The following is a 56739-nucleotide window of genomic DNA, read 5'->3' as shown; positions in this document are numbered from 1 at the left end:
CCTTCGGCGAGCCGCAGATCCTCCCCGACCCGGTCAACTCAGCGGCCAACGACTTCTGTCCCACGCCCCTGCGTGGCAAGTCGCTGCTCTTCGTGTCCAACCGCGGCGGGACCGACGCGTACGGGACGGTGGCCTGCGGAGGCGGCGACCTCTACCTCACCCGGCTCGACCCGAGCACCGGCACGTGGACCCCGGCGCGCAACCTCGGCTGCACGGGGAACGGTGGCCCCAACGGACCGGGCACCGAGTTCGGGCCGTCCGTCGTCGAGACCGCAGAGGGCACCTTCCTCTACTTCTCCAGCGGGGGAGCGCTCGGCACGGGCACCCAGGACGTCTACGTGAGCCGTGAGGTCGCGCCCGGCAGCTTCGGGGCCCCCTCGGTGGTGGCGAGCCTCAGCTCGGCGGCCGATGACGTCATGCCGAACGTCCGCAAGGACGGCCTCGAGGTCGTCTTCGCCTCGAACCGACCCGGTGGCGAGGGGATGTTCGACATCTGGACGGCGACCCGCCCGGACACCGGCTCGGCCTGGTCGACGCCGACGGTGCTCGCCACCGTGAGCACGCCCGCGTCGGACACGCGCCCGTCGCTCTCGTGGGACGGCACCCGGCTCTACTTCGGCAGCGCCGGCGACATCCACGTCAGCCACCGCTGACCGCGGGGTGCGAACGCGCCGACGGTCCGGACGGGGCAGTTCCGTCCGGACCGTCGGCGGCCCGCTGAGGGCCCGGCGGGGTGTCGTCAGCGGGCGGCGGAGCCCTCGACGTAGTCGGTGTCGCGGCCGGAGTCGACCCAGGCCATGAGCTTGCGCAGCTCGCGGCCGGTGGCCTCGATCGGGTGCGCGGCGCCCTTCGCCCGCAGCTCCTTGAACTCCGGTGCACCGGCGTCCTGGTCGTCGATGAAGCGCTTGGCGAACGAGCCGTTCTGGATGTCGGCGAGCACCGCCTTCATGTTCTCCTTCACGGACGGGTCGATGACGCGCGGTCCGGAGACGTAGTCGCCGTACTCCGCGGTGTCCGAGACCGACCAGCGCTGCTTGGCGATGCCGCCCTCGATCATGAGGTCGACGATGAGCTTGAGCTCGTGGAGGCACTCGAAGTACGCGACCTCGGGCTGGTAGCCGGCCTCGACGAGGGTCTCGAAGCCGTACATGACGAGCTGCGAGGCGCCACCGCACAGGACGGCCTGCTCACCGAACAGGTCGGTCTCGGTCTCCTCGGTGAAGGTCGTGCCGATGCCGCCCGCGCGCAGGCCGCCGATGGCCTTGCCGTAGGACTTCGCGAGGTCCCAGGCCGTGCCGGAGGCGTCCTGCTCGACGGCGAGGAGGACGGGCACGCCGCGGCCGTCGACGTACTCGCGACGCACGATGTGGCCGGGGCCCTTGGGGGCGACCATGAGGACGTCCGAGCCCGCCGGCGGCTGGATGTAGCCGAAGCGGATGTTGAACCCGTGCCCGAAGAGCAGCGCCGCGCCCTCCTTGAGGTTCGGCGCGATGTGCTCGGCGTAGACGCCACGCTGCACCTGGTCCGGGGTGAGGATGACGACGACGTCGGCCTCCTTCACGGCGTCGGCGACGGTGAGGACGGTGAGCCCCTCGGCCTCGGCCTTCGGGCGGCTCTTCGACCCCTCGGCGAGGCCGACGCGGACGTCGACGCCCGAGTCGCGCAGGTTGAGCGCGTGCGCGTGCCCCTGGCTGCCGTAGCCGATGACGGCCACCTTGCGGCCCTGGATCACCGACAGGTCGGCGTCGTCGTCGTAGAACATCTCGGCCATCGTCAGGCCTCTCCTTCGTGTCTGGTGTGGTGCTGCTGGTGACTGTAGGCGGGGCGGCCGTGCCGGTGCCGGGCCGTCCGCGGGGCGGGGGTGCGGGTGCGGGTGCGGTGCGGGTGCGGGGTTCAGGCGCTGCGCAGGGCCCGGTCGGTGATGGAGCGCGGCCCGCGGCCGATGGCGACGACCCCGGACTGCACGAGCTCCTTGACCCCGTAGGGCTCGAGCACCTCGAGCAGGGCCTTGAGCTTGTCGGCCGTGCCGGTCGCCTCGATCGTCAGGGAGTCGGTGGCGACGTCGACGATCTTGGCCCGGAACATCTGGGTCATCTCGAGGACCTGGCTGCGCGTCGCGGCATCGGCCCGGACCTTGATGAGCATGACCTGGCGGTGGACCGCCGCGCCCGGCTCGAGCTCGACGACCTTGAGGACCTCGACGAGCTTGTTCAGCTGCTTGGTCACCTGCTCGAGCGGGAGGTCCTCGACGTCGACGACGACCGTCATCCGCGAGATCTGCGGGTACTCGGTCTCACCGACGGCGAGGGAGTCGATGTTGAAGCCGCGGCGGGAGAACAGCGCCGCGATGCGCGCGAGGACGCCGGGCTTGTTCTCGACGAGGACGGACAGCGTGTGCTTGCTCATGGGTGGTTCCTCACTCCCCGTCGTGGTCGGCGTCGGTGGGCTGCTCGATCGCCTCGGACTCCTCGCGGTCCCACTGCGGCGCGGTGTCGCGGGCGACCTGGATGAGGTCGTTGCTCACCCCGGCGGGGACCATCGGCCACACCATGGCGTCACGGTGGACGACGAAGTCGACGACGACGGGCCGGTCGGTGACCGCCATCGCCTGCCGGATCGTCTCGTCGACGTCCTCCGGTCTCTCACACCGCAGCCCGACGCAGCCGTAGGCGTCGGCGAGCTTGACGAAGTCGGGGACGCGTGACCCGACGGAGGTGTGGAGGTCGGTGTTCGAGTACCGCTCGTTGTAGAAGAGCGTCTGCCACTGGCGGACCATGCCGAGGCTGCTGTTGTTGATGACGGCGACCTTGATCGGGATGTTGTTGATGACGCAGGTCGCGAGCTCCTGGTTCGTCATCTGGAAGCAGCCGTCGCCATCGATCGCCCAGACGGTGCGATCGGGCTCGCCGACCTGCGCACCCATGGCGGCCGGCACGGCGTAGCCCATGGTCCCGAGGCCGCCGGAGTTCAGCCACGCGTTGGGGCGCTCGTACTCGACGAACTGGGCGGCCCACATCTGGTGCTGGCCCACTCCCGCGACGTACACGGCCTCCGGACCGGCGATGGCGGAGAGGCGCTCGAGGACGTACTGCGGTGCGAGGGTTCCGCCCTCGGGCTCGGAGTAGCCGAGAGGGAACGCCTCCTTCCACCCCGCGACGCGCTCACGCCACTCGGTGTAGTCGCCTCCCTTGCCGGCGTCGATGTCGGCGTCGAGCGCCTCGATGAGGTCGGTGATGACGGCCTTGCAGTCGCCGACGATCGGCACGTCGGCGCGGCGGTTCTTGCTGATCTCGGCGGGGTCGATGTCGGCGTGGATGACCTTCGCCTCGGGGGCGAAGGTCGCCAGCTGGCCGGTGACGCGGTCGTCGAAGCGGGCGCCGAGGGCGATGATGAGGTCGGACTTCTGCAGGCCGGTGACGGCCGAGACCGACCCGTGCATCCCCGGCATACCGAGGTGCAGCGGGTGGCTGTCCGGCAGCGTGCCCCGCGCCATGAGCGTCGTGACCACCGGGATCTGCGAGAGCTCGACGAGGCGGCGCAGCTCCTCGCTAGCGCCGGCCCGCACGACGCCGCCACCGACGTAGAGGACGGGGCGCTGCGCCTCGGCGATGTACCGCGCGGCCTCGCGGATCTGCTTGCTGTGCGGGCGGGTGACGGGCCGGTAGCCGGGCAGCTCGATGCGCGGCGGCCACGAGAACGTCGTGCGAGCCTGGAGCGCGTCCTTGCTGATGTCGACGAGCACCGGCCCGGGGCGCCCGGTCGAGGCGATGTGGAACGCCTCGGCGATGACGCGCGGGATGTCGGCGGCGTTCGTCACGAGGTAGTTGTGCTTGGTGATCGGCATCGTGATGCCGCGGATGTCGGCCTCCTGGAAGGCGTCCGTGCCGATGGCGCTGGAGGCGACCTGGCCGGTGATCGCGACGATCGGGACCGAGTCCATGTGGGCGTCGGCGAGCGGGGTGACGAGGTTCGTCGCCCCCGGGCCGGAGGTCGCCATGCAGACGCCGACCCTGCCGGTCGCCGCCGCGTACCCCTCGGCCGCGTGGCCCGCGCCCTGCTCGTGGCGCACGAGGATGTGGCGCACCTTGACCGAGTCGAGGAGGGGGTCGTACGCGGGGAGGATGGCGCCGCCCGGGATGCCGAAGACGGTGTCGACGTCCATCGCCTCCAGGGACAGCACGAGGCTCTGGGCGCCGGTCACCTCGATCGGCGTGCGGGCGCGGGCCTGCTGCGCGACCTGCGCGGGGCTCGGGGCGCTCGGGGGCGCCGGGGTCGGGGCGGCCGGGATCGCCGGCTTCGTGTCGCTCATCGGGGTCACCGCTCTGTCGTCGTTCACCGCTGTCGCGGCCGGGTCCGTGCACAAAAAAACCCTCCAGTCCCGTGGCGGGGACAACGGAGGGAGGCGCGTCGCGAGGTGCGGACGCGCCTAGGGAAGTACGAGGACTCGGGCCACGGGACCACTCTCCCGCCGCCCTCCGGGGGTGTCAACCACCGAGACGACCGGTCCCACGATCCGGGACCGTGAGACCGCTCACGGAAGCGCCGGTGCGCGGACCGGCTCGTGTCGAGGGTCGTGACCGCGGTCGCGCACCTCCACCAGCGTCGGCAGAGCGTCCCAGACCGCCTCTCCCGAAGGAAGCCCACCCGACGTCGCCGACCCACCGGACCCCCAGGGAGCAGCCGTGAGCACCGAGGGCACCGTCGTCTTCGTCGCCGTCGTCGCCGTCGTCGCGGGACGGTTCGTCCTCCCCCTCCTGATCCCCCGGTTCCCGCTGCCGGCGATCATCGCCTGCCTCGTCCTCGACGGCGTCGACCAGACGATCTTCCAGTCCTTCGGCTTCGATCCCCCGGGCCACCAGGGCTACGACAAGGCGATGGACGTGTACTACCTCGCCATCGCGTTCCTCACGACGATGCGCAACTGGACCCGGTCCTCCGCCGGGCAGGTCGCGCGGTTCCTGTTCTTCTACCGGATGGCGGGGGTCATGCTCTTCGAGCTCATCTGGGTCGTCGTCAAGCTGCCGCAAGAGTACTGGATCCACGTGGCCCGGCTGGACGTCACCGACACGCTCGCGGCGTACGCATGGGCCGGGCCCGTGCTGGTCGTCGCCCTCCTGGCGCTCGCCGCCGCCTTCTCGTGCGTCGCCGTCCCCCGGCTCCCCCGCACCGACCACGGGTGGCGCGTCGCCGCCGACCCGCTGCCCGAGGAGATGGACACCGCCGCCGAGCGCGACGCGTGGACCGCGACCCACGTCCGCGTCTGGTCCTGGTGGACGCTGGAGAAGGTGGCCCTCATCGGGCTGCTGTCGGTGACCTACGCGCGGATCCTCCCCGGCCTGCGGGTCGGGGACCTGCAGATGTTCACCGGCATCGCGGCGTACGTCGTCGTCAACGTCGCGATCACCCTCACGGTGGCCCGCCGGGTCGGCAGCCGCGAGGGGACGGCGGCGGCGTTCGGGGCGCGCGTGCTCGTCGACCTCGGCCTCGTCGTCCTCGCGCGGACCCTCCTCGGCACCGGCGCCCTCGACGTCGCCGACACGCTGTTCTTCGTCCTCCTCCTGCTCGTGACGTTCCACGACCGGTACGCGCCCGTCGGCGTGGCCCGCGCCGTGCGGGACGCCCGCGAGCCGGTCCCCGTGACCTGAGCGAGCGGGCCCGCCCGAGGCTTCACGCGGGCCCGCGGATCCGGCAGGCTGGACCCCACGCACGACCCGACGGAAGGGGTGTCGAGGTGGAGATCGAACGGCAGGAGATCGTCGACCAGCTCCGCGGCCGGAACGAGGACGACGTCGCCGACCGCGCGGAGCGTGAGCTGCCCGAGCTCGTCGACACCGATGAGCACGCGGACCTGCTCCACGAGCTCGGGATCAACCCGACCGACCTGCTGGGCGGGGTCGGCGGCACCTTCGGCTGACGACCTCGGGACGGCTCAGACCTGGGACCGGTGGAGCCGGCCGAGGAGCTCGGGTCCGCGGCGGTCGAGGCGGCGACCGCCGACGACGACCCCCACGGCGAGCAGCGCCGCGCCGTAGAGGACCGCCACGGCGAGGGTCGCCCACTGCCCCACCGGCGAGTCCGAGGTGACGACGGCCGCCACCGCGACGGGCAGCACGAGGACCACCGGCCCGACGAAGGACAGCAGCGCCGTGAGGCAGCCCTGGGCCGCACCGCCGGACGTCGCCGCGAACGGGTTGCCGCCCGTGCGTGGCGCGGTGCCCGGCAGGTAGGCCCCGACGAGGACGGCCAGCCCCAGGCTCGCGAGGAACGACGCCACCGACACGCTGAGCCACGGCACCGGACGGCTCACGACCCCGAGGGCGACCCCGGCGAGCCACGTCACCGCGAGGGCCGGGCCGAAGACGACGACCGAGGCCAGCGCCCTCCCGAGACGGTCCTCCCACCCCCGGACCCCGACGGCGAGGTGCATCCACCAGGCCGGCCCGTCGAACGCGAGGTCGTTCATCAGGGTGAGCCCCGCGAGGACGGCGAGCATCACGACGCCGGTCCCCGCCAGCCCGCTGGTCCCGGTGAGCACCGCCTGGAGGACGAAGAACACCGGCAGCACGGCGGTCCGCAGCGCGATGGAGACGAGCCGGCTGTCGCGGTACCAGGCCCGCACCCGCCGGGCCGCCACGGTCGCGACGGGCGAGGTCCCCAGCAGCCGCGGCAGGACGCGACCGCTGCCGATCCGCTGGCCACCCGAGCTGGTCAGGGGCGAGGTGAGGGCGCGGTCGAGCTGGCGCACCCAGGCGAGGTGCAGGCCGACGACGAGCGCGACCGCGAGGGCGAGGTGCACGGCGGCGCTCCCCCACCGACCCGTCGCGACGTCGAAGGGCAGCCCCCAGGCCCACCCGACCGGGGTCCACGACGCCAGCTCCGCCGAGCGGGTCGCGTCGAACGTCGCGAGGTCGGTACCGAGCGACCCGGTCATCAGCAGCAGGTTGAGGCCGAGGGGCAGGAGGGTGACGAGCGAGACGACGACGGCGCCGACCAGCCGGCCCGCCCGGGTCGTCATCACGCGGGCGAGGGTGCTCGTGACGGCTCGCGAGAGGAGCACGGCCGTCGCCACGCCGAGGACCGCGGCCACGAGGGCGGCCCCGGCGGTGGCGGCGCCGCCCGACCACGCGCCCACCTGCCCGAGCGCGAGCCCGACGAGGAGGAGCGCGGGGATACCCGTGAGCGCCGCGGCGAACAGCGCGGGCGCGAGGTGCCGCGCGCGCAACGGGAGGACCGAGAAGCGGGCGGGGTCGAGGGTCGCATCGACGCCGGTGGCGACGAGCGAGAGCACGGCCCACATGAGGGTCACCACCGCGAAGAGCGGCACCGTGAGGGCGACGACTCGCACCGGGCGGCCGGCCAGGAGGACGAGGCCGGGCCCGAGCACGGCGAGCAGGCCGAGCGCGGCCAGCCCACCGACGACGGACGACACGAGGTGCAGGGCGCTGCGCGTCATCGCTGTCCGCCACATGGCGAGGCGCAGGCGCACGACGAGGAGCACCAGACCGCCCGGACGGGGTGCCGCGGCCGACCCCGGCTGCGCCGGACCCGGTTGGGGCGCACCCACCTCCGCGGTCGCCACGGGTGTCAGCCCAGCCAGGCGAGGCCGTCGCCGCCGGCGTCCTGGGCGCCGACGAGCTGGAGGAAGCGGTCGTGCAGCGAACCGCCGTCGGTGAGCCCGGCGACGGTGTCCTCGGCGAGCACGCGGCCCCCGGCGATGACGGCGACGCGGTCGCACAGCCCCTCGACGAGCTCCATGACGTGGCTGGACATGACGACCGTGCCGCCGCCGGCGACGTAGCGGCGCAGGATCGTGCGGATCGTCTGGCCGGACACGGGGTCGACGGCCTCGAACGGCTCGTCGAGGACGAGCAGGCGCGGCGCGTGGATGAGGGCCGCCGCGAGCGACACCTTCTTCACCATGCCGGCCGAGTAGTCGGCGACGACCGTGCTGGCGTCGGCGGCGAGGTCGAGGACGCCGAGCAGCTCGGTGGCCCGCTCGGCGACGACCTCGCGCGGCATCCGGCGCAGCGCCCCGACGTAGTGGAGCAGCTCGCGCCCGGAGAGCTGCTCGAACAGCCGCATCCCGTCCGGCGCCACGCCCATCACCGCCTTCGCCGCGGCGGGGTCGGCCCACACGTCGACCCCGAGCACGCGCGCCGAGCCGCCGTCCGGGCGGAGCAGACCGGTGGCCATCGACAGGGTCGTCGTCTTGCCGGCGCCGTTGGGCCCGACGAGCCCGAACAGCGACCCGCGAGGCACGACGAGCGAGAGGCCGTGGACGACCCGCCTGCCGCGGAACTCCTTGACCAGGCCGGTGAGCTCGAGTGCCGGTCCCCCCGGTGCCGGCTCAGTCACACACGGCCCCCGTGCTCGCGCTGCGGACGAGCTTGCGGTACTTCGCGAGGACGCCACGCGTGTACTTCGGCTCCGGGTGGGTGACGCCGGCCGCACGCCTGGAGGCCAGCTCGGCCTCGTCGACGAGCAGGTCGAGGGTGCCGCTGGCGACATCGAGGCGGATGGGGTCGCCGTCGCGCACGAACGCGATCGGACCCTCGTCGACGGCCTCGGGGGCGACGTGGCCGACGCACAGGCCGGTCGTGCCACCGGAGAACCGGCCGTCGGTGAGGAGCAGGACGTCCTTGCCGAGGCCCGCGCCCTTGATCGCCCCGGTGACGGCGAGCATCTCGCGCATCCCCGGCCCGCCCTTGGGCCCCTCGTACCGGATGACGACGACGTCGCCGGCCTTGAGCGAGCCGTCCTCGACGGCGTCCATCGCCCCCCGCTCGCCGTCGAAGACGCGCGCCGTGCCCTCGAAGACGTCGGAGTCGAACCCGGCCGACTTGACCACCGCGCCCTCGGGGGCCAGTGACCCCTTGAGGATGGTGATGCCGCCCGTCCGGTGGATCGGTTCGGCCATCGCGCGGACGACCTTGCCGTCGACGTCCGGCGGGCGGATGTCGGCGAGGTTCTCGGCCATGGTGCGGCCGGTGACGGTGAGCGTGTCCCCGTGCAGGAGACCGGCATCGAGCAGCGCGCGCATGACGACGGGCACGCCGCCGACGCGGTCGACGTCGGTCATGACGTACTGGCCGAAGGGCTTGACGTCGGCGAGGTGCGGCACCGCCGAGCCGACCCGGACGAAGTCGTCGAGGGTGAGGTCGACGTCGGCCTCGTGCGCGATCGCCAGGAGGTGCAGCACCGCGTTCGTCGAGCCGCCGAAGGCCATGACGACGGCGATGGCGTTCTCGAACGCCTCCTTGGTCATGATGTCCCGCGCCGTGATGCCGCGCCGGAGGAGCTCGACGACGGCCTCGCCGGACTTGCGGGCGAAGCCGTCGCGGCGGCGGTCGGTGGCGGGTGGCGCGGCCGAACCGGGCAGCGACATCCCGATCGCCTCGGCGACCGACGCCATCGTGTTGGCCGTGTACATCCCCCCGCACGCGCCCTCCCCCGGACAGATCGCGCGCTCGATGGCGTCGACGTCCTCGCGGCTCATGAGGCCTCGCGCGCACGCGCCCACGGCCTCGAAGGCGTCGATGATCGTCACCGTCCTCTCGGTGCCGTCGGAGAGCTTGGCGATGCCGGGCAGGATCGAGCCGGCGTAGAGGAAGACCGACGACAGGTCCAGGCGCGCGGCCGCCATCAGCATGCCCGGCAGCGACTTGTCGCACCCGGCGAGGAGGACCGAGCCGTCGAGGCGCTCGGCGTTCATCACCGTCTCGACCGAGTCGGCGATGATCTCGCGGCTGACGAGCGAGAAGTGCATCCCCTCGTGCCCCATCGAGATGCCGTCGCTCACCGAGATGGTGCCGAACTCCAGCGGGTAGCCGCCGCCCGCGTGGACCCCGTCCTTGACGGCCTTGGCGAGCCGGTCGAGGGAGAGGTTGCACGGGGTGATCTCGTTCCACGAGCTCGCCACCCCGATCTGGGGCTTGGCGAAGTCGTCGTCCCCGAGTCCCACCGCTCGCAACATCCCTCGCGCGGCGGCCTTCTCGAGGCCGTCCGTCACGTCGCGGCTGCGCGGCTTGATGTCGGGGGTCGTCGTCATGGCGCCATCCTAGGTTCGGGGCTCGCGGCCCGTCCCGACGTTCCGGGGGCTGACCCTGCGGTCCCGTCCGCGTGGCAGGCCCTACGATCGGTGCCCGTGGGGACCCTGGGGGCGATGGCGTCGTCGGCGCTCGTCGTGCTGCGCGACGCGGCACGGCTGCTCGCGCGGCAGTGGCCGACCCTCGCCGCGATCGCCCTGCTCGGGATCGTCGGCCACCAGGGCTTCCTGTGGTTCTGCGTCTGGCTGAGCGACCACCACGGCCTGGCGACCGCCATCCTCCTGCCCCTCGTGCCGATCAGCTCGCTCGTCGCGCTCGTCCTCATGCTGCGGCACGCCGGGCGCCACGAGCCGACCCTCGCGCCGCTCGTCACCGACGTCCCGGGCGAACGGCTTCGCGGGCGACTCGCCCTCCTCGCGAGCACCCTCATCCCGTTCCTCACGCTCTACGTCGCCCAGGACCGGCTCGCCGAGGACCTGCGCACCTTCGTCAACGCGGCGGTCACCACGGAGTTCATCACCGCCGACTTCTGGAACCCCGACCGCAACCTCGATCGCGGTGCGCTGGTCACCGGGGGCGCCCTCTTCGCGCTCGTCGCGGTGGCCTTCGTCCTGCGGACCGCCCTCGACCGGTTCGGGCTCCCGGCCCGGCACCTGTCGTGGGGGATGCTCGCGGCCTACGTCGAGGTGCTGTGGCTGTTCCTCCTCGCCCGGCAGGTCGCCGGCTACAAGGGCGAGGTCCGCGACTGGGTGGCCGACCGGCGGCTCAGCGTGTGGGCGCTCGAGCAGTGGGCCGGGCTCACCGACCGCCTCGGTCCGCTGACCGAGCCGGTCCGCTCCGCCGGGGCCTTCCTCGGCGAGGTCGTCGCGAACGCCGACCAGACGATCGTCCTGCCCATCGCGTGGCTGACCGTCGGTGCCGTCGTCTTCGGCAAGGACCTTGCCGCCCCGGCCGGTCCCGAGCGGCGCCACCCGGTCCGGGAGCGACTGCCCGGCTGGGTCCGGCGCGGCGTCGGCGAGGCCACCGCGAGCGTCGCCGACCGCTTCGGCGCGCTCGTGCGCGGGGTGCGCCTCCTCGCCGTCGCCGGTCTGGTGCCGATGCTCTTCTTCTGCGTCGCCTTCCTCCTCGCCGACGAGGCCGGCACGCTCGTCGACGAGGGCGTGCGCGCCCTCCTCGGGCCGCGGGACGGCGAGACCGTCGTCGCCTTCTCGCCGATCCTGTCGATCCTCGGTGGGTGACCCGCACCGTCGTCGTCGTGTGCCTCCTCGCGGCGGCGCTCGGCCGGGTCGTCGCCGGCCTCACGGCCTCCGAGCAGCTCGTCCCCGAGGACGCGTCGTCGGTCGGCGTGGGACCGGGGTCCCCGGGGGCCGGTCCGACGGAGCGGCGGGGTCAGTCGGCCGCCGGCAGCGGCCAGGCGCCGTAGAGGTGGAGGTCCGGGCTGACCCGGACCTCCACCGGCACGGCGCCCTCGGGCAGGAGGAAGACCGCGTCGCGGTCGTAGGCCGGAGGACGGTTCGACGTCCGGTCGGCGTCCATGTCGAGCCCGCTCGGGTTCTCCGCGTCGGGGGGCTGGCACGACGCGAGGTCGAGCGCGCCGCCCTCGAGGGGCCTGGTGCCGGCGGCGTACTCACGACCCTCGGTGTCGCGGAGGAGGACCTGGCACGCGCCGAGGATCGCGGCGGGGTCGGCCTCGACGTGGACCCGCACCCGCCACGCGTCGAACCCCGCCGGCACCGGGACCTCCTCGTCGCCGGAGAGCCGCACCGTCTGCACGGGCTCGGTGGAGACATGGCGCACCGAGAGGCGCAACGGGACCCGCCCGTTGCTCTGGGTCTCGACGGTCGTCTCGAAGTGCGCGGTGCCACCGGCGTCGAGGGCGACCTCGGCGTGCATCGTGTACGGCCACCAGAGGTCGACGACCCGCTGGCCGCTCGCGGCGACGGCGAGGGCCAGGAGGAGCGGCAGCGCGAGCAGGGCGCGGCTCTGGGACCGGATGAACGTCATCACGAGCCCTCCTCCCGCACACCGGTCTCCGGGTCGATACCCGGTGGTGCGGCGCCGTCGACCCGGTCGGTGCGGGTGGCCCAGCGGCGGACGTCGTCGGCGCCGATGCCGAGGTCGACGTCGGCCATGTCGTCGCCGCGGACCTCGCGGGGCGAGCGGGCCAGCCGCAGGTGCGACCCCGCGGCGGCGTCGGTGGCGACCTCGAAGGCCACGACGCACGGGGTCGCGACGCCGGGAACCGCTGCGGCACAGCTGAGCTCGTTGCGACTGCCGAGGGTCAGCTCGCGGCCACGACCATCCACGAACGTCGCGTGGCGCAGGGTCTCGGCGTCCAGCGTGGGCGTCACGGTGAGCCGGGTGACGACCCACAGCCCGGGCGACTGCATCGGCGCGGAGGCCCCGCGGTCGAGCAGCGGCGCGCCGTCGACGGACTCCGGGGTCAGGGTCGCGTACCTGAGCTCGACGGTCTCCCCCACCGCGACCGGACGCAGGAAGGTCCGCCCGAAGACGCCGTCGTCGTCGGCCGTCAGCGCCTCCACGGAGCGCCCGGCGGCGAGCGCCGCGACGACGAGCGCGACCGTGAGCAACCCCCGGCGCGACGGCCGGGGAACGTGAACCGGGCTCACGGGGTCGGCTCCGGCGCGGGGGCGAACTCGGTGACCGGCACGGTGACCCGCACCGCGACCTCCGGGTCGAACCAGCCGAGCCGCTGGTCGTTGTTGCTCTTGCGCCACGTGTGCCGCGAGAGGACGACGGTGACCTCCTCGGGGAGCGCGGCGGACCCGACCTGCTGGAAGAGGAAGACCGCCGGGTACTGCAGGCCCGGGGCGATGTCACCCAGCCCCTCGGCGTCGTCCGAGGACACCATGTGGGTGGGGACGACCTCCTCGGGACGTGCCGGCACCGGGTCGCCCTCGGTGTGGAACGGGCCGACGAGACCCTGCGCGCCCTCGAGGCGGACGAGGTCGCGCAGGGTCTGCCACGGCACCGAGGTGCTCACGTCCCCGACCCCGACCCTGAGGCTGACGAGGAGGTACCGGCCCTCCGGCGCGGGGATGGAGTCGACGCCGAGGTCGGTGCCCGCCCGGACCCGCTCGACGGTGACCCGGAACGGCTCGACGGCGACTTCCCGACCCGTCGGCACGGAGGGCGGCGCGGCGACCCGCTGCTCCTCCAGCCCGCCGAAGGCCCCGCTCACGAGGAGGACGGCCAGCCCGAGCCCGACGCCGTACTCGCGGTACGACCGACCCGTCGCCCAGCCGCGCGCGGCGCGCAGCACGTCGTGGCCCCGTCCCCCCATGGCCGCCAGTATGCCCGGTGGCCGCGGCGGTCAGCCGGAGGGCGTGGCCGCCACGACCGGCCGCGGCGCCGCGACCTCCTCGCCGGCCGCCGCGAAGCGCCGCGGCCACCAGAACCGGTCGCCGAGGATGAGCGCGATCGCGGGCACGAGGAGGGTTCGCACGACGAGGGTGTCGAGCAGGACGCCGACGCAGATGACGACGCCGAGCTGGGCGAGGACGACGAGCGGCAGCACCCCGAGCACGGCGAACACGGCCGCGAGGAGGACTCCCGCGCTCGTGATGACCCCGCCGGTCGCCGACAGCGCACGGAGCATGCCCGCCCGGGTTCCGTGGCGCCGGGCCTCCTCCGACGCCCGGGTCACGAGGAAGATGTTGTAGTCGACCCCGAGCGCCACGAGGAAGACGAAGGCGAGCAGCGGGACGCCGTCGTCGAGCCGGTCGAAGCCGAGGACCTGGGTGAACAGCACCCACGAGATACCCAGGCTCGCGGCATACGTGGCGACCACGGTCGCGACGAGCACGATCGGCGCGACGACCGATCGCAGCAGGCCGGCGAGCGCCACGAGCACGAGCCCGAGGATGACGGGGAGGACGAGCAGCCGGTCCCGGGCGGCGGCGGCGGACGCGTCGAGCGCCTCGGCCTCCGTGCCGCCGACGTGCGTCGCCGGGGTCGTCGCGAGGGCCTCGCGGAGGGCCGCGACGGCGTCCTCCGCCCCCGTGGACCCCGGGTCGGCATCGAGGACGACGGCGAGCTCGGACACCCCGTTGCCGCTGACCGTCGGCCGCACCGAGGAGACGCCGTCGACGGCGCCGATGGTGGCCGCGACCTCGGCAGCGTCGCCCCGGGTCACGACGACGGTCGGGTCCGCGCTGCCCGCGGGGAAGGACCGGGCCAGGCGCTCCCCCGCCGCGATGGCCTCGGGCTTCTCGAGGAACTGGTCCGGCCCCTCGAGCCCGGTGCGGATCAGCGAGGTCCCGGCCGCCGCGAGGCCGAGGGCGAGCACGGTGACGACGACGAACGCCCCCGGGCGGCGGGAGACGAGGTCGCCGACGCGCCGCCAGAGGGAGCGCGAGTCGGCGAGCGCGGCCTGGCCGACGCGCGGGACCTTCGGCCAGAAGACCCAGCGGCCGAAGACGACGAGCGCGGCGGGGAGGACGACGAGGGCGAAGACGGCGGCGACGACGACGCCGACGGCGCACGCGAGCCCCAGCCCGCGGGTCGCCGGGAAGGCCGAGAGCAGCAGGGTGAGCAGGCCGAGGACGACGGTCGAGGCGCTCGACAGGACGGCCTCGGTGGTGCGGCGGAGCGCGTGGGCCATCGCGGCCCGGCGGTCCTCGGTCGTGCGCAGCTCGTCGCGGTACCGCGAGATGAGGAGGAGGGCGTAGTCGGTGCCGGCGCCGAAGACGAGCACCGAGAGGATGCCGATCGTCGACTCGTCCCACACGACGTCGACCGCCGCGAGCGTGTGCGTCGCGAGGACGGCCGCCAGCTGGTCGGCGACCCCGACGACGCCCAGGGGCACGAGCCACAGGAGCGGGCTGCGGTAGGTGATGACGAGCAGGATCGCGACGACGGAGGCCGTGGCTGCGAGCAGGCGGGTGTTGGCGCCGTCGAAGACCGCGGCGAGGTCGGCCTGGACGGCGGCGGGGCCGGTGACCTGGGCGCTGAGCCCGTCGGGGAGGTCGGCGCGCACCGCCTCGCGGATCGCGGTGACGGCGACCGCGGTGGCGGTGGCGTCCGGCGCCTGCACGGGGACGACGACCGTGGCGGCCGTACCGTCCTCCGCGACCTGCGGCGGGGCGCCCGTCGCCCCGGGGACCGCGCGGGCCCGCTCGGTGACGACCCCGAGGTCGGCGTCGGTGAGCGGGCCGTCCTGGCGGCTGAACAGCACGACGGCGGCGGAGCCCTCGGCCTCGGGGAGCTCGGAGCGCAGCTCGGCCGCAGCCCGGCTGTCGGACCCGACCGGCAGCTGCGCCGTCGAGGTGTCCGGCCGCTCGGCCTGGCCGACGAGACCGATGGCGGCCCCCGCCCCGAGGAGCGCGGCGAGGGCGAGGATCCCCGCCACCCACCGCCGCGTGACCAGTTCCGCGACCCTGCCCATCGATCGTCCTCCGTTGCTAGAATCATCACCAAGTGATTCATCGAGTTACTAAGTTGGTGAGTGATATTACGGAACGTCGACCGCGTGAGGCAAGTCCGGGTCTGCGCGAGGTGGTCCCGCAGTGGGCGCCCTCGCCGACGCTCGATGCGCTCCAGGACCTCGTCGACGTCGCCGCGCTCGTCCCGGCCGAGGTCGCCCGCCAGGCCGGGCTGTCGACCTCCGAGCTGCACTCGCTGCGCCATCTCATGGGGGCGCCGATGGGGCCGGTCGAGCTCGCCCGTGCGCTCGGCGTCACGTCGGCCGCGTCCTCTGGGGTGGTCGACCGCCTCGTCTCCCGCGGGCACGCCGAGCGGCGCCCGCACCCCGACGACGGCCGCCGCACCCAGGTCGTCATCACCGAGTCGGGGCAGGCCGAGGTGTTTCGGCGGCTGGCGCCGATGTTCTCGGCCCTGGCTGCCCTCGACGCCTCGCTCGAGGAGTCCGAGCGGGCGGTCGTCGAGCGCTACCTGCGGGGCGCCGTGGCGGCGATGCGCTCCCTCATGTGAGGTCGGCGGCGTCAGCCGTCGGCGCGGCAGACGTGGAAGCGCTCGAGCCGGGCGTCGCCGAAGTCGAGACCACGCCACGGCCCCGAGTAGTGGAGGACGGCGAGGGCGCACGTGGGGAACCCGCCGGCCATCGCCTGGTGGCCCTCGGTGCTGCCCTCCCCGTCGCAGAGCAGCTCGGCCAGGCTGGGGAGGCCGGGGGCGTGGCCGACGACCATGACGACGTCGGCGTCCTCGTCGGCCTCGCGCACGACGTCGAGGAGGGTCTCGGGGCCGGCGTTGTAGATGCGCCGGTCGAGGTGGAGCTCGGTCTCGGGGCAGCCGGCGTCCCAGACGCCCTGGGCCGTCTGCTGGGTGCGCTCCGCCGTGGAGCACAGGACCTCGTCGACCCCGATGCCGTGCTCACGCAGCCAGCGACCCGCCTCGGCGGCGTCGCGGTGCCCCCGCGCGGTGAGCTCGCGCTCGTGGTCGGCGTCCCAGCCCGTCTGCTCGGCCTTGGCGTGGCGGAGGAGGACGAGGGTTCGGTCCTGCGCTGCCCGGGTCATGGGTCGATCATGCACCCGACGCCGCGCCCCTGTCGCGGGCGGCGGCGGGCGGCTACGGTCGGCAGCGGGGGCGGAACCGGTCCGCCGTGACAGATGGGACCAGCGCCGTGACCGCAGTCGACGAGATCCTCGCCGCCCTCCCCGTCGAGCAGGTGGCCCAGCAGACCGGCGCCTCGCCCGACGAGGTCCGCACGACGGCGGCAGCGGTGCTCCCCGCGCTCCTCGGCGGGCTCGAGGCGAACGCCGCCGACTCCTCGGGGGCGGGCTCACTCCTCGAGGCCCTCGGCCAGCACGACGACGACCTCCTCGCCGGCGGGGCGGACCTGTCGCAGGTCGACGAGGGCGACGGACAGGTCATCGCGAGCCACATCTTCGGCGACCAGCAGGACGAGGTCGTCAACCGCCTGGGCGGTCTCCCCGGCGTGGGCGGGTCCGGGTTCGGCGGGGCGCTCGTGCGCAAGCTGATCCCCATCCTCGCGCCGATGGTGCTGTCGTGGCTCGCGAACAAGGTGCTCCGCGGCGGCGGAGCCCCCGGGAGTGGCGGTCCCGCCGGCAGCGGCCCCTCGGGCGGCTCGAGCGGCGGGCCCGGCGGGTCGGCGTCCCTGCCCGGCGGCAGCGCGACCGGTCGGCCGGGGTCGCTCGACGACCTGCTGCGCGACGTCCTCGGAGGGGCCACCGGCGGCGGGCCGTCCTCCGGCACCACCGGGTCCGGCAGCACACCCTCCCCGACGAGCACGTCCGGGGGCGGGCTCGACGCGGGCAGCATCATCCGGGACGTGCTCGGCGGCGTCCTCGGAGGCGGCCGCCGCTGACCCCACCCCCTTCCCCCGTACGGAAGTCGCCCAGAACGTCGATCTCGGGACGCTGGGCGGGTCGAGGACCGTCAGGACTGGCCGAGCCGGTCGAGGATGAGGGCGCGGGCGGCGCCCGCGTCGGCCTGGCCCTTCATCTCACGCATGACCTGCCCGATGAGGGCACCGACCGCCTGGACCTTGCCGTCACGGATCTTGTCGGCGACGTCCGGGTTCGCGGCGATGACGGCGTCGACGGCCGCCTCGAGGGCACCCGTGTCCTGCGACAGCGCGAGCCCGCGGGCGTCGGCGACGGCCGTCGGCGACCCCTCCCCGGCCAGCACGCCATCCCAGGCCTGCCGCGCCATCGAGTCGTTGAGCCGACCGGACGTCACGAGCCCCTCGAGCTCGACGACGTGCGCCGGGGTGACCCCGAGCGACGCGGCGAAGGTCGGCACGTCGACACCCTCGGCGTTCGCGCGGCGGGCGATCTCACCCGACCACCACTTGCGCGCTGCCGCCGGCGAGGCACCCGCGGCCACCGTCTCCTCGACGAGGTCGACGAGCCCGGCGTTGACGACGTCGCGCATCTCGAGATCGGCGAAACCCCAGGAGGCCTGCAGTCGCCTGCGGCGCGCGGCCGGCGGCTCGGGAAGCGTGCCGCGTAGCGCCTCGACCGTCTCGGCGGAGGGCGCGACGGGGACGAGGTCGGGCTCGGGGAAGTAGCGGTAGTCCTCGGCGTCGGACTTCACGCGCCCCGGCGTCGTGATGCCGGTGTCCTCGTGCCAGTGCCGCGTCTCCTGCACCACGGACGCCCCCGACGACAGCACCGCCGCGTGGCGGCCGACCTCGTAGCGCACCGCCCGCTCGACCGAGCGCAGCGAGTTGACGTTCTTGGTCTCCGAGCGGGTGCCGAAGGTGGACGAGCCCTTGGGCATGAGCGAGAGGTTGACGTCGCAGCGCATCGAGCCCTGCTCCATCCGCACGTCGGAGACGCCGAGGGCCTTGAGGAGGTCGCGCAGCGTGGCGACGTAGGCCTTGGCGATCTCGGGCGCGCGCTCCCCCGCCCCCGTCATCGGCTTGGTGACGATCTCGATGAGGGGGATGCCGGCGCGGTTGTAGTCGACGAGCGAGTGCGTCGCACCGTGGATGCGACCCGTGGAGCCGCCGACGTGCAGCGACTTGCCGGTGTCCTCCTCCATGTGGGCGCGCTCGATCTCGACGCGGTAGGTCGTGCCGTCCTCGAGCTCGACGTCGAGGTGACCGTCGAACGCGATGGGCTCGTCGTACTGCGAGGTCTGGAAGTTCTTCGGCATGTCCGGGTAGAAGTAGTTCTTCCGGGCGAACCGGCACCACGGCGCGATGGAGCAGCTGAGCGCCAACCCGATCCGGATCGCCGACTCCACCGCCTTCTCGTTGACGACCGGAAGCGCCCCCGGCAGGCCGAGGCAGACCGGGCACACCTGCGTGTTGGGCTCGGCGCCGAACTCGGTCGGGCAGCCGCAGAACATCTTCGTCGCGGTGTTGAGCTCGACGTGGACCTCGAGCCCCATGACGGGGTCGAACGCGGCCATCGCCTCGTCGAAGGGGACGGTCGCCTCGGTCACCTGGGTCGTCATCCTCAGGCCTCCTTCGTGGTCGCGGCGAGCGAGGGGGACCGGTCGAGGATGGCGCCACCCCACGCGGCGGTGAGCCGTGCCTCCAGGGCCGCTCCCACCGCGTAGAGCCGGTCGTCGGCCATGGCCGGCGCGAGGATCTGGAACCCCGTGGGCAGACTGTCCTCCTCGGCCAGGCCGCTCGGCACGGACATGCCCGGGATACCGGCGAGGTTGGCCGGGATCGTCGCGATGTCGTTGAGGTACATGGCCATCGGGTCGTCGAGCTTGTCACCGAGCCGGAACGCGGTGGTCGGCGCAGTGGGGCTGACGAGCACGTCGGCCCGCTCGAAGGCGGCCGCGAAGTCGTTCGCGATGAGGCGGCGGACCTTCTGCGCCGAGCCGTAGTAGGCGTCGTAGTAGCCGCTCGACAGCGCGTACGTCCCGAGGATGATGCGGCGCTTGACCTCGTCGCCGAAGCCGGCGTCGCGGGTGGCGGCCATGACCTGCTCGGCGCTCGGGTCGGCGACCCCGTCCGGGGCGACGCGCAGCCCGTAGCGCATGGCGTCGAACTTCGCGAGGTTGCTCGACGCCTCGCTGGGGAGGATGAGGTAGTAGGCCGCGAGGGCGTACGTGAAGCTCGGGCACGAGACCTCGACGACCTCGGCGCCGGCGTCGACGAGGTGCTGCACGGCCTCGTCGAAGCGCGTCTGCACCCCGGCCTGGAACCCCTCGCCGGTCAGCTCGCGGACGATCCCGATCCGCAGGCCCTTGACGTCGGCGCGGCGCGCGGCCTCGACGACCGGCGGCACCGGGGCGTCGATGGAGGTCGAGTCCATCGGGTCGTGCCCGCCGATGACCTCGTGGAGGAGGGCGGCGTCGAGGACGGTGCGGGTGCACGGACCGGCCTGGTCGAGGGAGGACGCGAGCGCGACGAGGCCGTACCTCGAGACCCCGCCGTACGTCGGCTTGGTCCCGACCGTGCCCGTGACCGCCGCCGGCTGGCGGATCGACCCGCCTGTGTCGGTCCCGATCGCGAGCGGCGCCTGGAAGGACGCGACGACGGAGGACGAGCCGCCCCCGGAGCCACCCGGGATGCGCTCGAGGTCCCACGGGTTGCGGCTCGGGCCGTAGGCGCTGTGCTCGGTGGAGGAGCCCATGGCGAACTCGTCCATGTTCGTCTTGCCGAGGATCGGCATCCCGGCCTCGCGCAGGCGGGTGACGAGGGTGGCGTCGTACGGGGGGACCCAGCCCTGCAGGATGCGCGAGCCGCACGTCGTGGGCAGGCCACGGGTCGCCATGACGTCCTTGACCGCGATGGGCACCCCGGCCAGCCGGTGCAGCGACTCCCCGGTGGACCGTCGGCGGTCGACCTCGTCGGCCTGGGCGAGGGCGCCCTCGGCGTCGACGTGGAGGTAGGAGTGCACGGCGCCGTCGACGGCGGCGGTGCGGTCGAGGTGGGCCTGCGCGACCTCACGGGCCGACACGCTCCCCTGCGCGAGGAGGTCGGCGAGCTCGGCGGCGGTGGACCGGGTCAGGTCGGTGGTCACGTCGGGGTTTCCTTCGGGTGGGCCGGGGTCTGCGGGGGGCGCGGCGGCGTGCGGCGCGGCGGCGTCCGGGAGGGTCGGTCCGCTCAGGCCTCGTCGTCCAGGATGCGGGGGACGCTGAAGCGCTGCTGCTCGGCCTCGGGGGCGCCGGCGAGCGCCTCCTCCGGCGTCAGCGACGGGCGGACGACGTCGGGCCGGGTGACGTTGACGATCGGCATCGGGTGGCTCATCGGCTCGACGTCGGCGATCGGCGCCTGCTGGACGGTCGCCACGGCCTCGAGGATGACGGCCAGCTCACCGACCATCTTGTCGAGCTCGGCGTCGGAGAGGTCGATGCGGGCGAGACCGGCGAGGTGCGCCACGTCGTCACGGGTGAGGTCGGCCATGGGGGCCAGTCTATGGGCGGCCGGACGCACCCCCGGACGCCGGGAGCCGCCTGCGAGAATCCTGCGGTGCTGACCGACACCGCGACCCTGCAGACGGTGCTCGACGTCGTCGGCGTCCTCGTCTTCGCCCTGTCGGGGGCGCTCGTCGCGGTCCGGCGCGGGCTCGACCTGTTCGGCATCCTCGTCCTGTCGTGGGTCGCCGGCGTGGGCGGCGGCATCATCCGCGACCTGTTCCTCGGCCGCACTCCCCCGGTCGCGGTCAGCGACTGGCGCCTCCTCGCTGCGGCCGTCGCGGCCGGCCTGCTCGTGTTCGCCCTCCACGGGACGTGGCGCGAGATGGCGGCCCGCAACCCGGACGCCCGCTGGCAGCGGGTGCCGTTCGTCGTCCGGCTGCTCGACGCGGCCGGGCTCGCCGTGTTCGCGGTGAGCGGGGCGCTCGTCGCCCTCGACGCCGAGGCCGGCCCGTTGGCGGCCACGCTCATCGGGGGCATCACCGCCATCGGCGGCGGCCTGCTGCGCGACGTCCTCGCCCGCGAGGTGCCCGAGGTGCTGCGCCGCGAGCTCTACGCCGTCCCGGCCCTCGCGGGTGCCGCACTCGTCGTCCTCCTCCACCACCTCGACGCCCTCACCCCGCTCAGCGCGTGGCTCGCCGTCGTCTTCGTCTTCGCGACCCGGGTCGTCGCGGTGGCGCTCGACCTCAACGCCCCGCGCGCCCTGCGCAGCGGCACCCCCGGCGACGGCGAACGGTAGCCGGCGGCCCGGCTCAGTCCGGGCTGCCGGTCTCGAGGAGACGGGTGAACTGGGCCTCGTCGAGGATCGTCAGCCCGAGCTCGCGGGCCTTGTCCTCCTTCGAGCCGGCGTTGGCGCCGACGACGACGTAGTCGGTCTTCTTCGACACCGAGCCGCTCGCCTTGCCGCCACGACTGAGGATGGCCTCCTTCGCCTCGTCGCGCGAGTAGCCCTCGAGCCCGCCGGTGACGACGACGGTGAGCCCGGCGAGGGTCTGCTCGACGGACTCGTCGCGCTCGTCCTCCATCCGGACGCCGTCGGCGGCCCACTGGTCGACGATGGCGACGTGCCACTCGTTGCCCTCGCGGTCGAACCAGTCGCGGACCGACTCGGCGATGACGCCACCGACTCCCTCGACTCCCGCGAGCTCCTCGACGCTGGCCTCGCGGATGCGCTGCATCGAGCCGAGGTGCTGGGCCAGAGCACGGGCGGCGGTGGGCCCGACGTGGCGGATCGACAGGGCGACGAGGACGCGCCACAGCGGCTGCCGCTTGGCGGCCGCGAGGTTGGCCACGAGCTTGGCCCCGTTGGCCGAGAGGACGCGTCCGTCGACGACGGCGTCCTCGGGGTCGGTCCTCCTCGCCGCGCGGGTGTAGAGGGGGACGCGCGCGATGTCCGCGGAGGTGAGGCCGAACAGGGTGGACTCGTCCTCGAGGACCCCCGACTCGAGCAGCGCGACGGCGCCCTCGTAGCCCAGGGCCTCGATGTCGAACGCCCCGCGCCCGGCGAGGCTGGACAGGCGCTCGCGCAGCTGCGCCGGGCAGGACCGGCTGTTGGGGCAGCGGATGTCCTTGTCGCCCTCCTTCTCGGGGGCGAGCGCCGTGCCGCACGCGGGGCAGTGGGTCGGCATGACGAACTCGCGCTCGGTGCCCTCGCGCAGGGCGACGACCGGGCCGAGGATCTCGGGGATGACGTCGCCGGCCTTGCGCAGCACCACGGTGTCGCCGATGAGGACACCCTTGCGCTTGACCTCGGTCGCGTTGTGCAGCGTGGCCCGCTCGACCGTCGACCCGGCGACGACGACCGGCTCCATGACCCCGAACGGCGTGACCCGGCCGGTGCGCCCGACGTTGACCTGGATGTCGAGGAGCCTGGTGTTGACCTCCTCGGGCGGGTACTTGTAGGCGATGGCCCACCGGGGCGCACGTGACGTGGAGCCGAGGCGGCGCTGCACCGAGATCTCGTCGACCTTGACGACGACGCCGTCGATCTCGTGCTCGACGTCGTGGCGGTGCTCCCCGGTGTGCGCGATGAAGGCGTTGACCTCCTCGATCGTGTCGACGACCCGGAAGTGGCTCGAGACGGGCAGCCCCCACGCCTCGAGGGCGGCGTAGGCCTCGCTCTGCCGGGCCAGGTCGAACCCCTCGCGCCTGCCGAGGCCGTGGACGAGCATGCGCAGGGCACGCGTGGCGGTGACGCGGGGGTCCTTCTGCCGCAGCGACCCTGCCGCCGTGTTGCGCGGGTTCGCGTAGGGCGCCTTGCCCGACTCGACGAGCTGCGCGTTGAGCTCACCGAAGGCCTCGATGGGGAAGTAGACCTCGCCGCGCACCTCGACGAGGTCGGGCACCGGGTACGCGGTGCCCGCCTCGAGCTCGGTGGGGACGCCGCGCACCGTGCGCACGTTGAGCGTGACGTCCTCGCCGGTGCGGCCGTCACCGCGGGTCAGCGCGCGGGTCAGGCGCCCCTCCTCGTAGAGGAGGTTGACCGCCAGCCCGTCGATCTTCAGCTCGCACAGGTAGTGGAGCTCGGCACCGCCCGCGTCACGGGTGACGCGCGCGTTCCACTCGAGCATCTCCTCGGTCGAGAACGCGTTGTCGAGGCTGAGCATCCGCTCGAGGTGGTCGACGGCCTGGAACTCGGTGGAGAAGACCGCACCACCGACCTGCTGGGTCGGGCTGTCGGGGGTGCGCAACGACGGGTGCTCGTCCTCGATGGCGTTGAGCCGGCCCATCAGGAGGTCGTACTCGCCGTCGCTGATCGTCGGTGAGTCCTTGACGTGGTAGGCGAACTGGTGGCCGCGCGCCTCCTCGGCCAGGGCCTCCCACTCGTGGCGGACGTCGTCGGGCACGACGTCGGCGGGCTGGGCGTCGGCGGGCTGGGCGTCGGCGGGGTCGGTCGGCGTCTCGCTCACGGCGTCATCCTGCCGCAGACCACCGACGCCCCACCGGCTCAGGCGGGCTCGCCCGCGCGGCGGCGGGCGAGGAGGACGTCGCGCGTCACCTCGAGCTGCCCGAGATGCTGGGCGAGCTCCTCGTAGACGTGGAGGAGCACGGCCCCCTGGGTCCGCACCTCCGGGTCGTCGCGCTCCGCGGCGTCCGCCGGCGGGTCGGCCGGCGCCTCACGTGGCGCGGCAGCCGCGACGTCCTCGTGGAGGGCGGCGCGCCCGGCCCCGAGGAGGGCGAGCGCCTCCTCGACGGTGCCCGTCGCCCGGAATTCGGCGTCACGGTCGCGCGGCACGACGATGCCGCGGTTGACTGTGCGGCCCCAGCGCGCCATGACACCACCGATGTGGGTGACGAGCGCGAAGGCGCTGTTGCTGCCCGGGACGTCGTCGAGGCGCGCGTTGACGAGGTCGTCGCCCAGGTCGCGGCAGACGGCCGCGTACTGGTCGAGCGCGCTGTCGCAGAAGTGGAGGAGCTCGTCGCGGCTGATCACGTCGCCCGACGCTACGCGCCACTGCCCGGCGGCCGGTGGGGAGGTTGCCCACGGCCCGGGGTCGCGCGCACAGTGAGGAGGCCATGGGGTACCGACTGGTCGCCGACGCCGCGATGGTGGCGCACTTCGCGTTCCTCGCCTACCTGACGGTGGGCGGCTTCCTCGCGTGGCGGTGGCCCCGCAGCATCTGGGTCCACGTCGCGGTGGCGGCGTACGGGCTCGCCAACGTCCTCGTGGGGTGGCCCTGCCCCCTGACCCATGTCGAGGACTGGGGCCGCTCGCGGGCCGGCGAGGCGACCCTGCCGGCCACCGGCTTCATCGACCACTACCTCGCCGGCGTCGTCTACCCGAAGGAGCACGAGGTCGTGGTCCAGGTGCTCGTGGCCGTCGTCGTGCTCGTGTCGTGGGCCGGCGTCCTCCTGCGCCGCCGTCGGGGATGACGCGGGGTGTCGCTGCCGCCCCGGACGGCGGCGACCCCCGCCCGACCGACGCGCGGGTCACCGCCGGACGTGCTCGACGCAGGTGCGTGCCGTCGGCCGGGCCTCCAGGCGCCCGGCGGGGATCGCCCGGCCGCACACCTCGCACACGCCGTAGGTGCCGTCGGCCACGCGCCGCAGGGCGGCATCGACCTCGAGGAGGTGCTCGCGGGCCTGGCCGGTGACGGCCGCCAGCTGCGAGCGCTCGTAGGCAATCGTCTGGCCCTCCGGGTCGTGCTCGTCGTCGACGTTGGAGCCGTGCGTGGCCGCGACGAGCCCGGCCATGTCGTGGTCCAGCTCGGCGAGGCGCTCGACGAGGCCGGCGCGCTCGTCCTCGAGCCGCGCCACAGCGGCGCCGCGCCACGCCTCGTCACCGGGGCGGGGGTCGAACGATGTCGGCGGCTCGGCCATCCGGACATCCTCGCAGCCGGGGGTGACAGGCGCCCGGCCCCGGTCTGGCGCCATGCGCACCCACGGGACAGGATGGGCGCAGCCCGCCACCGCCGCCGAGCCCGCCCAGGAGCCCCCCGATGACGAACCTCGCGACCAACCTCACGACGACGGCCGCACGCAGCCCCGAGAAGGACGCCCTGCGCGTCAACGGTCAGGGCATCACCTACGGCCAGCTCCACGCGATGGCCGCGAAGGTCGCAGGAAGCCTGCGCGCCAACGGGATCGGGCCCGGCGACCGCGTGGCCGTCATCATCCCGAACGTCCCCGCGTTCCCGGTCGTCTACTGGGGCATCCTCCTCGCGGGAGGGGTCGTCGTCCCGATGAACCCGCTGCTCAAGGCCGGCGAGATCGACTACTTCTTCACCGACTCCGGCGCCAAGGTCGCCTTCGTGTGGCCCGACTTCGTCGCCGAGGCCACCAAGGGCGCCGAGAACAGCGGGACCCGCATCGTCGAGTGCACCGCGACGGGCCCGGTCGAGGGCGCCCTCGAGGGCGGCGACCCGGTCACCGAGCCGGCCGACCGCGACGACGACGACACCGCGATCATCCTCTACACCTCCGGCACGACGGGGCGGCCCAAGGGCGCCGAGCTGACCCACCGCAACATCCACCTCAACGCGACCCGCAGCGCCGAGGTGATCCAGCAGATGACGAGCGAGGACGTCGTCATGGGGTGCCTGCCCCTGTTCCACGTCTTCGGCCTCGTCGTCGGGCTCAACGCGGCCACCGTGGCCGGTGCCTCCCTCGCCCTCATCCCCCGGTTCGACCCGGCCGCGGCCATCGAGGTCATCGAGAAGGAGCGGGTGACGATCATGCAGGGCGTGCCGACGATGTACGCCGCGATCCTCAACCACCCGGACAGCGACGGCATGGACGCGTCGAGCCTGCGCACGTGCGCCAGCGGCGGGTCGGCGATGCCGCTCGAGGTCATGCGCTCCTTCGAGGACAAGTTCGGCTGCGTCATCCTCGAGGGCTACGGGCTCTCCGAGACCTCCCCGGTCGCGAGCTTCAACATGCCCGACCGCGAGCGCAAGCCCGGCACGATCGGCGTCCCCATCCCCGGCTGCGAGATGAGGTGCGTGGACCTCGACGGCAACGAGGTCCCCGTCGGCGAGGTCGGTGAGATCGCGATCCGCGGCGACAACGTCATGAAGGGCTACTGGAACAAGCCCGAGGCCACCGCCGAGGCGATCCCCGACGGCTGGTTCCGGACCGGCGACCTCGCGACGATGGACGCCGACGGCTACTTCACCATCGTCGACCGCAAGAAGGACATGATCCTGCGCGGCGGGATGAACGTGTACCCGCGCGAGGTCGAGGAGGTCATCTACACCCACCCCGACGTCCTCGAGGTCGCCGTCGTCGGCATCCCCGACGACCTCTACGGCGAGCAGGTCGGTGCGGCGGTCGCCCTGCGCGAGGGTGCCACCGCGACGCCGGAGGACATCATCGAGTACACCAAGGAGCGGATCGCGGCGTACAAGTACCCGCGGACCGTGTGGGTCGTGCCGGAGCTGCCCAAGGGCCCCTCGGGCAAGATCCTGCGCCGCGAGGTGCGCCCGAGCGCCGGCTGAGCGGGCCCGCGCCGCGACCTCAGGAGGAGGCCGTGGCCTGCTCGCGCTCGCGCACGGCGGCGGCCTCGGGGGCCTTCGGCCTGCGGTTGATGACCCACGCGGCGGCGAGGACGACGACGAAGCCGACGAGCTGCCAGGGGCCGAGGTGCTCACCGAGCACGAGGACGCCGAGCAGGACCGACACGACGGGGATGAGGTACGTGATCGTCGTGCCGATGACCGGGCCGGCGCCCCGGACGACGTCGAACTGCAGCATGTACGCGAACCCCGTTCCGACGAGGCCGAGGACGAGCGTGCACAGCAACGGCAGCCAGGCCCAGGTGCCCGGCTCGACCGGCCCGTACGAGAGCACGGCACCGAGCCCCTCGGGCCGCGTCAGCGCCCAGCCGACGACGACCGGCACCATGAGGACGAGCCCGCTCAGCAGCGTGGCGGCCGGCTGCGACAGCCCACCGAGGTCGACGCCGCTGAGGAAGCGGCGGTTGTAGGTCCAGCCGATGCCGTAGCTCGCCCCACCGACGAGCGCCATCGCGAACCCGACGAGGTCGGGCCGGTCGGCGGCGGCCCACGGCTGCATGATCGTCACGACGCCGAGGAACCCGACGCCGACCGCGACGAGGCGGCGCCCGGTGGCCCGCTCGCCCGGGAGCATGAGGAGCACGGCGAGGACCGCGGCGATGGGGGTCGTCGCGTTGCCGATGCCGGCGAGCGCCGAGCTGATCCGCGTCTCGGACAGCGCGAACAGGGTGAAGGGGAAGGTCGCCAGGAAGAAGCCGCAGACCATGAGGTGCCCCCACACACGCGCTCCCGTGGGCAGCCGGCCTCCGGCGAGGAAGAGCAGCGCGAGGATGACGACCGCGCCGGACACGATGCGCAGCGCGGCGATCTGCACCGCCGACAGCGCCTCCAGCCCCACCTTCATGAGGAGGAAGCTCGACCCCCAGATGAGGACGAGCGCGACGAACTTGACCTGCCAGGGGACACGGGGCTCGCGGCTCACCGGTCGACCTCCTCTGCGAGACGGCGCGCGGTGTCGAGCGCCGTACGCACAACGGTGCGGGCCCCCTCCGGTGTGAGCCCGGACAGACCGCACGTGGGGGTGACGACGAGCCCGCGCAGGGCGTCGGCCGACAGGCCGGCCCGCTCGAGCCCGTCGAGGACGAGGCGGCGGGCGTCCTCCGAGGACGTCGCCGAGCCGTCGGTGGGCAGCACCCCGACCCACACCGCGGTGCCGGTGTCGAGGGTGGCCGCGACCGACTCCCAGCGCGCCGGCGTGGCGGCGGTGAGGTCGAGGGCGACGGCGCCGACCCCGGTGGAGCGCAGCAGCGGCAGCGGTGCCGCGGGGTGGCACGAGTGGATGACCGTGGGCCCGTCGTGGGCGGCGAGGACCGTCCGCAGGCCCGACGCGGCGACCTGGGGGTCGACGGCACGGATCCGGCCGTACCCGGAGTCGGTCGGCAGCGACCCCTCGAGGGCGGCCGGCAGCGACGGCTCGTCGAGCTGGAGGACGACCTCCGCTCCGGGTACGAGGCGCCGCACCCCGGCGACGTACCGGGAGACACCGTCGGCGAGGGAGGCGACGAGGTCGGCGGCGGCGCCGGGGTCGACGAGCACCCGCTCGCCGCGGTTCAGCCGCAGGGACGCCGCGAGCGTCCACGGCCCGGCGACCTGCACCTTGAGCGGGCCGACATGACCGTCGTAGGCCTCGGCCAGCTCGTCGAGGTCCTCACGGTGGAACGAGGCGGTGCGCGCGGCGTCGCGACCAGGGCGGTCGACGAGGCGCCAGCCGCTCGGCTGGAGGTCGACGGGCAGGTCGGTGAGGAGTCCGGCGGCCCGTCCGATGATGTCCGCGCCCGGACCGCGCCCGGGGGTCTCGGGGAGGAACGCCAGCCCGACGCCCTCGTCGTCGAGGAGGAGGTCGCGGACCGTGCGCACGGCCTCGCGCGCGGACGTCCCCGGCCACGAGCCGATCCCGGTCGCGCGCACGGGCGCGGTGGTCACGACGGGCCCGGAGGTGTCGGCGGTGGCGCTCACGGCGGGCTCAACCCCGGTCACGGCGCCACCATTCCGGCGTCCGCGACGAGCCCGGTGCCCACCGACGCGATGAAGCCGGCGACCGACGCCGGGACCGGCACCCCGGCCTCGGCGGTCCACGGTGCGGGCTCCGGCGCGCCCGCGACGACGCGCAGCGGCACGACGCCGCACCACGCGCCGGCGGGGTCCTCGTCGGGCTGCGAGGGGCCGCCCGAGCGCGCCTTGAGCACCCACCGTCCCTCGCTGATGGGCAGCGCCATCGCCAGGGTCGCGGCCTGCTCCTTGGCGGTGCTCGGCCGGACCTCGGCCGTGCGCCCGGGGACGAGCCGCTCGGAGATCGTGTCGAGCGCGGTGCTGCGGTCCTCGCCGGACAGGGTGGCGAGCTCGCCGTGGACGACGGCGGACCGGTAGTTGGCCGAGGAGTCGAAGGTCGTGTGGGCGACGACGAGGCCGTCGACGACGGTGACGCTGAGAGCCGCCGGAGCTCCGGCGGCCACGTGCCGCAGGGCCCCCGCCCCGGTCGACCCGTGGAGCAGGATGCGGTCGCCGTCGCGCGCGAAGAGCATCGGCACCACCCAGGGCCGCCCGTCGACGACCGTGGACAGCGTGCCCGCGAGCACCTCGTCGAGGAGGGCGTCGAGGGCTGCACGGTCGGAGGTCCCGCGGTCCGGCTTGCGGGTGAGCCGCTCGACGGGTCGTGGACGCCCGGCGTACCCGGCTCCGGGACAGGGCAGCTCGCCGACGACGCGGACCGTGGAGGCGGGGCGGCGGGCCAGGGCGTCACCGACCCGGGTGGGTCGCGGCATCAGGGCGCCACCGCAGTTCGGGCAGGCACGGTCCAGGTGCTCCGCGCACCCGGAGCAGAACGTGCACTCGAAGGAGCACACCACCGCGCCGACCTCGTCGGCGGGGAGGTCGACGTCGCAGCACTCGCACCCCGGTCGCATCTCGAGCCCGCTCACGAGGTCACATCCTCTCCGACGCCACCGACAGCGCCGCCAGCCGGTCAGGGTCGGACCGGACGGTCCGACGGGTCCCATCGAAGCGCGGCAAAGCGGTCCAGACCGAGATCCACTTCCGCCCTGAACCTCAGGACCAGTATCGTCGCGCTCGTGCCCCGCCCGCCCCGCCCGCTCGAGGTCCCCGTCACCGTCCCCGACGGGCCCGCGCCGCTGCGCCACCGGGTCGCCGACGCCGTCGTCGCCGAGCTGCGGTCTGGGCGGCTGCGCCCCGGCGACGCCCTGCCCTCGACCCGCGTCCTGGCCGCCGCCCTTGGCGTCTCCCGCGGGCCGGTCGTCGCCGCCTACGACGAGCTCGCCGCGGCGGGGTTCGTCGTCAGCCGGGCCGGCTCGGGAGCCGTCGTGGCCCCGGATGCCGACCGCGCTGCCGCGGCAGGAGCCGTCACCCACGTCCAGGCCTGCACGGTCGGCGGAAGCGTCGAGAACCGTTCCGCGAGAGCCGAACCCCGCTGGGACCTTCGTCCCGGCCGCCCCGACACCTCCCTCGTCGACGCCGTTGCGTGGCGGCGTGCCTGGCGCCGGGCGGGCTCGTCGGTCCCCGGCAACGACGCCGGCGCGGGTCCCCCCCACGACCGGCTCCGGGAGGTCCTGGCCGACCACCTCCGCCGCACCCGCGGGGTCGCCGTGGACCCGGCCGACCTCCTTGTCGTGCCGGGGGTGGGCGCCTCGCTCCGCGCGCTGCCGGGGCCGCTGGGGCTGGTCGGACGCACCGTCGCCCTCGAGGACCCCGGGTACGCCGAGGCCTGGACGGCCTTCACGGCCGAGGGGGCCCGGGTCGCCGCCGTCCCGGTCGACGAGGACGGCCTCGACCCCGGCAGCCTCCCCCGCGGGGCCGCCGCCGCGTACGTCACGCCGTCGCACCAGTACCCGCTCGGCGCGCGGATGCCGGTGGCGCGGCGCGTCCAGCTGCTCGACTGGGCGGCCCGCACGGGCGGCACGGTCGTGGAGGACGACTACGACGGCGAGTTCCGCTACGACGTCTCGCCACTGCCGGCCCTGCGGTCGCTCCCGGGCGCCGAGGACCACGTCCTCTACGTCGGCACGGCGAGCAAGATCCTCGCGCCGTCCCTGCGCGTCGCGTGGCTCGCCCCGCCGGCCCGGCTGCGGGAGCCGCTCCGGCTCGAGCTCGAGAGCCGCGGCCTCGTCGTCAACGAGGCGACCGGCCTCGCCCTCGCCGAGTTCGTCGCGAGCGGGGCCCTCGCCGCCCATCACGCGAGGGTCGCGCGCACCTACGCGGCGCGGCGGGCGGCCCTCGTCGAGGGCGTCGCGCGGCACCTGCCGGGCGCCGTCCTCGACGGGGTCGATGCCGGGCTGCACGTCGTCCTGCGGCTGGCCGACGAGGTCGACGACCACGTCGTCGTCGAGGAGCTCCTCGGTCGCGGTCTGGCCGCCAGCCCGTTGTCGGCCTACGCGGTCGAGGCGCAGGTCAGGGGCCTCGTCCTGTGCTACGCCGGGCTGCCGGAGACCGCTGCCGACGGCGCGGCCCGCGTCCTCGCCGACGCCGTGGCCCGGCGCGGCTGACCGACCTCGAGACGTTGCAGCGCGACCTACCGCCTGGTCAGTGTCGTGATCACAGCACTGACCAGGCGGTAGGTCGCGGTCGAGCGGGCCCCTCGCGGGGAGTGCTCCCCATCGACCCCAACCGCCCCGCGCGCCTAGCGTCGCGGCCGGGGGACGCGGGGGACGTGTCCTCGACACCACGAGAGGGGAATCGCATGGCCACGCACGACGACCGGGCGACGACGAGCCGCCGCACCATCCTCGGCGGGGCGCTGGGCGCGGGGGCGCTCGGCCTCGCCGGCACGGGGGGCGCGCTGCTCGCCGGCGCCGGACCCGCCGCGGCCCACGGCACCATCACGACGTACTCGGGCATCAACGGCGCCCGGACCGTCTACGAGGTCAACGGCGCGCTGGCCTCGTGGGGCTACCGCCCTTCGTTCCACGACCGGCTCGACTCCTGGCTGGCCTTCTGGAACGCCAACACCCCCTCCTCCTGGCCTGACGCCTCGCGCGTGTGGGGGTACGGCGCACACACCGACCACCGGGTCACCGAGGCGCACAACAACGGCCGGGGCTTCGACCTCTCCCGCATCTACACCGGGAGCACCCGCCGCTTCACGGCGCGGTACGACCAGTGGCGCACCCTCACGGGCAGCGACCTCGCCCTCACCCGGCGCCGCTACTGGGCCACCTCGGCGTCGGCGCACCACCACTTCCGCAACGTGCTGACCTACCTGTACAACTCGGCCCACCACAACCACATCCACATCGACAACCTCGTGTCGGGGACGGGCAACAGCAGCTTCGACAGCGGCTCCTCGGCGCAGGTGCAGCACGTCCAGGCCTGCTGCCGATACGTGTGGGGCCTGCCGACGACGATCGACGGCATCTGGGGGTCCCAGACCTCGAGCCACTCCACGCGGGTGCTGCGCGCGGCGGGCGTGACCACGGGCACCATCACGACGCAGTCGCGCTGGCTCGCCTTCAACCGGGCCAGCATGCGCAAGGGCTACGGCACCCAGTCCTACCCGGCTCCCTGACCCGGCGAGGCCCCGCCCCGCACCGCGGCCTCCACGCGGACGTGGGTGGAGATCCTCGCCCGGGCGACGATCTCCACCCACGTCAGGCGGTCGGGGCGGCGGCGCCTCGTCAGAGGACGTCGTGCCCGGGGTGCGGCTCGGTCGGGATGGTCCCGAGCCGGCCGGCCTGGAAGTCCTCGAACGCCTGCACGAGCTCGGCGCGGGTGTTCATGACGAACGGCCCGTACGCGGCGACCGGCTCGCGGATCGGCCGCCCGCCGAGGATGTAGAGGTCCAGGCTCGGGCTGCGGCTCTCCTGGCTCTCGTCGGCGCCGACCTCGATGAGGTCGCCGGCACCGAGGACGGCGAGCTGCCCCATGCGGATCGGGCGGCGGTCCGGACCGACCGTGCCCTTGCCGTTGAGCACGTAGACCAGGGCGTTGTAGTCCTGGTTCCACGGCAGGCGCACTCGCGCCCCGGGCGCCACGGTCGCGTGCAGCGCGGTGATCGGCGTGTGCGTGATGCCCGGCCCCTGGTGGCCGTCGAGCTCGCCGGCGATGACCCGCACGAGGGCGCCGCCGTCGGGGGTGGACACGAGGGCGACGTCACCGCCGCGGATGTCCTGGTAGCGCGGGGGCGACATCTTCTGCGAGCGCGGCAGGTTGACCCACAGCTGGAGGCCGTGGAAGAGGCCGCCGCTGACGACGAGCTCCTCCGGCGGGACCTCGATGTGGAGCAGGCCCGAACCGGCCGTCATCCACTGCGTGTCGCCGTTGGTGATCGTGCCGCCGCCGCCGTTGGAGTCCCGGTGCACGAACGTGCCGTCGATGATGTAGGTGACGGTCTCGAAGCCGCGGTGCGGGTGCCACGCGGTGCCCTTGGGCTCACCCGGCGCGTACTCGACCTCCCCCATCTGGTCCATGTGGATGAACGGGTCGAGGGCCGCGAGGTCGACACCGGCGAACGCGCGGCGCACGGGGAAGCCCTCCCCCTCGAAGCCCTGGGGGGCCGTCGTCACCGACCGCACCGGGCGGCTCACGGCACCCGTCACGGGCTCGGCGACCCGGGGCAGGGTCAGGATGTTGTCGACGGTCACGGCCGGCATGCTCACCATCTCCTCTGGCGTCCGGCCCCGGTTCCGGGGCCTCGACCACTCCAACAGTAGTTGACACATCAACTATTCCGCCAGCCCGGCGCCCCGACCAGCGGGTCCGTCCCAGAAAGGCTGCACCGATCCCCCGCCCCCGCGCCGGGCCGACCTAGGTTGGCCCGGGCGCCGTCGCCACCCGTCGGCGCCGACCCTGCTCACATCCCTAGGGAGACCTCGTGACCCGCGTACCCCGATCCAGACTCGTCGGCACGGCGGCCTGCGCCGTCCTCGCCGGCGGCGCCGTCCTCGCCGGCAGCGCCACCGCCACCGCGGCCGCCCCGGCCACCACCGGCGCCGACCAGACCTACCTCGTCCTCGCCCCGCAGGGGCAGGGCACCGCGACGGCGAAGAGCCGCGTCGCCGCGGCCGGCGGCAGCGTCGTCGCCAGCTACGACGCGATCGGCGTCCTCGTGGCGCGATCGACCAGCACCGCGTTCACCACGAAGGTCGCGGGCGCCGGTGTCGAGTCGGTCGCGTCGACCGCCGGCCTCGGCAGCCGCCTCGACGAGGGCGAGACCTCCGCGCTGTCCGCCGAGGAGGTCGCCGCGGCCGCGGGGAACCCCACCGCCGAGCCGCTGTGGACCAACCAGTGGGACATGCGCCAGATCGACGTCGACGACGCTCACGCCGTCACCACGGGTGACTCCTCGGTCACCGTCGGCGTCCTCGACAGCGGGATCTCGAGCACCCACCCCGACCTCGCGTCCCAGATCGCCAAGGACCAGAGCGCCTCCTGCCTCGGCGGCGTCGTCGACACCTCCGAAGCGGCGTGGAACCCCACGACCTCCGACCACGGCACCCACGTCGCGGGCACCATCGCGGCCGCCATCAACGGCGTCGGCGTGGCGGGTGTGGCCCCGGGCGTGAAGGTCGCGTCGGTCAAGGTCGTCAACGACGACGGCTTCATCTACCCCGAGGCCGCGGTCTGCGGCTTCATGTGGGCGGCCGAGCACGGCATGGAGGTGACGAACAACAGCTACTACATCGACCCGTGGGAGTTCAACTGCAAGAACGACCCCCGCCAGCGGCCGGTGTGGCAGGCGATCCAGCGCGCCATCCGCCACTCCGCGGGCGAGGGCGTCCTCAACATCGCCTCGGCCGGGAACAGCAACGTCGACCTCCAGCACAAGTTCGTCGACGACGGCAGCCCGAACGACGGCAGCTCCCCCGTGGAGACCCGCGAGATCAACGGCGCCTGCGTCGACCTGCCCGCAGAGGCCCCTGGCGTCGTGACCGTGTCCGCGACCGGCCCGACCCAGCAGAAGTCGTACTACTCCTCGTACGGCCAGGGCGTCGTCGAGGTCGCCGCGCCCGGTGGTGACACCCGTTTCCGCACCCGGGGCGCCAGCTCGACCCTGACCGACGGCATCCTGTCGACGACCTGGAACGCCGCGACCAAGGTCAACGGCTGGGGCTACAAGCAGGGCACCTCGATGGCGTCGCCGCACGTCGCCGGTGTCGCGGCCCTCGCGGTCTCGGCCCACCCGGGGATGGCGCCCGCGCAGCTCGCGTCCTTCCTCCAGCGCACGGCCACCCCGCTCGAGTGCCCGGAGGGGGTGTACAACCCGGTCCCGAACATCCCGAGCGGTGCCGACTACTCGGCCACCTGCTACGGCGGTGCCAAGAACGGGTTCTACGGCGCCGGTGAGGTCAACGCCCTCCGCGTCGTCCGGTGACGCACTGACGCACCACCCGGCGGACCACGGACGTGGGTGAAGATCGTCGCCCAGCCGACGATCTTCACCCACGTCCCGCGTCCGGCCGGAGGTCGGTGGCGACGCAGGCAGGACGCCCGGCGGCGCTCAGGCGGCGCGGGAGGTGGCGCTGATCGTCGCGGAGCCCACGACGCGGGTGCCCGCGTAGAGCACGACCGACTGGCCCGGCGCGACCCCGCGCACGCGCCGGTCGAGGCCGACCCGCAGCCGCTCGCCCTCCTCCACGACGGCCGTGGCCGGCACCTCCTCGCCGTGCGCACGCACCTGGGCACCGACCCGGACCTCGCCGGAGGGAGCCGGACCACACCAGCGCAGGTGGTCGCCCTCGACGACGTCGACCCCGAGCAGGTCCGCCGTCCCGATGACGACGCGGTTGGCGGGCGCGTCGACCTCGACGACGTAGCGCGGCTCGCCGTCGAGCGCGGAGCGGTCGAGGCCGAGGCCGCGGCGCTGCCCGACGGTGAAGCCGTGGGCGCCGCCGTGCCGGCCCACGACGGCCCCGGTGGCGGCATCGACGAGCTCGCCCTCGCGCTCCCCCAGCCGCCGGTCGAGCCAGCCGCGGGTGTCGCCGTCGGGGATGAAGCAGATGTCGTGGCTGTCCGGCTTCCGCGCGACCGCGAACCCGCGCGCCGCGGCCTCCTCGCGCACCTCGGGCTTCGTCGAGCCGCCGAGGGGGAAGAACGAGCGGGAGAGCTGCTCGGCGTCGAGGACCCCGAGGACGTAGGACTGGTCCTTGGCGGGGTCGACCGCCCGGTGCAGCTCGCGCCCTCCCGGCCCGTCGACGACCTGCGCGTAGTGCCCCGTCGCGACGGCGTCGAAACCGAGGGCCACCGCCTTGTCGAGCAGCCCGGCGAACTTGATCCGCTCGTTGCACCGCAGGCAGGGGTTCGGTGTGCGCCCCGCGGCGTACTCGGCGACGAAGTCCTCGACGACGTCCCGCTCGAAGCGGCTCGCGAGGTCCCAGACGTAGAAGGGGATGCCGAGCCGGTCGGCGACCCGTCGCGCGTCGCCGGCGTCCTCGATGGTGCAGCACCCCCGGGCCGACTCGCGCAGGGTGGCCGCCGACCGCGAGAGGGCGAGGTGGACGCCGACGACCTCGTGGCCGGCGTCGACCATCCGGGCCGCGGCGACGGCGGAGTCGACACCGCCGGACATGGCCGCGACGACCCGCATCAGCGGAAGCCCCCGGCCCGCCTGGCCCGCTCGACGACCCCGGGGAGCGCGGCGAGGGCGGCGTCGACGTCGGCCTCGGTGGAGGTGTGCCCCAGCGACAGCCGCAGGGCGCCGCGCGCCTCGGCCTCGGCGTACCCCATGGCGAGGAGGACGTGGCTCGGCTGCGGCACGCCGGCCTGGCAGGCCGAGCCGGTGCTGCACTCGACACCCGCGGCGTCGAGGAGGTAGAGCAGCGAGTCCCCCTCGCACCCGGGGACGAGGAGGTGGACGTTGCCGGCGAGCCGGCGCGCGGCGTCCCCTGCCGACCAGCACCCGGAGACGGTGATGTCGAGGCCGAGCCCGAGCGCGCCCTCGACGAGGCGGTCGCGCAGCCCCATGACCCGCTTGGCCTCGACGTCGCGCACCGCGACGGTCTCCTCCAGAGCGACGGCGAGCGAGCGGATGGCGGGCACGTCGAGGGTGCCGCTGCGCACCTGGCGCTCCTGCCCCCCGCCGTGGACGAGCGGCACCAGCCGCGCCTCCCGCCGAGCGAGGAGCGCCCCGACGCCGAGCGGGCCGCCGACCTTGTGGCCGCTCACCGTCATCAGGTCGGCGCCGGACTCCTCGAAGCGCACGGGCAGGTGCGCGACCGCCTGGACGGCGTCGGTGTGGAACGGCACCCCGTGCTCGCGCGCGACCGCCGCCAGCTCGGCAACCGGCTGCACCGTGCCGACCTCGTTGTTGGCCCACATGACGCTGACGAGGGCGACGTCGTCGGCCCCGTCGAGCGCGGCGCGGAGCGCGTCGACGGACAGGTGGCCGCACCGGTCCGGCTCGAGCCACGTCACGGTGGCGCCGTGGCGGCGGACGAGGTGCTCGACGGGGTCGAGGACCGCGTGGTGCTCGATCGCGCTCACGACGAGGCGCCTGCGGGCGGCGTCCTGGCGGCCCTGCGCGGCCCACGTCCCCTTGACCGCGAGGTTGTCGGCCTCGGTGCCCCCGGACGTGAAGACGACCTCGCTCGGCCGTGCGCCGAGGACGGCGGCGATCCGCTCGCGCGACTCCTCGACGACGGCCCGCGCCGCCCGACCCGACGTGTGCAGCGAGGAGGCGTTGCCGACCCGTGCCGCCTGCTCGGCGAGGGCCTCGACCGCGGCCGGGAGCATCGGCGTGGTCGCCGCGTGGTCGAGGTAGTGGGTCACGACCGTCCAGTCTAGGTCGGCGCGGCGCTCACGACGGCCCCGGGACCCCGGGCTGGACAGGGGTGGGGACGCCCGCCCGGACCGCTCGAGCGGCGAGGACCAGACCCGCCGCGGCGAGGACGAGGCCGAGGCCGAGGAGCGGCCACGGCGAGAGCTGGTCCGAGCACGCCTGCGAGGTCGCCGTCGTCTCGCACACCGTGCCGGGGCCGGAGCGGTTCAGCCAGGCGAGCCAGAGGGGCGCGGTCGAGAGCCCGAGGGGCAGCCCCGGCGCCATCCCGCGACGCAGCCGGGCCGACACGAGCCCACCCGCCCCGAGCACGACGACGAGCGGCGCGACGAACACCCCGACGGAGAGCAGGGCGAGGACGACGAACCCCGCGAGGGCCCCGACGAGGGTCCACCACGCGACGCCGGCCCACGGTGCGGTGGCCACGTGCGCGTCGTCCATCGCCCGCCTCCTCCGGCCGCCTCAGGGTTCAGGATGCACCCGTGGCGGGCCGCTGTCAGGCGACGAAGATGCAGAACGGGTGGCCCGACGGGTCGGCGAGGACGTAGAGCGGCTCCTCCTCGTCGTCGGTGCGGTCGAGCAGGAGCGTGGCCCCGTACCCCTCGGCGTCGCGCCGGGCCTGCTCGAGCGCTCCCACGTCGGGGACGGTGAGGTCGAGGTGCAGCTGCATCGGGACCTCGGGCGACGGCCAGGTCGTGGGGGTCAGCGACTCGACCTGCTGGAAGGCGAGGGCGCGGCTGCCGTCGGGCAGGGTGAGGACGAGCCAGTCGGCGTCGTCCGGCCCCTCCTCGGGAGGCTCGTCGCCGGGCCGGTACACGAACCCGAGCAGGCGCCGGTAGAACTCGGCGAGCCCGCGGACGTCGGTCGTGTCGAGGACCGTGTGCAGGATCTGGGGGTGCGTCATCGGACTCCCTCCGGTGGGTCTGGTCCGACGCTACCGAGACGCTCCGACACCGGGGACGCCGAAGGGGCGACCCGTTCGGTCGCCCCTCCTCGGCCGCGGCGGACCGCGGCGAACCGCCTCGTGAGCGGTGGTCGTCTGCGCCGGTCGCCCGGCGCCCGGGTCAGCTGCCCTTGCGCTTCCTCACGTCCTCGGTGGCCTGGGGCAGCACCGAGAACAGGTCGCCGACGACGCCGAAGTCGACGAGCTCGAAGATCGGCGCCTCCTCGTCCTTGTTGACGGCGACGATCGTCTTCGAGGTCTGCATGCCGGCGCGGTGCTGGATGGCACCGGAGATGCCGGCCGCGACGTAGAGCTGCGGGCTGACCTGCTTGCCGGTCTGGCCGACCTGGTTGCTGTGCGGGTACCAGCCGGCGTCGACCGCAGCGCGCGAGGCCCCGACGGCGGCACCGAGGGCGTCGGCGAACGCCTCGACCGGGCCGAAGTCGCCGCCGGTGCCGCGGCCGCCGGAGACGACGATCGCGGCCTCGGTGAGCTCGGGGCGGCCGGTGGCCGCCTTGGGCTGGGTGTCGGTGACCTTGGCGGCCTTCGCGGCGTCGCTGACGGTCGCGGCGAACTGCTCGACCTCACCGGCGGCCGGGGACGCCTCGATGGCGACCGAGTTCGGCTTCACGGCGATGATCGGCGTGCCCTTGGTGACGGTCGCCGTGACCGTGTAGGAGCCGGCGAACACCGACTGCGTGGTCTCGACGCCACCGCCGTCACCGGCGCGGACGTCGACGGCGTCGGTGATCAGGCCCGACTCGGTCTTGATCGACAGGCGGGCGGCGATCTCCTTGCCCGAGGCGTTGCTCGGGATGAGCACCGCGGCGGGCTGCACCTTGTCGACGAGCTGGGCGAGGATCTCGGCCTGCGGGGCGACGAGGAAGCCCTTGGAGTCGGCGTCGTCGACGACGTAGACCTTGTGGGCCCCGTACTTCGCCAGGGTCACCTGGGCCTTCTCGGCGCCGGGGCCGACGTGGACGGCGCTGGGCTCGCCGAGGCGACGGGCGAGGGTGAGCAGCTCGGCGGTCGCCTTGCGCAGGCGCCCGTCGGCGTGGTCGACGAGGACGAGTACCTCAGCCATTCGGTGGTCTCCTAGGGTTGCGTCGGTCGTCGGTCAGACGAACTTCTGGGCGGCGAGGAACTCGGCGAGCTTCGTCCCGCCGTCGCCCTCGTCGGTGACGATCTGGCCCTGCTCGCGCGGGGGGCGCTTGACGAACGACACGACCGAGGTCCACGCCGCGTCCAGGCCCACCTGCGAGGCGTCGATGCCGAGGTCGGCCAGGCCCCACTGCTCGACCGGCTTCTTCTTCGCGGCCATGATCCCCTTGAACGAGGGGTAGCGCGGCTCGTTGATCTGGTCGGTGACCGAGACCAGGGCCGGCAGCGCGGCCTCGATCGTCTCCGAGGCGGTGTCGCCGTCGCGGCGGATCGTCACGGTGCCCTCGCCCACGGTCAGCTCCGAGGCGTACGTGACCTGCGGCAGCCCGAGGCGCTCGGCGAGCATCGCGGGCACGACTCCCATGACCCCGTCGGTGGAGGACATCCCGGTGAGGACGAGCTGCGGCGAGCCGTCGGTGGCCTTCTTCACGGCCTCGGCGAGGACGAGCGAGGTCGCCGCGGCGTCGGAGCCGTGGATCGCCTCGTCCTGCACGTGCACACCCTTGTCGGCCCCCATCTGCAGCGCCTTCTTGATGGCGTCCGCGGCCCCCTCCGGACCCACGGTCACGACGGTGACCTCACCCTCGCCGGCGGCCTCGACGATCTTCAGCGCCTCCTCGACGGCGTACTCGTCGAGCTCGGAGAGCAGCCCGTCGGACGCGGCCCGGTCGACGGTCTTGTCGGACTCCTGGAACGTGCGCTCGGACTGGGCGTCCGGAACGTGCTTGACGCAGACCACGATGTTCATGCGTGCCTCGTCCTCTTCCTTCACTCGGGGTTCGCGCGCCCGACCGGTCGGGGTCCGGGCACTCCCGTCATCCTCTCAGCCGGTGAGCGCTCGTTCACCACCGGCGGGGCGTGATGGTCGCCACCCCGTGAGCGCGAACACCCTCAGAAGCGGGTCCGGTAGTACGTCTCGCTCGCCGTCACGACGAGGGCCAGCCCGGCATCGGCCTCGCGCAGGGCCCGGACGTCCTCGACCGTGTACCAGTCCTCCGACAGCCGGTCGTCGTACCAGGGGTAGGGGTCGGCCAGGCGGCCGACGTCGGTGGACCGGGAGCCGGACGACAGGGCCTCCACCTCGACCCGACGCCCGTCCGGGCAGTCGTAGTGCGCGGACGGGAGCCCAGCCACGCCGTCGCGGGCGACGTTGGGGTTGGTCTCTCGCCAGTACTCGTCACGCACCCGGTCGAGCCCCCCACCCCCGCTCGGCACGCACTCCGAGCGCCGGAGCGTGGCGTCGACGCGGGTGAGCCCGTCGGCGACGGCCTGGACCGAGGCGACGCCCGGCACGACGACCACGAGGCGGCTCGCGGCGACGTCGCACTCGTGCGAGTACGTGTCCTTGCGCTTCCAGTCGTTCTGCCCGCTGACGCACCCGTCCCTCGTGCGCGAGGCGAGGACCCGCCCGTCGACCGATGCGCCGTCGGCGAGGGCGGCCACCTCGCGCACCGCCTCCTCGCGCGCCCGCGTGGCCTCCCGCCCGTGGGGCTCGAAGTCCTCGGAGAAGACGGTGCAGCCGAAGAACGAGCACCACGCGATGGCCCCCAGCGCCACGACGCCCAGCCCCGCGACGAGCAAGGACACGAGCACGATGCGCAGGACGCGCCCGGGTCGGACGGCGGTGTCGGACATGCCCCGACCCTGCCGCAGACGGCGGCGCCGCGCCTGAGCAGGAGGGCTCAGGCTCGGCAGGGTCGCGTGGGACAGCGGGCGTCAGGCGCCCTCGAAGGGTGCCGGGCCCTTGCCCTTCTCGACGAAGTGCCTCATGCCGGTGGCGCGGTCCCTCGTGGCGAACAGGGCGGCGAAGAGCTGTCGCTCGATCTCCAGGCCGCTCTCCAGGTCGACCTCGAGCCCGCGGTCGATCGCCTCCTTGGCGGCCCGGACCGCGTACGCCGGCCCGCCGACGTAGCGGGCGACCCGGGCCCGGGCGGCGGTGTAGACGTCGGCCGCGGGGACGACCTCGTCGACGAGGCCGATGGCGAGGGCCTCGTCGGCGGTGACGAACCGGCCCGAGAACACGAGGTCCTTGGCCTTCGCCGGCCCCACGAGCCGTGCGAGGCGCTGGGTGCCGCCGGCGCCGGGGATGATCCCGAGGTTGATCTCGGGCTGCCCGAGCCTCGCGTCCTCGGCGGCGACCCGGAAGTCGCACGCGAGGGCGACCTCGCACCCGCCACCGAGGGCGTACCCGGTGATGGCCGCGACGGTGGGCTTGGGCAGGCGCGCGAGGGCCCGCGTGAAGTCCTGGAGCAGGGCGGAGTGGTCGACCATGTCGGTGTAGGACATCGTCTCCATCTCCTTGATGTCGGCGCCGGCCGCGAAGACCTTCTCGCCCCCGTAGACGACGACCGCAGCGACGTCGCGCCGCTCGGCGGCCTCGCGGCACGCGGCGACGAGGCCGTGCTGGATCTCGGCGTTGAGCGCGTTCATCGGTGGGCGGTCGAGGCGTACCGTCCCGATGCCGTCCTCGACCTCGAGGCGCACGAGGGCGGTCACGACGTGCCCCCCTCGGGCTCACCGGTCGTCGGGTCGATGCCCTGGACCCGCTGGTGCCAGATGTGCACGCCGGACAGGATCACCTGGATCGAGACCTGCACGAGCGTGGCGAGCTGGGCGCCCGGGGTGACGACGTGCTCGCCGGTGACGACGAGGGTCGTCCCGGCGATCCCGCTCTTGACGCAGTTGAGGTTGAGGTTGAGCTCGTTGCAGGTGTCGAAGAGCTTGGCGCGGTCGGCGAGGAGGTCCTCCTGGATCTGCCACTGCCCGAAGACGCGCATGATCTCCACGTCGCCCTCGGAGCACCGCACGAACAGCTGCTGGTCGTTGACCGTGAACGCCACGTCGCCGTCGCCGTCGATGTTCGGCGCCACCCCGAGGTCGACGAGCGCGTCGAGGACCCGGCCGCGCAGCGGGTGCTCGTCCGGGGGCGGGGGGAAGTTCGGCAGGGAGGTCGGATCGGTCATGGGGCCCACCGTAACGACTCACTAGGCTCCCCTCCATGTCGCGCTCCCCCAGCCCCGCCTCGCCCCCGGGACCGATGACGCGCGACCTCCCGCCCGCCCCGGGCGTCACCCTCGTGGAGGGCGGCGCCGACGTCGCGGTGTACGCCGGGCACGCCGACGGCGTCGACCTCTGCCTGTTCGAGGCCGGTGACGTCGAGGGCGGGAGCGAGCGCCGGGTGCCGCTGCGCGAGCGGGCCCACGGCTGGTGGTTCGGCTTCGTCCCGGACATGGGACCCGGCCAGCACTACGGCCTGCGCGTCGACGGTGCGTGGGAGCCCGACCAGGGCCTCATGCACAACGCCGCGAAGCTCCTCCTCGACCCGTACGCCCGGGCCGTCGAGGGCGAGGTGCGGTGGGGTCCCGAGCTCTACGGCCACGTCGTCGACGGGCACTGGGTGGGCGACACCAGCCGACGGTCCGACCTCGACAGCCGGGCCAACGTCCCGCGGGCGGTCGTCGTCGACGACGAGTTCGACTGGGAGGACGACCGCCCGCCGGGCCGCTCGCGCAGCGAGACGGTGATCTACGAGACCCACGTCAAGGGGCAGACGAAGCGGCACCCCGGAGTGCCGCCCGAGCTGCGTGGGACGTACGCCGGGCTGGCGCACCCGGCCTCGGTCGAGCACCTCACCTCGCTCGGCGTCACGGCGGTCGAGCTGCTGCCGGTGCACGCGTTCACCCACGAGCCGCACCTCGTGCGCCGCGGGATGACGAACCACTGGGGCTACAACACCCTCGGCTTCCACGCCCCGCACGCCGCCTACGCCGCCGCCGACGACCCGCAGGGCGTCGTCGACGAGGTCAAGGGCATGGTCAAGCTGCTGCACCGCGAGGGGCTCGAGGTCATCCTCGACGTCGTCTACAACCACACCGCCGAGCAGGCGCGCACCGGGGCCACCTTCTCGTGGCGCGGGCTGGACCAGCGGGCGTACTACCGCCTCGACGAGCGCGGCCGCGACATCGACGTCACGGGCTGCGGCAACACCCTCGACCTGCGCCACCCGGTCGTGTGCCGGATGGTCCTGGACTCGCTGCGCACGTGGGTGCAGGAGTACCACGTCGACGGGTTCCGCTTCGACCTCGCCGTCGCCCTCGGCCGCGGCCGGAGCGACGACTACGACCCGGACCACCCCTTCCTCGTGGCGCTGCGGACCGACCCGGTGCTCTCGTCGGTCAAGCTCATCGCCGAGCCCTGGGACGTCGGGCTGCACGGCTGGCGCACGGGGCAGTTCCCCCCGCCCTTCATGGAGTGGAACGACCGCTACCGCGACGCGGCCCGCCACTTCTGGGTGAGCGACCTGCGCGCCCAGTCGCACGGGGCGCAGGGGCACGGCGTCCAGGAGCTGGCCACCCGCCTCGCCGGCTCGCGCGACCTCTTCGGCGACCACGACCGCGGCCCGACGGCCTCGGTCAACTTCGTCACCGCCCACGACGGCTTCACGCTCGCCGACGTCGTGTCCTACGACCACAAGCACAACGAGGCCAACGGCGAGGACAACCGCGACGGCAGCAACGGCAGCACGACGTGGAACCACGGCACGGAGGGTCCGACCAGCGACGAGGACGTCCTCGCGGCGCGGACCCGCACGATGCGCAACCTCCTCGGGACCCTCCTGCTCTCCACCGGCGTGCCGATGGTCACGGCCGGCGACGAGCTCGGACGCACCCAGGGCGGCAACAACAACGCCTACTGCCAGGACAACGAGACGTCGTGGGTCGACTGGGACCTCGAGCCGTGGCAGACCGACCTCCTCGAGACCACCAGGCGCCTCATCCGGGTCCGGCGCGAGCTGCCGGCCCTGCGCCAGCGCGCGTGGGCGCTGGGGCGACAGGTCCACGACGACGGCACCCGCGACATGGAGTGGTACGCCGCGGACGGCGCCCCGATGGAGCACCGGTGGCACGAGCCGGGTGTCCGGGTCGTGCAGATGCTCGTCGCGGGCGGCTGGCTCGGCGCCGAGTCGGCGCTCGTCGTCGTCAACGGCGGGGCGTCGGAGGCCGAGGTCGTCCTCCCGGCACCCCCGGGAGACGGGGGCGCCTACCGGCTCCTGTGGGACAGCGCGTGGCAGCGGCCGGAGGACGTCGGCGAGCCCGTGGGGCCCGGATCCGTGCGGGTCCCCGCGACGAGCCTGCGCGTCTACGCGGCAGCGTGACTGCCGGCTCGGGGGTGCGGAGTCGGGTGGTGGGCGTCACGCTCCCCTGACGGCATCGCCCAAGGCCAGGCGCCTGCGGGGAGGGACCACGCCGGGTCCACAGGCGCCACACAGCCCCGCACCTCCCACGGCCGCGGAGGGCCGGCGTCCTAGACTGGCGGCAAGGACGCGGCCACCGCAGGGACCGGCGGACCGCAGCGGGAGGGTGCCCCCGCGACCCCGGGCACCAGTAGGGAGCACGTCCGCATGACCACGACCGCGCCAGCCCCCACGGGGTTCGAGCCGCTCGACCCGGCGATCCGCGAGCAGTACGACCGCGACGGGTACGTCGTCATCCCCAACGCACTCCCCGAGGAGGACCGCGCCTACTTCGAGGACGCCGTCGACCGGATCTACGCCGAGGAGGAGGCCGCGGGCGAGCTGCGCCCCGACCGCTCCATCCACGTCATGGGGTGGCTGCACAAGGACCCGCGCTTCCCCGAGCTGCTGTCCTGGCCCACGACCTTCCCGTACATCTGGGGGACGATGGGCTGGAACATCTACACGCACCACAACCACATCGACGTCAACCCGCCCAAGGACGAGCCGCCCTTCTGGAACTGGCACCAGGACGGCTACCGGCAGAACTCCGACATCGACATGGACATCCGTCCGATGTTCATGACGAAGATCTGCTACGCCCTCACCGACCTCTCCGAGCCGGGCTACGGCAACACCAAGGTCATCCCGGGCAGCCACAAGAACAACACCCTCGCCGGACGCCCCGAGAAGGAGGGCGACCCGATCATCGAGCCCGAGGGCGCCACCGAGGTGCTCCTCAACCCGGGTGACGCGTTCATCTTCGACCGCCGCCTCTGGCACAGCCGCTCGATGAACAAGAGCGAGCGGATCCGCAAGCTGATGTTCATCGGGTACACCTACCGCTGGATCCGCCCGCTCGACGAGGCCGTGGCCGACCAGTCGTCGGAGTGGTTCAAGAACCTGTCGCCGCTGCACCAGCAGCTCCTCGGGTACGGCCCCGACCACGCCTCGTTCTGGGGGATCAAGCAGTCCGGGTGGATCGACGACGAGATCCCGCTGCGCGCCGAGCTCAAGGAGCGCGGCCTGCTCGACCGGTCGGTGCCCTTCCTGCGCTGACGCCCCGGCCTGATTCGCGTGCTACCGCCCAGTAAGCGTCGTGATCACGACACTTACTGGGCGGTAGCACGCGGTGGAGGGGGTGCGACGTCGGTGAACCATCCCGCGCGGTTGACCCGGTGGAGCAGGACGACGGTGAGGATGCCGACGACGACGCTCGCGACGAAGCCCAGCGGGTAGAGCACGCCCAGCGCGCTCGACGACGCCGCGACGCCGATCACGGCGACGAGCGCCACGACCGGGGCGGCGACCCGCAGCGCCGGGGCCCACCGCAGGGAGTCCTCCTCCCCGGCCGGGGCCACCGCGAGCAGCCCCGTGAGCAGCTGGTGCACCACGCCCGCCCACACGAGGAACCCGAGGACGAGCGCCCCGAACAACAGCGGCTCCCACCGGGCGCCGAAGAACAGCGGGGTCCCCGTGACCACCGAGAGCGGGACCCCGACCGCAGCGGCCGCCCGGGCGCGGACGAACGCCGGGTGCAGCGCGGCGCTGCCGCCCAGCCCGATGACGAGCCAGGCGTAGCCGACGACGTCGGGAACGACGTCCCAGCCGAGCAGCGGCAGGTCGAGGACGACGACGAGCAGGCCCCAGGCGGCCCAGGCGAACCGGGTCATGGCGCCCACCCTAGGGCGGTTCGGGCGCCGTGCACCGCGCCTACCGTCCGAGCGGGCGATCCGGTAGACAGGCGGTTTCGGCGGAGCGCCCGCCGTCATCGAGGAGGAGGCCGGATGCCCGAGCTCGGACGTGCCGTCCAGTCCGCGATCTACCGGGCCGGCAGCTTCGGCCGCCGCCCTCGGGTCCCCACCGACGGCAGCGCCCTCGAGGGTGCCGCCCGGGCCGTGATGTCGAAGCGGTCCTTCGCCTACGTGGCCGGCGCGGCCGGTGGCGAGGCGACCGCCCGGGCCAACCGGGCCGCCTTCGACCGCTGGCGCGTGCACCCCCGCGTGCTCGTCGACGCCCTGGAGCGCGACCTCGGCGTCGACCTCCTCGGCCGCCGCCACGAGGTGCCCTTCCTCCTCTCCCCCATCGGCGTGCTGTCCGCGGCACACGACGACGCCGACCTCGCGATGGCGCGCGCCGCTCGCCAGCAGGGGGTGACGCCCGTGCTGTCGACCCAGGCGTCGGTCCCGATGGAGGAGGTCGCGGCCGAGCTGGGCGGGACCGGGCACTGGTACCAGCTGTACTGGAGCCGCGACGACGAGCTGACCACGTCCCTCGTGCGTCGCGCCGAGGCGTGCGGCAGCGAGGCCCTCGTCGTCACCCTCGACACCGCCTACCTCGGCTGGCGGCCGCGCGACCTCGACCTCGGGAGCCTGCCGTTCGCCCGCGGCGAGGGCATCGCCCAGTACACCTCCGACCCGGTCTTCCAGCGCCTCGTCGCCGCCCGGCTCGACGCCGCGAGGTCCGCGGCCGAGGCCGGCGAGGAGGCCGAGCCGCAGCCGCGCCCCACGCCCGCCGCCGTCCGGACCCTGCTCAGCCTCAGCCGCAACCACCCCGGCGACCTGCGCGGCAACCTGTCCTCCCCCGAGCCGCGGGCCGCGGTCGAGACCTTCCTCGAGGTCTTCTCCCGGCCCTCGCTGACCTGGGAGGACCTGCCCCGGCTGCGAGCGATGACCGACCTGCCGGTCGTCCTCAAGGGCGTCCTGCACCCCGACGACGCGCGGCGTGCCGTCGACGCCGGCGTCGACGGGGTGTGGGTGTCGAACCACGGGGGGCGGCAGGTCGACCGGTCCGTGGCCGCCCTCGACGCCCTGCCCGGCGTCGTCGAGGCCGTCCGCGGCGCAGGGTCCGGCCTGCCGGTCGTCCTCGACAGCGGGGTGCGCAGCGGGGCCGACGCGTTCGTGGCCCTGGCTCTCGGAGCCACGGCGGTCGGCATCGGTCGCCCCTACGTCTACGGCCTGGCGCTCGCGGGGGCCGAGGGCGCCTCCGAGGTGCTCCGCAACCTCGCCGCCGAGCTGGACCTCACGATGGCGCTCACGGGGTGCCGCACCCTCGCCGACGTCACGGCCGAGCGCCTCGCCCACGCGCCCGCTCCCTGAGAAGCGCGCGGCGATCCGTGTCCAACTGTGCAAGCGTTTCCACCCGAGGTGGCTACTGTGTCCCCCGCACCACCGCCGCTGCGTCAGCTCCGCATGCCCCGAAGGACGAGCCCCGATGACCGACCCCGCGCCCGCCGCCGCCGTGCCCACCCCCGCCGTCGTCTCCGACGAGTCCCCGTCGACCGACGCCCAGCGCCTCGGCCCGGCCTTCCGCACGACCCACCCGCTGGCCTCGGGCCCCGTCGTCCAGCCGAACCCGACCGTCGACGCGTTCGTCGAGACCTTCCTCGCCGAGCTCAACTACGGCCAGGGCACCCTGCTGTCCCGCAGCTCGGTCAACGACCAGTACCTCGCCCTCGCGCGCACCATCCGCCGCTACCTCATGGCCGACTGGCTCGAGACCGGCTCGCGCCGCCGCCAGGGCCAGCAGAAGACGATCGGCTACCTGTCGGCCGAGTACCTCCTGGGCCGCCAGCTCGGCAACAACCTCCTCGCCACGAACCTGCAGGACATCGCCGAGATGGCGATGAAGCAGTGCGGCATCGACATCGCCACGCTGCGCGCGCAGGAGGTCGAGCCGGGCCTGGGCAACGGCGGCCTCGGGCGCCTCGCCGCCTGCTTCGTCGACTCCCTCGCGACGATGGACGTCCCGTGCATCGGCTACGGCATCCGCTACGAGTACGGCATCTTCCGGCAGACCTTCGAGGACGACCGCCAGGTCGAGGTGCCCGACTCGTGGCTCTCGCTCGGCAGCCCGTGGGAGTTCCCCCACCCGGAGCGGCAGGTGCTCGTCAGCTTCGGCGGGCGCACCGAGACGACGACGGGTGAGGACGGCCGCCCGCACACGCGCTGGCTGCCCGACTGGCAGGTCCTCGGGATGCCCTACCACTACATGGTCCCCGGCTACCGCAACGGCGTCGTGAACACCCTGCGCCTGTGGAGCGCCCGCGCGACCCAGGCCTTCGACCTGCAGATCTTCAACTCCGGCGACTACGCGCAGGCCGTGCGCGCGCAGACCTTCGCCGAGAACATCTCCAAGGTCCTCTACCCCGAGGACAGCACCCCGCAGGGCAAGGAGCTGCGCCTGCAGCAGCAGTACTTCTTCGTCGCCTGCTCGCTCCACGACTTCATCGACAACACCCTCCCCGCCGACTTCGACCTGCACCGGCTGCCCGACCGGATCATGTTCCAGCTCAACGACACCCACCCGGTCATCGCGGTGCCCGAGCTGATGCGGATCCTCGTGGACCGCAAGGGCTTCGAGTGGGACGAGGCGTGGGCCATCACGAGGAAGTGCTTCGCCTACACCTGCCACACCCTGCTCCCCGAGGCGCTGGAGGTGTGGTCGGTCGAGCTGCTGGGCCGCCTCCTGCCCCGCCACCTCGAGATCATCTACCGGATCAACGAGGAGTTCATGGACGAGGTCCGCGAGGCCTTCCCCGGCGACGAGATGCGGGCGCGGCGGATGTCGGTCATCGCCGAGCACCCCGAGCGCGCCGTGCGGATGGCCTACCTCGCCACCGTCGCGGGCGCCAAGGTCAACGGCGTCGCCGAGCTGCACAGCCAGCTGCTGCGCGACAAGGTCCTCCCCGACTTCTCCCAGCTGTGGCCGGAGAAGTTCACCAACGTCACGAACGGCATCACGCCGCGGCGCTTCGTGCGCCTGGCGAACCGGCGCCTGTCCGAGCTCGTCACCGAGACGATCGGCGACGGCTGGGTCACCGACCTCGACCGCCTCCGCGAGCTCGAGCCGCACGCCGAGGACGCCTCGTTCCGCGAGGCCTTCATGCAGGTCAAGCAGGACAACAAGGACCGCCTCCACAAGCTGCTGCGCGTCCGCGACGGCCTCGAGCTCCCCCGCGACGCGATGCTCGACGTCATGGTCAAGCGCCTGCACGAGTACAAGCGGCAGACGCTCAAGCTGCTCCACATCGTCTCGCTCTACGACGACGTCGTCTCGGGCCGCGTCTCGGCCGAGGACGTGACCCCACGGACGTTCGTGTTCGGCGCGAAGGCGGCGCCCGGGTACCACATGGCGAAGGAGATCATCTTCCTCGTCAACGCCGTCGCCGACACCGTCAACGCCGACCCGCGGGTCGGCGGGCGCCTCACCGTCGCCTTCCCGGCCAACTACAACGTCACCCTCGCCGAGAAGCTCATCCCCGCGGCGGACCTGTCCGAGCAGATCTCGCTGGCCGGCAAGGAGGCCTCGGGCACGGGCAACATGAAGTTCGCCCTCAACGGCGCCCTGACGATCGGCACCGACGACGGCGCGAACGTCGAGATCCGGCGCCTCGTCGGCGACGACCACTTCTTCCTCTTCGGGATGTCCGAGCCGGAGGTCGAGGAGCTGCGCGCGAAGGGCTACCAGCCCGCGGCCTTCTACGAGGACAACGCGCGCCTGCGCAGCACCATCGACCTCCTGGCCAGTGGGCACTTCACCGGCGGCGACCGCCGCGCGGTGGCGCCCGTCATCGACAACCTGCTCCACCAGGACGCGTTCATGGCCCTCGCCGACTTCCAGTCCTACCTCGACGCGCAGGCGCGGGTCGACGCGGCGTACGCCGACCAGGACGGCTGGGCGCGGTCGGCCATCCTCAACGTCGCGCGGTCCGGCTTCTTCTCGTCCGACCGCTCGATGCGCGACTACCTCGACCGCATCTGGCGCACCTGAGAGCCGGGGTGTCCGCGGGCGGTCCCGGGGGCTGAACGAGCGGGACCCGTCCGTGTAGGTTCGGTGAGGTGAGCGACGCCTTCCGCACCGCCCTGCCGCAAGCCCCGATCGGACGCATCCCCGTCCAGGACGTCAGACCCGTCGTCGACCACGGCGCCCGGCCCGCGAAGGCGGTCGTCGACGAGCGGTTCGACGTCACGGCCACCGTCTTCCGCGAGGGCCACGACGCCGTCAACGCCTCCGTCGTCCTCACCGACCCCGACGGCGGCGAGCACGTCCTGCCGATGACGTGCACCAACCCCGGGCTCGACACGTGGGTCCGCACCGTCTCGGCCGACCGCACCGGCTGGTGGAGCTACCGGGTCGAGGGCTGGTCCGACCCGTACGGCACCTGGGAGCACGACGCGACGATCAAGGTCCGGGCCGACGTCGACACCGAGCTGATGCTCGAGGAGGGCGCCCTCGTCCTCGAGCGGGCCCTGGCCGAGGTCGAGCGCACCGCCGAACAGAAGGCGGTCCTGCAGGCCGCGGTGAGGGGCCTGCGCGACACGAGCAAGCCCCCCGCCGTGCGGCTCAAGGCCGGCACCGACGCCGCGGTCGAGGACGAGCTCGGCGAGCGCCCGCTCCGCGACATGGTCTCGCCGTCGGCCGAGCACGCCCTCCTCGTCGAGCGCGAGCTGGCCCTGTCCGGCGCCTGGTACGAGATCTTCCCGCGCAGCGAGGGCGCGACGTACGACGAGAAGGAGCACCGCTGGACCACCGGCACGCTCCGCACCGCGATGAAGCGCCTGCCGGCCATCGCCGCCATGGGGTTCGACGTCGTCTACCTCACCCCGATCCACCCGATCGGCCAGGCCGCGAAGAAGGGACCGAACAACACCCTCGACGCGCGCCCCGAGGACCCGGGCAGCCCGTACGCCATCGGCTCCCCCGACGGCGGCCACGACGCCATCCACCCCGACCTCGGCGACTTCGACGACTTCGACGCGTTCGTCGCCGAGGCCGAGCGGCTCGGCATGGAGGTCGCCATGGACCTCGCGCTCCAGTGCTCCCCCGACCACCCCTGGGTCGCCGAGCACCCCGAGTGGTTCACGACCCGCGCCGACGGCTCGATCGCCTACGCCGAGAACCCGCCGAAGAAGTACCAGGACATCTACCCGGTCAACTTCGACAACGACCCCGAGGGCATCTACACCGAGGTGCGCCGCGTCATGCAGGTCTGGATCGACCACGGCGTCAAGATCTTCCGCGTCGACAACCCGCACACCAAGCCGGTCGAGTTCTGGCAGTGGCTCATCGCGGACGTCGCGAAGGACCACCCGGAGGTCATCTGGCTCGCCGAGGCCTTCACGAAGCCGGCGATGATGCACACGCTCGGCAAGATCGGGTTCCAGCAGAGCTACACGTACTACGCGTGGCGCAACACCGCCGCCGACCTGCGCGAGTACCTCACCGAGCTCTCCGGCGAGGCCGCCGCGTACATGCGCCCCTCGTTCTGGCCGACGACCCACGACATCCTCACGCCGTACATGCAGTTCGGCGGGACCGCCGCGTGGAAGCTGCGTGCCGTCCTCGCGGCCACCCTCGTACCCACGTACGGCATCTACGCCGGCTACGAGCTGATGGAGCACGTCGCCCGCCCCGGCGCCGAGGAGCAGATCGACAACGAGAAGTACGAGTTCAAGAACCGCCGCTGGGAGGACTACGAGGAGGGCGGTCCGAAGGAGGGGCGCTCGCTCGCGGGCTACCTGACGCGGATCAACGAGATCCGCCGCGCCCACCCGGCACTGCACCGGTTGCGCGACATCCGCTTCCACCACGTCGACGACGAGAACTTCCTCGCGTTCTCCAAGCGCCGGCGCCTGCCCGACGGCACCGATGACGTCGTGGTCGTCGTCGCGAACCTCGACCCGCACTCGACCCGCGCGACGACGCTGCGCCTGGACATGGCGGCGCTCGGGCTGGAGTCGGGCGACAGCTTCCTGGCCCACGACCTCGTCACCGACGAGCAGTGGACGTGGCAGCGCGACAACTACATCCGGCTCGGCCCGGAGGTCGAGCCGGTCCACGTCATCGCGGTGAGGAGGCCCTGGTGAGCGCGATCGCCGGCATGGGTCACGGCCACCCGGGGCTCGGCATGAACCAGCCCGGCCTGCGCCACGACCCCGAGTGGTTCCGGACCGCCGTCTTCTACGAGGTCCTCGTCCGCGCGTTCGGCGACAGCTCGGGCTCGGGCGAGGGCGACTTCGCCGGCATCGTCAACCGGCTCGACTACCTCCAGTGGCTCGGCGTCGACTGCCTGTGGCTGCCGCCGTTCTACGCCAGCCCGCTGCGCGACGGCGGCTACGACATCGCCGACTACACGCAGGTGCTGCCGGAGTTCGGGACGCTGCCGGAGTTCAAGGAGCTCATCAACCAGGCGCACGCCCGGGGCATCCGGATCATCACCGACTTCGTCATGAACCACACGAGCGACCAGCACCCGTGGTTCCAGGCCTCGCGCAGCGACCCCGACGGCCCGTACGGCGACTTCTACGTGTGGTCCGACACCGACGACAAGTACACCGACGCGCGGATCATCTTCATCGACACCGAGACGTCGAACTGGTCCTTCGACCCCATCCGCCGGCAGTTCTTCTGGCACCGGTTCTTCAGCCACCAGCCCGACCTCAACTTCGAGAACCCGGCCGTCCACGAGGCGATGTTCGACGTCGTCCGGTTCTGGATGGACATGGGCATCGACGGCTTCCGCCTCGACGCCGTGCCGTACCTGTACGAGGAGGAGGGCCACAACGGCGAGAACCACCCGAAGACGCACGAGTTCCTCGCGCGGCTGCGGGCGATGGTCGACACCGAGTACCCCGGGCGCATCCTCCTCGCCGAGGCCAACCAGCCGCCGGCCGACGTCGTCGACTACTTCGGGACCGCCGACGCCCCCGAGTGCCAGATGTGCTTCCACTTCCCCGTGATGCCGATGCTCTACTACGCGCTGCGCGAGGAGAAGGCGGCGCCGATCATCGACGTCCTCGCCGACACCCCGCCGATCCCCGAGGGCACGCAGTGGGGCACGTTCCTGCGCAACCACGACGAGCTGACCCTCGAGATGGTCACGCCTGAGCAGCGCGCCGCGATGTACGGCTGGTACGCCCCCGACCCGCGGATGCGGGCCAACGTCGGCATCCGCCGCCGCCTGGCCCCCCTCCTCGACAACAGCCGTCCGGAGATCGAGCTGATCCACGCGCTCGTGCTCTCGCTGCCGGGGTCGCCGTGCCTGTACTACGGCGACGAGATCGGCATGGGCGACAACATCTGGCTCAACGACCGCGACGCGGTCCGCACCCCGATGCAGTGGACCCCGGACCGCAACGCCGGGTTCTCCACGGCCGCCGACCCGGGCAAGCTCTACCTGCCGGTCATCCAGTCGCTCGTCCACCACTACAACCACGTCAACGTCGAGGCCCAGATGGCCACCGGCTCCTCGCTGCTGCACTGGGTGCGCGGGATGCTGTCGGTGCGCCGCGAGCACCCGGTGTTCGGGCTCGGCGACTTCACGGTGTGCGAGTCGTCGCACGAACGCGTCCTCGCGTACGTCCGTGTCGACAGGCGCGACCGCGACGCCGAGGACCGCTCGGCCCGGGCCGTCCTCTGCATCAACAACCTGTCGTCGAAACCGCAGGCCACCACGCTCACGCTGCCCGAGGAGCTCGCCGGCTCGTGGACGCGGGACCTGTTCGGCGGCACCGGTTTTCCCGACATCGCCGCCGACGGCACGGTCACCGTGACGCTGGGCTCGCGTGACTTCTTCTGGCTGGCCCTCGAGGACCCGCCCGGAGGTGCCGCCCGTGGCTGAGATCCACGACGCGACGCTGTCCCCCACGAAGCTCGAGCTCCTCGAGGCGTGGATGGGTGGGCAGCGCTGGTACGCCGCGAAGGGCCGGCGACCACGGCTGCGCCGGCTGGCGGCGTGGCGCCTCGACGACCCCGCCGGCGAGGTGGGCGTCGAGACCCTCGTCGTCGCCGACGAGGCCGGCCCCGAGACGGTCGTCTACCAGGTGCCGCTCACCTACCGGGGCGAGCCGCTCGGTTCCGCCGACCACGCCCTCGTCGGGACGACGGAGCACTCGGTGCTCGGCAGGCGGTGGATCTACGACGCCCCGCACGACCCCGTCTACGCGGCCCAGCTCCTCGAGCTCGTCCAGGGGCGGGTGTCGGCCCGGTCCTCGTCGGTGTCGGATGCCGATGAGCCCTCCGTTTCCGGTGTGCCGCAGGCGAGCTGGAACCACGAGGTCCGCGTGCGCAGCTCGCGGGTGCTCTCCGGCGAGCAGTCGAACACCTCGGTGATCCTCGACGGCGACCTGCCCGACGGTCACCACATCCCCCTCATCGTCAAGGTGTTCCGGATGCTCTCCCCCGGCGACAACCCGGACGTCGTCCTCCAGGGCGCCCTCGTCGACGCCGGGTCGCGCCGGGTGCCGGCGGTCGTCGGCGCCGTCACCGGCCGGTGGGCCCACCCCACGACCGAGGGTGACGAGGTCGCCCACGGCCACCTCGCGTTCTGCCAGGAGTTCCTCCCCGGGGTCGAGGACGCCTGGCGGGTCGCGCTGCGCGCCGCAGAGGAGGGCACCGACTTCTCCGGTCCCGCCCGCGACCTCGGCGAGGCCACGGCCGAGGTGCACCGCACCCTCGCCGACGTCCTCGGCACCGAGCCGACCTCCCGCGAGCAGGCCGAGGCGATCACCGCGGAGATGCGCCTGCGCTTCGACGCGGCCGTGGGCGCGGTCGCGGAGCTCGAGTCGGTGCGCGACGCGGTGGAGGCCGTGCTGAAGGAGGCCGCCGAGTCGGACTGGCCCGCGCTGCAACGCATCCACGGCGACTACCACCTCGGTCAGGTGCTCCACTCCCCCGACCGCGGCTGGGTCCTGCTCGACTTCGAGGGCGAGCCGCTGCGCCCGCTCTCGGAGCGGTCACTCCCCGACCAGTGGGTCCGCGACGTCGCCGGGATGCTCCGCAGCTTCGACTACGTCGGGGGGACGCTCGAGCAGGTCCGCGGCTCGTCCGCCCGGGCCTGGGTCACCGCCGCCCAGCAGGCCTTCCTCGACGGGTACGCCGCACGGGCCGGTGCCGACCCCCGCCGGCTCGGCGCCCTCCTCGCGGCCTTCGAGCTCGACAAGGCGATGTACGAGGTCGTCTACGAGGCGCGCAACCGCCCGGGGTGGGTCGGCATCCCGCTCGGCGCGGTCCGCCGCCTCACCGCGTCGGCCACGACCGCGCCCCCCACCCCCTCCCTCCCCTCCGACCCCTCGACCCCAGGAGGCACCCCGTGACCCCCACCCCCAGCCCCGAGGTCGGCGGCGCCATCACCGCCCTCGTCCAGGGGCGCCACCAGCAGCCGCACGACCTCCTCGGCCAGCACCTGGAGCACGGGGGCCTGCGGATCCGGGTCCTCAAGCCGCTCGCCGCCTCGGTGCGCGTGCGCTTCGAGGACGGCGAGGAGCTCGACCTCGGGCACGAGGCCGAGGGGGTGTGGACCGCCGTGCGCACCGACGCGATGCGCACCATGGACTACCGCCTCCTCGTCACCTGGGCCGACGGCATCGAGCACGAGCAGGACGACCCGTACCGCTTCGCCCCCACGCTCGGCGAGGTCGACCTCCACCTCGTCAACGAGGGCCGCCACGAGCAGCTGTGGACGGTGCTCGGCGCGCGCGTCCACGAGTACCCGGGCCCCATGGGCACCGTCCGTGGCGTCTCGTTCGCGGTGTGGGCGCCGCGCGCCAAGGCCGTGCGCGTCATCGGCGACTTCAACGACTGGGACGGGCGGGTCCACCCGATGCGCCTCATCGGCTCCTCCGGCGTGTGGGAGCTGTTCGTCCCCGACGTCGGCGTGGGGTCGATCTACAAGTACGAGATCCGCGGGGCCGACGACGTCGTGCGCACCAAGGCCGACCCGATGGCGCGGCGCACCGAGTGCCCGCCGAACACCGGGTCCGTCGTCGACGAGTCCGGCCACGAGTGGGGCGACGGCG

At 73.5% G+C, this 56739-nt stretch carries 52 protein-coding genes (2 of these 52 running past the window's edge); 21 read left to right on the top strand and 31 right to left on the bottom strand.

The window, feature by feature from the left end; all coding sequences use genetic code 11:
• A protein-coding gene (locus tag ACK8HX_RS01075) for a TolB-like translocation protein (protein WP_411938794.1) crosses the window boundary here: on the top strand, window positions 1-653 show its 3' portion. The gene continues 334 nt to the left of window position 1, outside the view; the window shows 653 of its 987 coding nt (coding positions 335-987); its start codon lies off the left edge, out of view; it ends in the stop codon at window positions 651-653.
• A gap of 86 nt (window positions 654-739) precedes the next feature.
• Here ACK8HX_RS01075 and ilvC read toward each other — a convergent pair whose 3' ends face one another.
• The 3 genes from ilvC to ACK8HX_RS01060 form a co-directional block, all read right to left on the bottom strand.
• Window positions 740-1771, bottom strand: coding sequence for a ketol-acid reductoisomerase (gene ilvC / locus ACK8HX_RS01070; protein ID WP_411938793.1), 1032 nt, complete (start codon window positions 1769-1771; stop codon window positions 740-742).
• A 122-nt stretch (window positions 1772-1893) separates the two neighbouring features.
• Window positions 1894-2406, bottom strand: a complete 513-nt coding sequence (gene ilvN / locus ACK8HX_RS01065; RefSeq protein WP_411938792.1) for an acetolactate synthase small subunit — start codon at window positions 2404-2406, stop codon at window positions 1894-1896.
• Between the two features lie 10 nt (window positions 2407-2416).
• Window positions 2417-4309, bottom strand: a complete 1893-nt coding sequence (locus tag ACK8HX_RS01060; protein ID WP_411938791.1) for an acetolactate synthase large subunit — start codon at window positions 4307-4309, stop codon at window positions 2417-2419.
• A 373-nt stretch (window positions 4310-4682) separates the two neighbouring features.
• On the opposite strand from ACK8HX_RS01060, the gene ACK8HX_RS01055 reads away from it, so the two are divergent.
• Both ACK8HX_RS01055 and ACK8HX_RS01050 read left to right on the top strand, forming a co-directional pair.
• The gene (locus ACK8HX_RS01055) at window positions 4683-5645 is read left to right on the top strand and encodes a hypothetical protein (RefSeq protein WP_411938790.1); all 963 of its coding nucleotides are present in this window, start codon (window positions 4683-4685) and stop codon (window positions 5643-5645) included.
• Between the two features lie 86 nt (window positions 5646-5731).
• Window positions 5732-5914, top strand: a complete 183-nt coding sequence (locus ACK8HX_RS01050) for a hypothetical protein (protein WP_411938789.1) — start codon at window positions 5732-5734, stop codon at window positions 5912-5914.
• 15 nt (window positions 5915-5929) lie between these two features.
• On the opposite strand, the gene ACK8HX_RS01045 is transcribed toward ACK8HX_RS01050, so the two are convergent.
• The 3 genes from ACK8HX_RS01045 to ilvD are packed head-to-tail and all read right to left on the bottom strand — an operon-like array spanning window position 5930 to window position 10048.
• Window positions 5930-7579: a hypothetical protein gene (locus tag ACK8HX_RS01045; protein WP_411938788.1), complete on the bottom strand. Its 1650-nt coding sequence runs from the start codon at window positions 7577-7579 to the stop codon at window positions 5930-5932.
• Between the two features lie 5 nt (window positions 7580-7584).
• On the bottom strand, window positions 7585-8355 hold the full coding sequence (locus ACK8HX_RS01040; protein ID WP_411938787.1) for an ABC transporter ATP-binding protein: 771 nt from the start codon (window positions 8353-8355) through the stop codon (window positions 7585-7587).
• Window positions 8348-10048, bottom strand: coding sequence for a dihydroxy-acid dehydratase (gene ilvD / locus ACK8HX_RS01035; protein ID WP_411938786.1), 1701 nt, complete (start codon window positions 10046-10048; stop codon window positions 8348-8350). Before ilvD ends, ACK8HX_RS01040 begins: the two co-directional genes overlap by 8 nt.
• A gap of 96 nt (window positions 10049-10144) precedes the next feature.
• Here ilvD and ACK8HX_RS01030 point away from each other — a divergent pair, with 96 nt between their 5' ends.
• Window positions 10145-11284, top strand: coding sequence for a hypothetical protein (locus ACK8HX_RS01030; protein ID WP_411938785.1), 1140 nt, complete (start codon window positions 10145-10147; stop codon window positions 11282-11284).
• Window positions 11281-11469: a hypothetical protein gene (locus ACK8HX_RS01025; protein WP_411938784.1), complete on the top strand. Its 189-nt coding sequence runs from the start codon at window positions 11281-11283 to the stop codon at window positions 11467-11469. Before ACK8HX_RS01030 ends, ACK8HX_RS01025 begins: the two co-directional genes overlap by 4 nt.
• Here the strand turns inward: ACK8HX_RS01025 and ACK8HX_RS01020 are convergent.
• Genes ACK8HX_RS01020 through ACK8HX_RS01005 form a run of 4 tightly spaced genes read right to left on the bottom strand, consistent with a single transcriptional unit; the run spans window position 11436 to window position 15453 of the window.
• Window positions 11436-12050, bottom strand: coding sequence for a hypothetical protein (locus ACK8HX_RS01020; protein ID WP_411938783.1), 615 nt, complete (start codon window positions 12048-12050; stop codon window positions 11436-11438). The genes ACK8HX_RS01025 and ACK8HX_RS01020 overlap by 34 nt on opposite strands.
• Window positions 12050-12676 (bottom strand): hypothetical protein, encoded by a 627-nt coding sequence (locus ACK8HX_RS01015; protein ID WP_411938782.1) that lies wholly within the window; start codon window positions 12674-12676, stop codon window positions 12050-12052. The genes ACK8HX_RS01020 and ACK8HX_RS01015 overlap by 1 nt, the downstream gene beginning before the upstream one ends.
• Window positions 12673-13350 (bottom strand): hypothetical protein, encoded by a 678-nt coding sequence (locus tag ACK8HX_RS01010; protein WP_411938781.1) that lies wholly within the window; start codon window positions 13348-13350, stop codon window positions 12673-12675. Before ACK8HX_RS01010 ends, ACK8HX_RS01015 begins: the two co-directional genes overlap by 4 nt.
• A gap of 30 nt (window positions 13351-13380) precedes the next feature.
• The gene (locus ACK8HX_RS01005) at window positions 13381-15453 is read right to left on the bottom strand and encodes an MMPL family transporter (protein ID WP_411938780.1); all 2073 of its coding nucleotides are present in this window, start codon (window positions 15451-15453) and stop codon (window positions 13381-13383) included.
• 110 nt (window positions 15454-15563) lie between these two features.
• Between ACK8HX_RS01005 and ACK8HX_RS01000 the strand changes: the two genes are divergently transcribed.
• Window positions 15564-15998, top strand: coding sequence for a MarR family winged helix-turn-helix transcriptional regulator (locus ACK8HX_RS01000; protein WP_411938779.1), 435 nt, complete (start codon window positions 15564-15566; stop codon window positions 15996-15998).
• Window positions 15999-16009: 11 nt separating this feature from the next.
• On the opposite strand, the gene ACK8HX_RS00995 is transcribed toward ACK8HX_RS01000, so the two are convergent.
• On the bottom strand, window positions 16010-16540 hold the full coding sequence (locus ACK8HX_RS00995; RefSeq protein WP_411938778.1) for a SixA phosphatase family protein: 531 nt from the start codon (window positions 16538-16540) through the stop codon (window positions 16010-16012).
• Window positions 16541-16647: 107 nt separating this feature from the next.
• On the opposite strand from ACK8HX_RS00995, the gene ACK8HX_RS00990 reads away from it, so the two are divergent.
• Window positions 16648-17352 (top strand): DUF937 domain-containing protein, encoded by a 705-nt coding sequence (locus tag ACK8HX_RS00990; protein WP_411938777.1) that lies wholly within the window; start codon window positions 16648-16650, stop codon window positions 17350-17352.
• A 71-nt stretch (window positions 17353-17423) separates the two neighbouring features.
• Here the strand turns inward: ACK8HX_RS00990 and gatB are convergent, their stop codons facing one another.
• The 3 genes from gatB to gatC all read right to left on the bottom strand — a co-directional run bounded on the left by gatB (window position 17424) and on the right by gatC (window position 20859).
• Window positions 17424-18950 (bottom strand): Asp-tRNA(Asn)/Glu-tRNA(Gln) amidotransferase subunit GatB, encoded by a 1527-nt coding sequence (gatB, locus tag ACK8HX_RS00985; protein WP_411938776.1) that lies wholly within the window; start codon window positions 18948-18950, stop codon window positions 17424-17426.
• 2 nt (window positions 18951-18952) lie between these two features.
• Window positions 18953-20476, bottom strand: coding sequence for an Asp-tRNA(Asn)/Glu-tRNA(Gln) amidotransferase subunit GatA (gatA, locus tag ACK8HX_RS00980; protein WP_411938775.1), 1524 nt, complete (start codon window positions 20474-20476; stop codon window positions 18953-18955).
• Window positions 20477-20559: 83 nt separating this feature from the next.
• Window positions 20560-20859, bottom strand: a complete 300-nt coding sequence (gene gatC / locus ACK8HX_RS00975) for an Asp-tRNA(Asn)/Glu-tRNA(Gln) amidotransferase subunit GatC (RefSeq protein WP_411938774.1) — start codon at window positions 20857-20859, stop codon at window positions 20560-20562.
• Window positions 20860-20925: 66 nt separating this feature from the next.
• Between gatC and ACK8HX_RS00970 the strand changes: the two genes are divergently transcribed.
• Window positions 20926-21609: a trimeric intracellular cation channel family protein gene (locus ACK8HX_RS00970; protein ID WP_411938773.1), complete on the top strand. Its 684-nt coding sequence runs from the start codon at window positions 20926-20928 to the stop codon at window positions 21607-21609.
• Between the two features lie 13 nt (window positions 21610-21622).
• On the opposite strand, the gene ligA is transcribed toward ACK8HX_RS00970, so the two are convergent.
• Both ligA and ACK8HX_RS00960 read right to left on the bottom strand, forming a co-directional pair.
• A complete protein-coding gene (ligA, locus tag ACK8HX_RS00965) occupies window positions 21623-23779 on the bottom strand; it encodes an NAD-dependent DNA ligase LigA (RefSeq protein ID WP_411938772.1) in 2157 nt (718 codons plus the stop codon).
• Window positions 23780-23817: 38 nt separating this feature from the next.
• Window positions 23818-24303 (bottom strand): mycothiol transferase, encoded by a 486-nt coding sequence (locus tag ACK8HX_RS00960; RefSeq protein ID WP_411938771.1) that lies wholly within the window; start codon window positions 24301-24303, stop codon window positions 23818-23820.
• 83 nt (window positions 24304-24386) lie between these two features.
• Between ACK8HX_RS00960 and ACK8HX_RS00955 the strand changes: the two genes are divergently transcribed.
• Window positions 24387-24743 carry a DUF2784 domain-containing protein gene (locus ACK8HX_RS00955; RefSeq protein ID WP_411938770.1) on the top strand — a complete coding sequence of 119 codons (357 nt, stop codon included), beginning with the start codon at window positions 24387-24389 and terminating at the stop codon, window positions 24741-24743.
• A gap of 57 nt (window positions 24744-24800) precedes the next feature.
• On the opposite strand, the gene ACK8HX_RS00950 is transcribed toward ACK8HX_RS00955, so the two are convergent.
• On the bottom strand, window positions 24801-25190 hold the full coding sequence (locus ACK8HX_RS00950; protein WP_411938769.1) for a TraR/DksA family transcriptional regulator: 390 nt from the start codon (window positions 25188-25190) through the stop codon (window positions 24801-24803).
• A 119-nt stretch (window positions 25191-25309) separates the two neighbouring features.
• Between ACK8HX_RS00950 and ACK8HX_RS00945 the strand changes: the two genes are divergently transcribed.
• The gene (locus tag ACK8HX_RS00945; protein WP_411938768.1) at window positions 25310-26806 is read left to right on the top strand and encodes a long-chain-fatty-acid--CoA ligase; all 1497 of its coding nucleotides are present in this window, start codon (window positions 25310-25312) and stop codon (window positions 26804-26806) included.
• 19 nt (window positions 26807-26825) lie between these two features.
• On the opposite strand, the gene ACK8HX_RS00940 is transcribed toward ACK8HX_RS00945, so the two are convergent.
• Genes ACK8HX_RS00940 through ACK8HX_RS00930 form a run of 3 tightly spaced genes read right to left on the bottom strand, consistent with a single transcriptional unit; the run spans window position 26826 to window position 29802 of the window.
• A complete protein-coding gene (locus ACK8HX_RS00940) occupies window positions 26826-27806 on the bottom strand; it encodes a DMT family transporter (protein ID WP_411938767.1) in 981 nt (326 codons plus the stop codon).
• Window positions 27803-28861 (bottom strand): uroporphyrinogen decarboxylase/cobalamine-independent methonine synthase family protein, encoded by a 1059-nt coding sequence (locus tag ACK8HX_RS00935; RefSeq protein WP_411938766.1) that lies wholly within the window; start codon window positions 28859-28861, stop codon window positions 27803-27805. Before ACK8HX_RS00935 ends, ACK8HX_RS00940 begins: the two co-directional genes overlap by 4 nt.
• Window positions 28858-29802: a DUF1272 domain-containing protein gene (locus ACK8HX_RS00930; protein ID WP_411938765.1), complete on the bottom strand. Its 945-nt coding sequence runs from the start codon at window positions 29800-29802 to the stop codon at window positions 28858-28860. Before ACK8HX_RS00930 ends, ACK8HX_RS00935 begins: the two co-directional genes overlap by 4 nt.
• Before the next feature lie 150 nt (window positions 29803-29952).
• On the opposite strand from ACK8HX_RS00930, the gene pdxR reads away from it, so the two are divergent.
• Entirely contained in the window at window positions 29953-31380 is a 1428-nt protein-coding gene (gene pdxR, locus ACK8HX_RS00925) for a MocR-like pyridoxine biosynthesis transcription factor PdxR (RefSeq protein ID WP_411938764.1), read from the top strand.
• A gap of 194 nt (window positions 31381-31574) precedes the next feature.
• On the top strand, window positions 31575-32399 hold the full coding sequence (locus tag ACK8HX_RS00920) for a hypothetical protein (protein WP_411938763.1): 825 nt from the start codon (window positions 31575-31577) through the stop codon (window positions 32397-32399).
• A 109-nt stretch (window positions 32400-32508) separates the two neighbouring features.
• Here ACK8HX_RS00920 and ACK8HX_RS00915 read toward each other — a convergent pair whose 3' ends face one another.
• Complete coding sequence (locus ACK8HX_RS00915) at window positions 32509-33483, bottom strand: pirin family protein (protein ID WP_411938762.1); 975 nt, start codon at window positions 33481-33483, stop codon at window positions 32509-32511.
• A 221-nt stretch (window positions 33484-33704) separates the two neighbouring features.
• Between ACK8HX_RS00915 and ACK8HX_RS00910 the strand changes: the two genes are divergently transcribed.
• Complete coding sequence (locus ACK8HX_RS00910) at window positions 33705-35204, top strand: S8 family peptidase (RefSeq protein WP_411938761.1); 1500 nt, start codon at window positions 33705-33707, stop codon at window positions 35202-35204.
• 126 nt (window positions 35205-35330) lie between these two features.
• Here ACK8HX_RS00910 and mnmA read toward each other — a convergent pair whose 3' ends face one another.
• The 9 genes from mnmA to ACK8HX_RS00865 form a co-directional block, all read right to left on the bottom strand.
• Window positions 35331-36416 carry a tRNA 2-thiouridine(34) synthase MnmA gene (gene mnmA, locus ACK8HX_RS00905; RefSeq protein WP_411938760.1) on the bottom strand — a complete coding sequence of 362 codons (1086 nt, stop codon included), beginning with the start codon at window positions 36414-36416 and terminating at the stop codon, window positions 35331-35333.
• Window positions 36416-37597 carry a cysteine desulfurase family protein gene (locus tag ACK8HX_RS00900; RefSeq protein ID WP_411938759.1) on the bottom strand — a complete coding sequence of 394 codons (1182 nt, stop codon included), beginning with the start codon at window positions 37595-37597 and terminating at the stop codon, window positions 36416-36418. The genes mnmA and ACK8HX_RS00900 overlap by 1 nt, the downstream gene beginning before the upstream one ends.
• A gap of 28 nt (window positions 37598-37625) precedes the next feature.
• Entirely contained in the window at window positions 37626-38045 is a 420-nt protein-coding gene (locus tag ACK8HX_RS00895; RefSeq protein ID WP_411938758.1) for a hypothetical protein, read from the bottom strand.
• A 55-nt stretch (window positions 38046-38100) separates the two neighbouring features.
• Window positions 38101-38508 carry a VOC family protein gene (locus ACK8HX_RS00890; RefSeq protein ID WP_411938757.1) on the bottom strand — a complete coding sequence of 136 codons (408 nt, stop codon included), beginning with the start codon at window positions 38506-38508 and terminating at the stop codon, window positions 38101-38103.
• 160 nt (window positions 38509-38668) lie between these two features.
• Window positions 38669-39631 (bottom strand): electron transfer flavoprotein subunit alpha/FixB family protein, encoded by a 963-nt coding sequence (locus ACK8HX_RS00885; protein ID WP_411938756.1) that lies wholly within the window; start codon window positions 39629-39631, stop codon window positions 38669-38671.
• Window positions 39632-39664: 33 nt separating this feature from the next.
• A complete protein-coding gene (locus ACK8HX_RS00880; RefSeq protein ID WP_411938755.1) occupies window positions 39665-40456 on the bottom strand; it encodes an electron transfer flavoprotein subunit beta/FixA family protein in 792 nt (263 codons plus the stop codon).
• Window positions 40457-40599: 143 nt separating this feature from the next.
• Window positions 40600-41343, bottom strand: coding sequence for a hypothetical protein (locus tag ACK8HX_RS00875; protein ID WP_411938754.1), 744 nt, complete (start codon window positions 41341-41343; stop codon window positions 40600-40602).
• Window positions 41344-41424: 81 nt separating this feature from the next.
• Window positions 41425-42204: an enoyl-CoA hydratase/isomerase family protein gene (locus tag ACK8HX_RS00870; RefSeq protein ID WP_411938753.1), complete on the bottom strand. Its 780-nt coding sequence runs from the start codon at window positions 42202-42204 to the stop codon at window positions 41425-41427.
• On the bottom strand, window positions 42201-42671 hold the full coding sequence (locus tag ACK8HX_RS00865) for a T3SS (YopN, CesT) and YbjN peptide-binding chaperone 1 (RefSeq protein ID WP_411938752.1): 471 nt from the start codon (window positions 42669-42671) through the stop codon (window positions 42201-42203). Before ACK8HX_RS00865 ends, ACK8HX_RS00870 begins: the two co-directional genes overlap by 4 nt.
• A 35-nt stretch (window positions 42672-42706) precedes the next feature.
• On the opposite strand from ACK8HX_RS00865, the gene glgX reads away from it, so the two are divergent.
• Both glgX and ACK8HX_RS00855 read left to right on the top strand, forming a co-directional pair.
• Complete coding sequence (glgX, locus tag ACK8HX_RS00860; protein WP_411938751.1) at window positions 42707-44863, top strand: glycogen debranching protein GlgX; 2157 nt, start codon at window positions 42707-42709, stop codon at window positions 44861-44863.
• A 246-nt stretch (window positions 44864-45109) separates the two neighbouring features.
• Window positions 45110-46000 (top strand): phytanoyl-CoA dioxygenase family protein, encoded by an 891-nt coding sequence (locus ACK8HX_RS00855; protein WP_411938750.1) that lies wholly within the window; start codon window positions 45110-45112, stop codon window positions 45998-46000.
• Between the two features lie 53 nt (window positions 46001-46053).
• Here the strand turns inward: ACK8HX_RS00855 and ACK8HX_RS00850 are convergent, their stop codons facing one another.
• Window positions 46054-46614, bottom strand: a complete 561-nt coding sequence (locus ACK8HX_RS00850) for a hypothetical protein (RefSeq protein WP_411938749.1) — start codon at window positions 46612-46614, stop codon at window positions 46054-46056.
• Between the two features lie 114 nt (window positions 46615-46728).
• Here ACK8HX_RS00850 and ACK8HX_RS00845 point away from each other — a divergent pair, with 114 nt between their 5' ends.
• From ACK8HX_RS00845 to glgB, 6 genes are all read left to right on the top strand, one after another.
• Entirely contained in the window at window positions 46729-48039 is a 1311-nt protein-coding gene (locus ACK8HX_RS00845) for an alpha-hydroxy-acid oxidizing protein (RefSeq protein WP_411938748.1), read from the top strand.
• A gap of 115 nt (window positions 48040-48154) precedes the next feature.
• On the top strand, window positions 48155-50713 hold the full coding sequence (locus tag ACK8HX_RS00840; protein WP_411938747.1) for a glycogen/starch/alpha-glucan phosphorylase: 2559 nt from the start codon (window positions 48155-48157) through the stop codon (window positions 50711-50713).
• Window positions 50714-50781: 68 nt separating this feature from the next.
• Window positions 50782-52809, top strand: coding sequence for an alpha-1,4-glucan--maltose-1-phosphate maltosyltransferase (locus tag ACK8HX_RS00835; protein WP_411938746.1), 2028 nt, complete (start codon window positions 50782-50784; stop codon window positions 52807-52809).
• A gap of 14 nt (window positions 52810-52823) precedes the next feature.
• A complete protein-coding gene (gene treS, locus ACK8HX_RS00830; RefSeq protein ID WP_411939330.1) occupies window positions 52824-54563 on the top strand; it encodes a maltose alpha-D-glucosyltransferase in 1740 nt (579 codons plus the stop codon).
• Entirely contained in the window at window positions 54556-56037 is a 1482-nt protein-coding gene (locus ACK8HX_RS00825; protein WP_411938745.1) for a maltokinase N-terminal cap-like domain-containing protein, read from the top strand. Before treS ends, ACK8HX_RS00825 begins: the two co-directional genes overlap by 8 nt.
• On the top strand, window positions 56034-56739 hold the 5' portion of the coding sequence (gene glgB / locus ACK8HX_RS00820) for a 1,4-alpha-glucan branching protein GlgB (RefSeq protein WP_411938744.1). Its footprint extends 1496 nt past the window's final position; 706 of the gene's 2202 nt are visible here — the first part of the coding sequence; its start codon is at window positions 56034-56036; the stop codon falls past the right edge of the window. Before ACK8HX_RS00825 ends, glgB begins: the two co-directional genes overlap by 4 nt.

The sequence above is a fragment of the Oryzobacter faecalis genome (genome assembly GCF_046764005.1).
Lineage (GTDB): Bacteria > Actinomycetota > Actinomycetes > Actinomycetales > Dermatophilaceae > Oryzobacter > Oryzobacter faecalis.
Note: the sequence above shows the minus strand (reverse complement) of the source record. Positions and strands in the feature narration are given on the sequence as shown.

Excerpts from the sequence above, each read along its gene's own strand:
- ACK8HX_RS01020 (WP_411938783.1), bottom strand. The coding sequence starts at position 12,050 with ATGACGTTCATCCGGTCCCAGAGCCGCGCCCTGCTCGCGCTGCCGCTC.
- ACK8HX_RS00920 (WP_411938763.1), top strand. The coding sequence starts at position 31,575 with ATGGCCACGCACGACGACCGGGCGACGACGAGCCGCCGCACCATCCTC.
- ACK8HX_RS00885 (WP_411938756.1), bottom strand. The coding sequence starts at position 39,631 with ATGGCTGAGGTACTCGTCCTCGTCGACCACGCCGACGGGCGCCTGCGC.
- ACK8HX_RS00880 (WP_411938755.1), bottom strand. The coding sequence starts at position 40,456 with ATGAACATCGTGGTCTGCGTCAAGCACGTTCCGGACGCCCAGTCCGAG.
- treS (WP_411939330.1), top strand. The coding sequence starts at position 52,824 with ATGGGTCACGGCCACCCGGGGCTCGGCATGAACCAGCCCGGCCTGCGC.
- ACK8HX_RS00850 (WP_411938749.1), bottom strand. The coding sequence starts at position 46,614 with ATGACCCGGTTCGCCTGGGCCGCCTGGGGCCTGCTCGTCGTCGTCCTC.
- ilvN (WP_411938792.1), bottom strand. The coding sequence starts at position 2,406 with ATGAGCAAGCACACGCTGTCCGTCCTCGTCGAGAACAAGCCCGGCGTC.
- ACK8HX_RS00845 (WP_411938748.1), top strand. The coding sequence starts at position 46,729 with ATGCCCGAGCTCGGACGTGCCGTCCAGTCCGCGATCTACCGGGCCGGC.
- ACK8HX_RS00950 (WP_411938769.1), bottom strand. The coding sequence starts at position 25,190 with ATGGCCGAGCCGCCGACATCGTTCGACCCCCGCCCCGGTGACGAGGCG.
- ACK8HX_RS00865 (WP_411938752.1), bottom strand. The coding sequence starts at position 42,671 with ATGACCGATCCGACCTCCCTGCCGAACTTCCCCCCGCCCCCGGACGAG.
- ilvC (WP_411938793.1), bottom strand. The coding sequence starts at position 1,771 with ATGGCCGAGATGTTCTACGACGACGACGCCGACCTGTCGGTGATCCAG.
- ACK8HX_RS00875 (WP_411938754.1), bottom strand. The coding sequence starts at position 41,343 with ATGTCCGACACCGCCGTCCGACCCGGGCGCGTCCTGCGCATCGTGCTC.
- ACK8HX_RS01060 (WP_411938791.1), bottom strand. The coding sequence starts at position 4,309 with ATGAGCGACACGAAGCCGGCGATCCCGGCCGCCCCGACCCCGGCGCCC.
- ACK8HX_RS00890 (WP_411938757.1), bottom strand. The coding sequence starts at position 38,508 with ATGACGCACCCCCAGATCCTGCACACGGTCCTCGACACGACCGACGTC.
- ACK8HX_RS00955 (WP_411938770.1), top strand. The coding sequence starts at position 24,387 with ATGGGGTACCGACTGGTCGCCGACGCCGCGATGGTGGCGCACTTCGCG.
- gatB (WP_411938776.1), bottom strand. The coding sequence starts at position 18,950 with ATGACGACCCAGGTGACCGAGGCGACCGTCCCCTTCGACGAGGCGATG.
- ACK8HX_RS01005 (WP_411938780.1), bottom strand. The coding sequence starts at position 15,453 with ATGGGCAGGGTCGCGGAACTGGTCACGCGGCGGTGGGTGGCGGGGATC.
- mnmA (WP_411938760.1), bottom strand. The coding sequence starts at position 36,416 with ATGCGGGTCGTCGCGGCCATGTCCGGCGGTGTCGACTCCGCCGTCGCC.
- ACK8HX_RS00855 (WP_411938750.1), top strand. The coding sequence starts at position 45,110 with ATGACCACGACCGCGCCAGCCCCCACGGGGTTCGAGCCGCTCGACCCG.
- ACK8HX_RS00945 (WP_411938768.1), top strand. The coding sequence starts at position 25,310 with ATGACGAACCTCGCGACCAACCTCACGACGACGGCCGCACGCAGCCCC.
- ACK8HX_RS00840 (WP_411938747.1), top strand. The coding sequence starts at position 48,155 with ATGACCGACCCCGCGCCCGCCGCCGCCGTGCCCACCCCCGCCGTCGTC.
- gatC (WP_411938774.1), bottom strand. The coding sequence starts at position 20,859 with ATGGCCGACCTCACCCGTGACGACGTGGCGCACCTCGCCGGTCTCGCC.
- glgX (WP_411938751.1), top strand. The coding sequence starts at position 42,707 with ATGTCGCGCTCCCCCAGCCCCGCCTCGCCCCCGGGACCGATGACGCGC.
- ACK8HX_RS00895 (WP_411938758.1), bottom strand. The coding sequence starts at position 38,045 with ATGGACGACGCGCACGTGGCCACCGCACCGTGGGCCGGCGTCGCGTGG.
- ilvD (WP_411938786.1), bottom strand. The coding sequence starts at position 10,048 with ATGACGACGACCCCCGACATCAAGCCGCGCAGCCGCGACGTGACGGAC.
- ACK8HX_RS00995 (WP_411938778.1), bottom strand. The coding sequence starts at position 16,540 with ATGACCCGGGCAGCGCAGGACCGAACCCTCGTCCTCCTCCGCCACGCC.
- ACK8HX_RS00915 (WP_411938762.1), bottom strand. The coding sequence starts at position 33,483 with ATGCCGGCCGTGACCGTCGACAACATCCTGACCCTGCCCCGGGTCGCC.
- ACK8HX_RS01010 (WP_411938781.1), bottom strand. The coding sequence starts at position 13,350 with ATGGGGGGACGGGGCCACGACGTGCTGCGCGCCGCGCGCGGCTGGGCG.